At 62.6% G+C, this 57,671-nt stretch carries 48 protein-coding genes (2 of these 48 cut by a window edge); 19 read left to right on the top strand and 29 right to left on the bottom strand.

Annotated elements, in window-relative coordinates:
- Nucleotides 1–242: the start of a helix-turn-helix domain-containing protein gene (locus AC1Q80_RS26215; RefSeq protein WP_492362319.1), read on the bottom strand. It extends 445 nt beyond the left edge of the window; 242 of the gene's 687 nt are visible here — the first part of the coding sequence; its start codon is at nt 240–242; the stop codon falls past the left edge of the window.
- Between the two features lie 120 nt (nt 243–362).
- Here AC1Q80_RS26215 and AC1Q80_RS26210 point away from each other — a divergent pair, with 120 nt between their 5' ends.
- The 5 genes from AC1Q80_RS26210 to AC1Q80_RS26190 are packed head-to-tail and all read left to right on the top strand — an operon-like array spanning nt 363 to nt 4,455.
- On the top strand, nt 363–1,439 hold the full coding sequence (locus tag AC1Q80_RS26210) for an ABC transporter permease (protein ID WP_492362318.1): 1,077 nt from the start codon (nt 363–365) through the stop codon (nt 1,437–1,439).
- A gap of 12 nt (nt 1,440–1,451) precedes the next feature.
- Entirely contained in the window at nt 1,452–2,357 is a 906-nt protein-coding gene (locus tag AC1Q80_RS26205) for an ABC transporter permease (RefSeq protein ID WP_492362317.1), read from the top strand.
- Complete coding sequence (locus AC1Q80_RS26200) at nt 2,357–3,190, top strand: ABC transporter ATP-binding protein (RefSeq protein ID WP_077501842.1); 834 nt, start codon at nt 2,357–2,359, stop codon at nt 3,188–3,190. The genes AC1Q80_RS26205 and AC1Q80_RS26200 overlap by 1 nt, the downstream gene beginning before the upstream one ends.
- Nucleotides 3,187–3,927: an ABC transporter ATP-binding protein gene (locus tag AC1Q80_RS26195; protein WP_492362316.1), complete on the top strand. Its 741-nt coding sequence runs from the start codon at nt 3,187–3,189 to the stop codon at nt 3,925–3,927. Before AC1Q80_RS26200 ends, AC1Q80_RS26195 begins: the two co-directional genes overlap by 4 nt.
- Nucleotides 3,928–3,945: 18 nt before the next feature.
- Nucleotides 3,946–4,455, top strand: coding sequence for a GAF domain-containing protein (locus tag AC1Q80_RS26190; RefSeq protein ID WP_492362315.1), 510 nt, complete (start codon nt 3,946–3,948; stop codon nt 4,453–4,455).
- A 47-nt stretch (nt 4,456–4,502) separates the two neighbouring features.
- Here the strand turns inward: AC1Q80_RS26190 and AC1Q80_RS26185 are convergent, their stop codons facing one another.
- From AC1Q80_RS26185 to AC1Q80_RS26115, 15 genes are all read right to left on the bottom strand, one after another.
- A complete protein-coding gene (locus tag AC1Q80_RS26185) occupies nt 4,503–5,594 on the bottom strand; it encodes an ABC transporter ATP-binding protein (protein ID WP_492362314.1) in 1,092 nt (363 codons plus the stop codon).
- Between the two features lie 229 nt (nt 5,595–5,823).
- Nucleotides 5,824–7,278 (bottom strand): ABC transporter substrate-binding protein, encoded by a 1,455-nt coding sequence (locus tag AC1Q80_RS26180; RefSeq protein ID WP_492362313.1) that lies wholly within the window; start codon nt 7,276–7,278, stop codon nt 5,824–5,826.
- 41 nt (nt 7,279–7,319) lie between these two features.
- Nucleotides 7,320–8,348, bottom strand: coding sequence for a carbohydrate ABC transporter permease (locus tag AC1Q80_RS26175; protein WP_209789991.1), 1,029 nt, complete (start codon nt 8,346–8,348; stop codon nt 7,320–7,322).
- Nucleotides 8,345–9,223: a carbohydrate ABC transporter permease gene (locus tag AC1Q80_RS26170; RefSeq protein ID WP_492362312.1), complete on the bottom strand. Its 879-nt coding sequence runs from the start codon at nt 9,221–9,223 to the stop codon at nt 8,345–8,347. Before AC1Q80_RS26170 ends, AC1Q80_RS26175 begins: the two co-directional genes overlap by 4 nt.
- Entirely contained in the window at nt 9,220–10,152 is a 933-nt protein-coding gene (rbsK, locus tag AC1Q80_RS26165; protein ID WP_492362311.1) for a ribokinase, read from the bottom strand. Before rbsK ends, AC1Q80_RS26170 begins: the two co-directional genes overlap by 4 nt.
- A gap of 121 nt (nt 10,153–10,273) precedes the next feature.
- Complete coding sequence (locus AC1Q80_RS26160) at nt 10,274–10,729, bottom strand: RbsD/FucU family protein (protein ID WP_492362310.1); 456 nt, start codon at nt 10,727–10,729, stop codon at nt 10,274–10,276.
- A 154-nt stretch (nt 10,730–10,883) separates the two neighbouring features.
- Complete coding sequence (locus AC1Q80_RS26155; protein ID WP_492362309.1) at nt 10,884–13,268, bottom strand: aldehyde dehydrogenase family protein; 2,385 nt, start codon at nt 13,266–13,268, stop codon at nt 10,884–10,886.
- Nucleotides 13,269–13,273: 5 nt separating this feature from the next.
- Nucleotides 13,274–14,287 carry a deoxyribose-phosphate aldolase gene (gene deoC / locus AC1Q80_RS26150; protein WP_173423033.1) on the bottom strand — a complete coding sequence of 338 codons (1,014 nt, stop codon included), beginning with the start codon at nt 14,285–14,287 and terminating at the stop codon, nt 13,274–13,276.
- Between the two features lie 180 nt (nt 14,288–14,467).
- The gene (locus AC1Q80_RS26145) at nt 14,468–15,199 is read right to left on the bottom strand and encodes a DeoR family transcriptional regulator (RefSeq protein ID WP_209789994.1); all 732 of its coding nucleotides are present in this window, start codon (nt 15,197–15,199) and stop codon (nt 14,468–14,470) included.
- A 224-nt stretch (nt 15,200–15,423) separates the two neighbouring features.
- Nucleotides 15,424–17,226: an aminopeptidase P family protein gene (locus tag AC1Q80_RS26140; RefSeq protein ID WP_492362308.1), complete on the bottom strand. Its 1,803-nt coding sequence runs from the start codon at nt 17,224–17,226 to the stop codon at nt 15,424–15,426.
- Between the two features lie 28 nt (nt 17,227–17,254).
- Nucleotides 17,255–18,268 (bottom strand): ABC transporter ATP-binding protein, encoded by a 1,014-nt coding sequence (locus tag AC1Q80_RS26135; RefSeq protein ID WP_209789996.1) that lies wholly within the window; start codon nt 18,266–18,268, stop codon nt 17,255–17,257.
- Nucleotides 18,265–19,278, bottom strand: a complete 1,014-nt coding sequence (locus AC1Q80_RS26130; protein ID WP_492362307.1) for an ABC transporter ATP-binding protein — start codon at nt 19,276–19,278, stop codon at nt 18,265–18,267. Before AC1Q80_RS26130 ends, AC1Q80_RS26135 begins: the two co-directional genes overlap by 4 nt.
- Nucleotide 19,279: 1 nt before the next feature.
- Entirely contained in the window at nt 19,280–20,149 is an 870-nt protein-coding gene (locus AC1Q80_RS26125; protein ID WP_492362306.1) for an ABC transporter permease, read from the bottom strand.
- On the bottom strand, nt 20,146–21,087 hold the full coding sequence (locus tag AC1Q80_RS26120) for an ABC transporter permease (RefSeq protein WP_492362305.1): 942 nt from the start codon (nt 21,085–21,087) through the stop codon (nt 20,146–20,148). The genes AC1Q80_RS26125 and AC1Q80_RS26120 overlap by 4 nt, the downstream gene beginning before the upstream one ends.
- Nucleotides 21,088–21,152: 65 nt before the next feature.
- The gene (locus AC1Q80_RS26115; protein ID WP_492362304.1) at nt 21,153–22,730 is read right to left on the bottom strand and encodes an ABC transporter substrate-binding protein; all 1,578 of its coding nucleotides are present in this window, start codon (nt 22,728–22,730) and stop codon (nt 21,153–21,155) included.
- 221 nt (nt 22,731–22,951) lie between these two features.
- On the opposite strand from AC1Q80_RS26115, the gene AC1Q80_RS26110 reads away from it, so the two are divergent.
- Nucleotides 22,952–23,569 carry a helix-turn-helix domain-containing protein gene (locus AC1Q80_RS26110; protein WP_492362303.1) on the top strand — a complete coding sequence of 206 codons (618 nt, stop codon included), beginning with the start codon at nt 22,952–22,954 and terminating at the stop codon, nt 23,567–23,569.
- A gap of 12 nt (nt 23,570–23,581) precedes the next feature.
- Here the strand turns inward: AC1Q80_RS26110 and AC1Q80_RS26105 are convergent, their stop codons facing one another.
- Nucleotides 23,582–24,613 carry a trans-3-hydroxy-L-proline dehydratase gene (locus tag AC1Q80_RS26105; RefSeq protein ID WP_173423042.1) on the bottom strand — a complete coding sequence of 344 codons (1,032 nt, stop codon included), beginning with the start codon at nt 24,611–24,613 and terminating at the stop codon, nt 23,582–23,584.
- 287 nt (nt 24,614–24,900) lie between these two features.
- Between AC1Q80_RS26105 and AC1Q80_RS26100 the strand changes: the two genes are divergently transcribed.
- The 6 genes from AC1Q80_RS26100 to hpaH all read left to right on the top strand — a co-directional run bounded on the left by AC1Q80_RS26100 (nt 24,901) and on the right by hpaH (nt 36,049).
- A complete protein-coding gene (locus tag AC1Q80_RS26100) occupies nt 24,901–25,566 on the top strand; it encodes a GntR family transcriptional regulator (RefSeq protein WP_173423043.1) in 666 nt (221 codons plus the stop codon).
- A 151-nt stretch (nt 25,567–25,717) separates the two neighbouring features.
- Nucleotides 25,718–31,174 (top strand): MG2 domain-containing protein, encoded by a 5,457-nt coding sequence (locus AC1Q80_RS26095; protein ID WP_492362302.1) that lies wholly within the window; start codon nt 25,718–25,720, stop codon nt 31,172–31,174.
- Nucleotides 31,175–31,182: 8 nt separating this feature from the next.
- Nucleotides 31,183–33,264 (top strand): penicillin-binding protein 1C, encoded by a 2,082-nt coding sequence (pbpC, locus tag AC1Q80_RS26090; RefSeq protein ID WP_492362301.1) that lies wholly within the window; start codon nt 31,183–31,185, stop codon nt 33,262–33,264.
- Nucleotides 33,265–33,544: 280 nt separating this feature from the next.
- Nucleotides 33,545–34,204 carry a response regulator gene (locus AC1Q80_RS26085; protein WP_492362300.1) on the top strand — a complete coding sequence of 220 codons (660 nt, stop codon included), beginning with the start codon at nt 33,545–33,547 and terminating at the stop codon, nt 34,202–34,204.
- A gap of 209 nt (nt 34,205–34,413) precedes the next feature.
- On the top strand, nt 34,414–35,028 hold the full coding sequence (locus AC1Q80_RS26080; RefSeq protein WP_492362299.1) for a LysE family translocator: 615 nt from the start codon (nt 34,414–34,416) through the stop codon (nt 35,026–35,028).
- Between the two features lie 181 nt (nt 35,029–35,209).
- Nucleotides 35,210–36,049: a 2-oxo-hept-4-ene-1,7-dioate hydratase gene (hpaH, locus tag AC1Q80_RS26075; RefSeq protein ID WP_492362298.1), complete on the top strand. Its 840-nt coding sequence runs from the start codon at nt 35,210–35,212 to the stop codon at nt 36,047–36,049.
- Nucleotides 36,050–36,067: 18 nt separating this feature from the next.
- On the opposite strand, the gene AC1Q80_RS26070 is transcribed toward hpaH, so the two are convergent.
- The 4 genes from AC1Q80_RS26070 to gcl form a co-directional block, all read right to left on the bottom strand.
- Nucleotides 36,068–37,336, bottom strand: coding sequence for a glycerate kinase type-2 family protein (locus AC1Q80_RS26070; RefSeq protein ID WP_492362297.1), 1,269 nt, complete (start codon nt 37,334–37,336; stop codon nt 36,068–36,070).
- 126 nt (nt 37,337–37,462) lie between these two features.
- The gene (glxR, locus tag AC1Q80_RS26065) at nt 37,463–38,347 is read right to left on the bottom strand and encodes a 2-hydroxy-3-oxopropionate reductase (protein WP_173423049.1); all 885 of its coding nucleotides are present in this window, start codon (nt 38,345–38,347) and stop codon (nt 37,463–37,465) included.
- Nucleotides 38,348–38,352: 5 nt separating this feature from the next.
- Nucleotides 38,353–39,168, bottom strand: coding sequence for a hydroxypyruvate isomerase (gene hyi, locus AC1Q80_RS26060; RefSeq protein ID WP_492362296.1), 816 nt, complete (start codon nt 39,166–39,168; stop codon nt 38,353–38,355).
- A 27-nt stretch (nt 39,169–39,195) separates the two neighbouring features.
- Nucleotides 39,196–40,980 (bottom strand): glyoxylate carboligase, encoded by a 1,785-nt coding sequence (gene gcl / locus AC1Q80_RS26055; protein WP_492362295.1) that lies wholly within the window; start codon nt 40,978–40,980, stop codon nt 39,196–39,198.
- Between the two features lie 172 nt (nt 40,981–41,152).
- Here gcl and AC1Q80_RS26050 point away from each other — a divergent pair, with 172 nt between their 5' ends.
- Nucleotides 41,153–41,974, top strand: a complete 822-nt coding sequence (locus AC1Q80_RS26050) for an IclR family transcriptional regulator (protein WP_492362294.1) — start codon at nt 41,153–41,155, stop codon at nt 41,972–41,974.
- A 282-nt stretch (nt 41,975–42,256) separates the two neighbouring features.
- Here the strand turns inward: AC1Q80_RS26050 and guaD are convergent, their stop codons facing one another.
- Nucleotides 42,257–43,612, bottom strand: a complete 1,356-nt coding sequence (gene guaD, locus AC1Q80_RS26045) for a guanine deaminase (RefSeq protein WP_492362293.1) — start codon at nt 43,610–43,612, stop codon at nt 42,257–42,259.
- Complete coding sequence (locus tag AC1Q80_RS26040; RefSeq protein WP_492362292.1) at nt 43,609–44,847, bottom strand: urate hydroxylase PuuD; 1,239 nt, start codon at nt 44,845–44,847, stop codon at nt 43,609–43,611. The genes guaD and AC1Q80_RS26040 overlap by 4 nt, the downstream gene beginning before the upstream one ends.
- 147 nt (nt 44,848–44,994) lie before the next feature.
- On the opposite strand from AC1Q80_RS26040, the gene AC1Q80_RS26035 reads away from it, so the two are divergent.
- Nucleotides 44,995–45,909 carry a LysR family transcriptional regulator gene (locus tag AC1Q80_RS26035; protein WP_492362291.1) on the top strand — a complete coding sequence of 305 codons (915 nt, stop codon included), beginning with the start codon at nt 44,995–44,997 and terminating at the stop codon, nt 45,907–45,909.
- Between the two features lie 37 nt (nt 45,910–45,946).
- Here the strand turns inward: AC1Q80_RS26035 and AC1Q80_RS26030 are convergent, their stop codons facing one another.
- On the bottom strand, nt 45,947–46,927 hold the full coding sequence (locus AC1Q80_RS26030) for a quinone oxidoreductase family protein (protein WP_492362290.1): 981 nt from the start codon (nt 46,925–46,927) through the stop codon (nt 45,947–45,949).
- Between the two features lie 99 nt (nt 46,928–47,026).
- Between AC1Q80_RS26030 and AC1Q80_RS26025 the strand changes: the two genes are divergently transcribed.
- Nucleotides 47,027–47,404: a winged helix-turn-helix transcriptional regulator gene (locus tag AC1Q80_RS26025; protein ID WP_173423057.1), complete on the top strand. Its 378-nt coding sequence runs from the start codon at nt 47,027–47,029 to the stop codon at nt 47,402–47,404.
- A 2-nt stretch (nt 47,405–47,406) separates the two neighbouring features.
- Here AC1Q80_RS26025 and xdhC read toward each other — a convergent pair whose 3' ends face one another.
- From xdhC to uraH, 4 genes are read right to left on the bottom strand one after another with little or no spacing between them, the layout of a single operon-like run.
- Entirely contained in the window at nt 47,407–48,270 is an 864-nt protein-coding gene (gene xdhC / locus AC1Q80_RS26020) for a xanthine dehydrogenase accessory protein XdhC (protein ID WP_492362370.1), read from the bottom strand.
- A gap of 5 nt (nt 48,271–48,275) precedes the next feature.
- Nucleotides 48,276–50,627, bottom strand: coding sequence for a xanthine dehydrogenase molybdopterin binding subunit (gene xdhB / locus AC1Q80_RS26015; protein ID WP_492362289.1), 2,352 nt, complete (start codon nt 50,625–50,627; stop codon nt 48,276–48,278).
- 12 nt (nt 50,628–50,639) lie between these two features.
- Entirely contained in the window at nt 50,640–52,121 is a 1,482-nt protein-coding gene (gene xdhA / locus AC1Q80_RS26010; protein ID WP_492362288.1) for a xanthine dehydrogenase small subunit, read from the bottom strand.
- 6 nt (nt 52,122–52,127) lie between these two features.
- On the bottom strand, nt 52,128–52,499 hold the full coding sequence (gene uraH / locus AC1Q80_RS26005) for a hydroxyisourate hydrolase (protein WP_209790015.1): 372 nt from the start codon (nt 52,497–52,499) through the stop codon (nt 52,128–52,130).
- 171 nt (nt 52,500–52,670) lie between these two features.
- Here uraH and puuE point away from each other — a divergent pair, with 171 nt between their 5' ends.
- Genes puuE through AC1Q80_RS25990 form a run of 3 tightly spaced genes read left to right on the top strand, consistent with a single transcriptional unit; the run spans nt 52,671 to nt 55,632 of the window.
- Complete coding sequence (gene puuE / locus AC1Q80_RS26000; protein ID WP_492362287.1) at nt 52,671–54,086, top strand: allantoinase PuuE; 1,416 nt, start codon at nt 52,671–52,673, stop codon at nt 54,084–54,086.
- Nucleotides 54,087–54,094: 8 nt separating this feature from the next.
- Nucleotides 54,095–55,117: an allantoicase gene (gene alc / locus AC1Q80_RS25995; RefSeq protein WP_492362286.1), complete on the top strand. Its 1,023-nt coding sequence runs from the start codon at nt 54,095–54,097 to the stop codon at nt 55,115–55,117.
- 29 nt (nt 55,118–55,146) lie between these two features.
- Complete coding sequence (locus tag AC1Q80_RS25990; protein ID WP_034799348.1) at nt 55,147–55,632, top strand: ureidoglycolate lyase; 486 nt, start codon at nt 55,147–55,149, stop codon at nt 55,630–55,632.
- Between the two features lie 84 nt (nt 55,633–55,716).
- On the opposite strand, the gene AC1Q80_RS25985 is transcribed toward AC1Q80_RS25990, so the two are convergent.
- The gene (locus AC1Q80_RS25985) at nt 55,717–56,565 is read right to left on the bottom strand and encodes a helix-turn-helix transcriptional regulator (RefSeq protein ID WP_173423064.1); all 849 of its coding nucleotides are present in this window, start codon (nt 56,563–56,565) and stop codon (nt 55,717–55,719) included.
- A 111-nt stretch (nt 56,566–56,676) separates the two neighbouring features.
- On the opposite strand from AC1Q80_RS25985, the gene AC1Q80_RS25980 reads away from it, so the two are divergent.
- A protein-coding gene (locus tag AC1Q80_RS25980) for a cytochrome P450 (RefSeq protein ID WP_492362285.1) crosses the window boundary here: on the top strand, nt 56,677–57,671 show its 5' portion. The gene runs 259 nt beyond the window's last position; only the first 995 of its 1,254 coding nucleotides appear in the window; its start codon is at nt 56,677–56,679; its stop codon lies off the right edge, out of view.

Below are 57,671 nucleotides of genomic sequence, written 5' to 3'. Positions count from 1 at the left end.
AAGTGATTGAGTTCGGCGTTCAGCCCTTGCGCGATCTGCGCAAGCGTGCCGAGCGAGGGCATGGCGAGGTCGCGCTCGATCTGGCTGAGATAGCCGACCGAGACGCCGGCCGCATCGCTAAGCGCCTGCAGCGTCATATGCATCTGCCGCCGCCGCGCACGCACCAGCGCACCGATCCGCGGCTGACCCGCAGTCGCGGCTCTGCCGGATGCGGTCTCTGCATCCTCCGATGGCACGGTCACGATGGATTCTCCTCCCCAGTAAAATTTTTTTGATTTAAGCAAACTTATTTATATACTCCAAGCGAATTCTTGCGCTATCGACAGCCGCGACCGCAAGCGAACGAGGGATGGAATCGCCACGTGGCAGACAACAATACGACTACAGCGCCCGCGCCGACGCGCCGCGCGGGGCTACAAAGCCCGGGCAGACGGCGCCTTTTTTCGGCTCTGGGCTTTCTCGTCACGCTTGGCGTGACCTTCATCGGCCTGCTGGCAATCACCTTCTTCATCGGCCGCATCGTGCCGATCGATCCAGTACTGGCCGTCGTCGGCGACCGCGCACCCGTCGCCGTCTATGAGCGTGTCCGCGAGGAGATGGGGCTTGATCGGCCGCTGGCCGCCCAGTTCGTCAGCTATGTCGGCGACGTGGTAACCGGCAATTTCGGCACGGCGGTTTCCACAGGCAAACCCGTGATTGAGGACCTTGCTCGGGTCTTCCCGGCAACGCTGGAGATGGCAACGCTCGGCATCCTTCTCGGCGTTTTGATCGGCGTCCCTCTCGGCGTAATCGCCGCAAGCCGCCGCGGCTCATGGCTCGATCAGTGCATCCGCGTCGTCGGCCTGCTCGGTTACTCCGTACCGGCCTTCTGGCTCGGCCTTGTCGGGCTTGCGGTCTTCTACGCGAAGCTGAAATGGGTCGGCGGTCCCGGCCGTGTCGACATCTTCTATGACGGCGTCGTCACCCCGGTCACCGGCCTTATCCTCGTCGACAGCGTCATTGCCGGCGACTGGGAGATCTTCCGCAACGCGGTCTGGCACCTCATCCTGCCGGCCTCCTGCCTCGGCTTCTTCTCGCTTGCCTATATCGCCCGCATGACGCGGTCCTTCATGCTCGACCAGCTGAGCCAGGAATATGTGACCACGGCTCGGGTCAAGGGCGTTCCGGAACGGCTTGTCATCTGGCGCCATGCCTTCCGCCCGATCCGCGTGCCGCTGATCACCGTCATCGGCCTTTCCTATGCCGGCCTGCTCGAAGGCTCCGTTATGATCGAGACGATCTTTTCGTGGCCCGGCATCGGCAACTACCTGACCGTCGCCCTGCTCAACGCCGACATGGCGGCCGTCCTCGGTTCGACCCTGGTGATCGGCGCGGTCTTCATCGGCATCAACAAGATATCGGACGTGCTCTATCGCGTGCTCGATCCACGTGCGCGCTAGGGAGAAGCGAACATGACAACACTTCGCGACTGGCTGATCGACGACAGCCCCGCCTCGCCGATGCAGGCGCGCCTCGGCCGGTTCTTCCGGATTTTCGGCGCGCTGATGCACAACCCGCTCGCAGTGGTCGGCGCGATCATCATCCTGGTGCTCGTGTTGACCGCGCTGTTTGCGCCCTGGATCGCCACGCATGATCCGCTGCGCCAGGCGCTCGGCGAACGGCTGCTGCCGCCAAGTGCGGCGCACTGGATGGGAACCGATGAACTCGGCCGCGATATCTGGTCGCGCGTCGTTTACGGTGCGCGCATCACGCTGGCGATTGTCACCCTGGTTGCTGTGCTCGCGGCTCCCGCCGGCCTGGTGATCGGCGTTGCCGCCGGCTATTTCGGCGGATGGGTCGACCGCATCCTCATGGGCATCACCGACATTTTCCTGTCGCTGCCCAAGCTGATCCTGGCGCTTGCCTTTGTCGCAGCACTTGGCCCCGGCATCGAAAACGCGATCATCGCCATCGCCATTACCTCCTGGCCCGGCTACGCCCGCGTCGCCCGCGCCGAGACGATGACGTTCAAGAACTCTGAGTTCATCTCGGCCGTGCGCCTGCTCGGCGCATCGAGCCTCAGAGTCAATCTCGGTCACGTGCTGCCGCTCTGCACCTCGTCGATGATCGTGCGCGTCACGCTCGATATGGCGGGCATCATCCTGACGGCTGCCGGCCTCGGCTTCATAGGGCTTGGCGCGCAGCCGCCGCTTCCCGAATGGGGCGCGATGATCTCGCGCGGCCGTTCCTTCATTCTCGACCAGTGGTGGGTGGCAACCATGCCGGGCTTTGCGATCATTCTCGTCAGCCTCGGCTTCTGTTTCCTCGGTGACGGCCTGCGCGACGTCCTCGATCCGAAGAGCGGGGAGCAACGCTGATGAACCCGCTTCTCGAAATCGAAAACCTGCGCGTCACCTTCCCGACGCCACGCGGCGACCTTGAAGTCGTGCGAGGCCTCTCGTTCACCCTCGGCCGCGAACGACTGGGAATCGTCGGCGAAAGCGGTTCCGGCAAGTCGATGACCGGCCGCTCGATCCTGAAACTGGTGCGCGCACCGGGCCGGGTCACGGCCGACAAGCTGACCTTCGACGGCATCGACCTCCTGACGCGCTCCGAACGGCAGATGCGCCCGATCCGCGGCGCCCGTATTTCGATGGTGATGCAGGATCCGAAGTTCTCGCTGAACCCAGTCATGACGATCGGCGAGCAGATCGCCGAGGCGCTTTTGACGCATCAGCGCCTGCCGCGCCGCGAGGTGAACAACCGCGTCCTGACCATGCTGGAATCGGTGCGCATCGCCGATCCGGAACGCGTTGCCAAGCTCTACCCGCATGAAGTGTCCGGCGGCATGGGTCAGCGCGTGATGATCGCGATGATGCTGATCCCGGAGCCGGACCTGCTGATCGCCGACGAGCCGACCTCCGCACTCGACGTCTCGGTGCAGGCCCAGGTGCTCGACATCATCGATGAGCTGGTCAAGCGCAAGGGTATGGGCCTGATCTTCATCAGCCACGACCTCAATCTTGTTTCGAGCTACTGCGACCGCATTCTGGTGATGAACACCGGTGAAGTGGTTGAAGAGTGCAAGGCGGGTGAGTTGATGAACGCCAAGCATCCCTATACGCGCGGCCTCATCGCCTCCATCCCGCGTCTCGACGAAACCCGGACCGAGCTTCCCGTGCTCGACCGCAGCGCATGGGCCAAGAAATGACGGCGCTTTCCCTCAAGAACCTCGATATCTTCTACGGCGAAGCGCATATCACGCACGACGTCAACCTCGAGATTGCCGATGGCGAAAGCTTCGCCCTCGTTGGTGAAAGTGGCTCCGGCAAGTCGACCGTGCTGAAGGCGATCGCAGGCCTGGCGCCTGAGTGGACCGGTGAGATCAACGTTTTCGGCAAGCCGCGCAGCCATGGCATCGACCGTGCCTTCTCCCGTCAGTGTCAGATGGTGTTCCAGGACCCCTACGGCTCGCTGCATCCGCGCAAGACCGTCGACGCCACGCTCGGCGAAGCGCTGACGATTCACGGCATCGGCGATCGCAGCGCCCGCATCGAAGAGGTAATGTCTTCCGTCGGGCTCGACCGGAAATTCCGTTTCCGCTTTCCGCACCAACTCTCGGGCGGCCAGCGCCAGCGTGTCGCCATCGCGCGCGCGCTGATGCTGAAGCCGAAGGTGCTGTTGCTCGACGAACCGACCTCGGCGCTCGACGTCTCGGTGCAGGCGGAGATTCTGAACCTGCTGAAGCGATTGCGGCAGGAACAGAACCTGACTTTCCTGATGGTCACCCACAACCTGCCGGTCGTTTCCTTCCTCTGCGATCGGCTGGCTGTCATGCGGCAGGGCCGCATCGTCGAGGTGGCCGACGTTGCCGACCTCAAGCGTGGCGACCTCAAGGCCCCCTATTCGCGCGAACTGATGCACATCAGCGCAGCGCACGCGAATTAATCAACATCCCAAGGACATATGATGAACAGTGAACAGATCGCTGCCGCGTTGGCTGAATTCGACGCGGCGATTGCAAGGGAAACCGACGCGGATGCCATCTTGGGCGCGCTTCAGACGCTTTGCCGCCATGTGATCGGTGCCAAGCTCTTCACGACGATGACTGTCGATATGGTCAACGAAGTTGCCCGTCGTGCCTACACGTCGCACCCGGAAGAATACCCGACCTCCGGCACCAAGCCGATCCGCTATGACAGCTGGTTCGACATCGTGCACAAGGAGCATAAGACCTTCGTGGCCAACACCATTGTCGATATCTCCAAGGTGTTCGGCGATCACGAGACGATCTGGGCGCTCGGCTGCGGCTCGGTGGTCAACATCCCGGTCGTCGTCGGCGGCGTGCTGCTCGGAACTGTCAACTGCCTCGACGTCGAGCAGCATTACACGCCTGAGCGCGTTGCCCTGTCGAAGCACCTGGAACTGCCTGCCAAGCTGGCGTTTCTTGCCGCTGCCGGGGCGGCCAAGAGCTGATTTATCGAGGCCGGGGGCATCGATCGCCTCCGGTCTCGACCTTTGTGTCAACGACCGATCGCCATCCCGGTCTGCTTCAGGAAGAAATGCATTTTCTGCGCCTCGATCGGCACTTCGATCGTATCGTCCGGCCTGACCGGTGACGCCGCATGTATCTGTCCAGTGAAGGTCGCTTGTCCCACCCTTCCGAGCGCCAGCGTATGGGGACCCAGCGGCTCGATATCGCGCACCTGTAGCGTCAGCCTTGGCGCATCGGCTTCCGACGACATCGTATGCTCCGGGCGAATGCCGAGCACGACGGCCTGACCGACAAAAGCGTCCAGTTTTCTGGCGCGCGTTTCCGGGATCTTGACCGCGACACCGCCATCCGCCCTGAACCACAGCCCGCCGTCACCGCGTTCGAGCAATCCTTCGACGAAATTCATGCTCGGCGCACCGATGAATGCGGCGACGAACAGATTGCTCGGCGCCTCGTAGAGCGTGATCGGATCGGCCGCCTGCTCGATGCGTCCCTGGTTCATGACGACAACGCGGTCCGCCATCGTCATGGCCTCGACCTGATCGTGGGTGACGTAGACCGCTGTGGTCTGAAGCCTGCGGTGTAACAGTTTGATTTCCGTGCGCATTTCAATGCGCAGTTTGGCGTCGAGGTTCGACAGCGGCTCATCGAACAGGAAGACATCCGGCTGGCGGACAATCGCGCGGCCGATGGCGACACGCTGGCGCTGGCCACCGGACAGAGCGCTCGGCTTGCGGTTGAGGTAAGCGCCCAGGTTGAGAATGCGGGCCGCCTCCGCGACCGACTTTTCGATTTCGGCCTTGGACGTGCCCCGCACCTTCATGCCGTAACCGATATTCTCCGCCACCGTCATATGCGGATAGAGCGCGTAGTTCTGGAACACCATCGAGCAGTTGCGCAGGCCCGGGCGCAAATCGGTGACATCACGTTCACCGATCCGGACCGTGCCCGAAGAAGCCGTCTCAAGGCCCGCAATCATGCGCAGGGTGGTCGTCTTGCCGCAACCGGATGGCCCGACGAGCACGACGAACTCCCGGTCGGCAATTTCAAGATCGAGCGGCGGGATAACAGTGACGCTACCGAAGGACTTGGTGATTTGCTCCAACCGGACCTGGGACATGCTGACGCCTTTTCTCATGACGGTAGCCGGCGCGAAAGCGGCCGGGATGCTGCATAATTCCGCAAATCGACATCGATTTGAGCAATTATCCAGCTGGTTTCAAGCGCTGCAGCGCCTCGAGCGCGTCATAGCTGACGCATTGCGCTGTCGTGTATCTGCGGCCAGTGTGACCCGGCCGCAGGGACCGCGAAGCTCGCCCCGATCGTTTCGAGGCGAGCACTCGGTCATCTCACTTCTGTGGCAGGCCCATCGATGCGCGATAGGCAGCGAGCTGCTTGTCGCGACCGAACTCCTCCGTCAGCTGGTTCCACTGCTCAGCGACGCTGTCGAGCGCCTGTTGCGGCGTAACTTCTCCGGCAAGCGCCTTGGAGAGTTCGATCTCGAGCACTTCAGTGTAGGAGAAGTAGCCCGGCAGGCGCATGTCGAGGGCGATGTTCTTCGCGGTGACCGCATCCTTCTGCGCCCCCAGATACTCCTTGGCTTCACGCTCGGAGAAGATCTTCGACCAGAGGTCGAGATTGGTCGTGTGCGAGATGCGATAGGGATTGACGCCTGTGCCACCGGTGATCGCCGCCTGGCCGGAAACGGCAGGGCTCGACAGATACTGGATGTAGTTCCAGGCTGCTTCCTGCTTGGTCGACGATGCGGGCACCGCCGCCTGCCAGCCACCGAAGGCCATGAACGAGGTCTGGACGACGTGATCGAACTTGTCCCACTTCTTGGTCTTGTAGTTCCAGATCTCGTCCGATCCCGGCAATGGTGCAGAGCCGACACTGCCTGCAACCTTCGACTGCTTCGGATCGGCGCCGATAACGCCGGTATCGCCCCAGCCGATCGATTCCGCCACCTGGCCGCCGGCAAAGGCGGCATTCACTTCACCAAAGGAGAAGTTGAGTGCGTTCGGCGGCGCAAGTTTCGACGCGCGAATGTACTCCTCGAGGCCACGAACCCAGCCCGGATTGTTGACCTGTGCATCCATCGTGTCCGGATCGAAGAACATGCCACCCGGATTGTCGGGATGGCTGGTGTAGCCGGCGACATGACTGAACAGGAACCAGAACTGCTGACCGCCGCGACGGAAGGCTTCCGCCGTGCCCCACAGGTTGTTGGTCGGCTGGTTGAAGTACTCGGCAATGTCGAGATACTGCTTCCAGGTCTTCGGCGGCGCGAGATCGTAGCCGTACTTGTCCTTGAAGGCCTTCTGGTTGTCGGCGTTTTCGAACAGGTCGATGCGGTAGCTGTAGGTATGGGCGTCACCGTCCATCGTCTGCGACAGGATCTTGCCGTTCCAGACCATCAACTGCTCGCGATAGACCGGTGCGATATCCTCCCAGTCGGCGCCCTTCTGCATGCCAGCCGGCATTTCCGACAGGAAATCGGTAAAGTCCGGCGCCCAGGCCGGCGCAAAGGCGATGACGTCGAAGGCATCTTCACCCGATGTCAAGGACGTGACGATCTTCGGGTAGAGTTCCGACCACGGAAACTCGACGACCTTCACCTTGCCGCAGGTCTTTTCCTCCCACCCCTTGGCCGCAAGTTGCAGCGCGGACGCGATATAGGGCCCGGTCTGCGTGGTCGCCGTCAGTTCGACGCCGGAATAGTCGGGGTCGCATGCGAGTGCCGTGCCGGTGCTTGCCATGGCAAGAACACCCAGCGACGCTGATGTCAGTAGCAGTTTCCTCATTCTTTCCTCCCTTGAATGAATTGTTGCCGAAAAACAGGTCGTTATTTGATCGCCCCCAGCAGCAGACCGGAGCGCATGAGCCGACTGAGAAGCACGGCCATGACCATCATCGGAATGATCGCCACCAGCGCGGCGGCGGAGATTGCCCACCATTCGTCGCCGCGCTGGCTGTTCTGGCCGGCAACGAGGATCGGCAGCGTCTGCCATCTCGAATTGGTCAGGAACAGCGCGAAAAGGAACTCGTTCCACACGAAGGCAAGCGTGATCATGAATGTCGCGATCAACCCCGGCTTCGACATCGGCAGCACGATGCCGAAGAAGATGCGCCATGTGGGCACGTTGTCGACCATGGCGGCCTCTTCGACCTCGACCGGCAACGCCTCGAAGAAGTCGCGCATCAACCAGATGACGATCGGTAGCGAGAAGGCGATGTAGGCAAAGGTCAGGCCGATGTAGCTGTCGACCAGCTTGAAGCCGAGCTTGCCCATCTCGGTGTACATCAAGTAGAGCGCGAAGGCGGCCACGATCGGCGGGAACATGCGCTGGCTCACGAACCAGAAGACGATGTCGTTGTTGCCGAGCTCAGGCCCCGGTAACCGGAAGCGGCTGGAGAGCACCGCCAGTGCCAGGGCGGCGATAAAGGCATAGATCAGCGATATCCCCTGCCCGAAGCCGAGCACATTGCGACCGAGCAGGAAGCCGCCGAAGGCGATGACGACGAAGATAAGGGCCGACAGCAGCCGGAAGCGGAAGGTGAAGCGGACCAGCGCATAGGCCGCCATCGCACCGATGCCCGTCGCGAGAACCGATGCCGAAAGGCCGATGATCGTCGAGGCCAGGAACGTGTTGAAGAACTGGCCCCGCTGGCCGGACAAAAGCTCGCGCCATGCCGTCAGGCTCGGCTCGAAATCGACGAAAGGCAGGTAGGTCGGGCCGCCGACCACGGCGATCGGTGTCTTGAACGATGTGATCAGGACCCAATAGAGCGGAAAGAACGTGATGGCGAGCCAGACAAGGCAGCCGCCAAGCGCGATCCATCGCCGTTTTCCCTTGAGAGTGCGCACGCTCATTTGTGCTTCTCCAGATACGGCTTGAGGATGGCGAGATAGACGAGGCCGATCACCGTGATGACGATCAGGAACAGGAACGACAATGCGGAGGTGTAGCCGAGATTGAACTTCTTGAAGCCCTCCTGATAGGCAAAGAGCGTCAGCGTCTCGGTCGAGATCCCAGGTCCACCGCCCGTCATCACGAAGACGGTATCGATAATCTTGTAGCTTTCGATCAGCCGGATGAAGACGACGGCGACGGAGATCGGCAGCAGCATCGGAAAGGTAATGTCGCGGAACTGTTGCCAGGGCGTGGCATTCTCCAACGCGGCCGCCTCGTAGACATCATCTGGCAGTGTCTGCAACCCGGCCAGCAGCATCAGAATGACAAACGGTGTCCATTGCCAGACTTCGACGGCGATGATCGAGCCGAGCGCCCAGCTCGTCTGCGTCAGGAACGGCAGATTGGGAAAGCCCAGAGCGCTCATCAGTTCGTTGAGCGGACCCATTGTCGGGTTAAGCACCTGTCGGGCAATCAGCGCCACGGCGACGGGCGCAACCAGCATCGGCAGGAGAAAGCTGACGCGAAAGAGGCCCTCGCCCGGCACCCGGGAATTGAGCGCAAGCGCCACGGAAAGGCCGATCACATATTGCAAACCGACGGAGATGAAGGCGATCAGCGTCGTCGTTCCGGCCACGTGCCAGAAGCGTGGATTCTGCAAAAGATCCGCATAATTGCCGAAGCCGACGAAACGCGCCGGCATTGGCGGCACCAGACGCATGCTCATGAAGCTTGTGGTCAGCGAATAGATCAACGGAAAGATGGAAATCACCAGAACGATGATCAGGGCCGGCCAGATGAAGAAGTGCTTGATCGGATCGTTGCGCGTCGTCATGCGGCCGCCCCTTGCGCAAGGAGAGCCTCGATCTCCGCAAGCGTCGGCATGGCAGGAGCCGTGCCGCGACGGGTGACCGAGATCCCGGCGGTCGCACAGCCGAACCGCGCGGCATCCGCTGGCGCAAGCCCCCGCGCCAAGGCTGCTGAAAACCCGCCGACGAAAGCATCGCCCGCGCCGGTCGTGTCGATAACCGGGCCGCTTGCCATCGCCGGGACGAATACAGACTGGCTCTGATTGTGGAGAAGAACGCCTCTTTCGCCTAGCGTGATCAGCGCTGACTTTGCGCCCTTCTTCAGAAGCGCGTCACCCGCCCGCCGCGCGTCCTCTGCCGTGGCAAGAGAAAATCCCACCAGCGCCGCCGCTTCGGTCTCGTTCGGCACGATGTAATCGCAAAGCGGATAGATCGCATCCGGGAAGGGCTCTGCCGGCGCCGGGTTGAAGACGGTGACCACGCCTGCCGCATGTGCGATTTCCAATGCTCGCTGGGCGGCGGCCGCAGGCTGCTCAAGTTGCGTCACGAAGATGCGCGATGCTTCGATCGTATCCCGCGCTGCCTCGACATCGTCGATGCCGATCGAGCCGGCTGCACCGGGATAGACGATGATGGCGTTCTCGCCATTCTGATCGTTGACGTAGATGAAGGCCGCGCCGGTCGGCAGGTCGTCCATCTGGACGATCTTCGGAGTCACGCCCGCCTCGGCATAGGTGCGAAGCGCCATATCTCCAAAGGTATCGCGTCCGATTTTCGAGATGAAGGACACCGGACTGCCGGCACGTGCCGCCGCGACCGACTGGTTCGATCCCTTGCCGCCGGGCCCGACCGAGAAGCCGCTTCCGGTAATCGTTTCGCCGACAACCGGCATGCGCCGCGCCAGATAGGCCGTATCGGCCACGAAGATCCCGAGGATCGAAACACCAACCTTCATTCCTGCCTCCCCTGGTCACGCCGCTGCCAAAGGCGAAGCGGCGATCCAAGATAAATTTCACGCGTTCAAGATGTTATGACGACCAGCTCACAGAGCCGATGCGCAGGCTAACGTTTGTCAGCTAGGCATTTTCAGGCGGAATGACGCCCTTGGTGAAAAGGAAGCAGCCATAAAAGCGCGTCTCGCCGGTGGTAATGACGCAATAGGCCTTCTTGGCTTCTTCATAGAAGGCGAAGCGTTCGATGCCGTACATCGGCGCGGGTTTGCCCTCGGCACGATCGATTTCGGCCTGGACTTCCTGCTGCACGCCAGGAATTTCCGTCGGCGCACCCATGATCTCCATGCGGCCTGCCGATGGCTGCAGCGGCGTGTCGAGCGGAAGCACCGACAGAACCGCCTTCACGGCGCGCGCTGCAGAGACGTTGTCGATCCGCAAAAGTTTGCCGAGTGTGGTCTGCCTGGCAATCGCATCGGACGGGAAATTGGTATCGGAAATGACCAGCGTGTCACCGTGCCCCATGGAGCGAAGCGCGTGCAAAACTTCGGCGTTGAGTGCCGGGTCCAGATTCTTCAGCATAGACAACCCTCCTCCAGACGCCGGCTCGCATGCTTTCGAGTGGCGCGAAACTCGGTGACGCGCTGTCGGCGCCACCTCTCCCAAATCTACCCTTGCAATGTTGCAGTCGCTGCATTCCCGGGCCGGCTCCCCCCCGCCCCGGGATCTGGATTCCTTACTCGCCGTAAGGGATCCAGATGTTCTTCACGTCCGTCGCGCGGCGCAGATAGGCATGCCCTTCTGCTGCGAAGCGATCGAACCAATCGGTCGCCTTGCCATAGTCGACGAAAGTCCGCTTCAAATTGCCAGCCGAAAGCTTCTCGACCACGGTGGAAAGCTCCTGCGTGCCGAAGGCCCAGAGCGCATCGACGTCGTTGTGGCTTGCCAGCGTCTTTGCCAGTTCCATCGCCGAACCGGTGACGATGTTGACGACACCTGCCGGAACGTCGGACGTTTCGAGGATTGAATAGAAGTCGGTGGCTGCCAGCGGATGCTGTTCGCTCGGTACCGCGACGACGCGGTTGCCGGTGGCAATCAACGGCGCCACCAGGCTGATGAAGCCGAGCAGCGGCGCTTCCGTCGGGCAGATGACGCCGACGACGCCGATCGATTCGGGCATCGCGAGTGCGACGCCGCGCAACGGCGGCTGATGGACCACGCCTTCGTACTTGTCAGCCCAGGCGCCGTAGCTGAAAAGCCTGGATATCGACGCCTCGACCTCGGCCTTCGCACCGGCTGCCGATACGCCGGTCATCGCGGAAATGCGGTTGGCAAACTCATCGGCCCGGCCGCTAAGGTTCTCGGCGATGTAGTAGAGGATCTGCGCCCGATTGTGCGATGTCGCCGACGTCCAGCCGGAAGCCGCATGCGCAGCAACCACGGCGTTGCGGATATCCTTGCGGTTGCCCTCTCCCACTTCACCGATAACCTTGCCCTTGGGCGAAAGCACGGCACGCGAATAGTTGCCGTCAGGGCGCGCTTGCTTGCCGCCGATGAAAAGCTTCGCCGTGCGATCGAGCGACGGAGCCGAGAAATCGCCGGTGGCCTGCTTCAAGACCGGTTCTGCTGGCGCTGCGCGCAGCTTGCGACCCGCCCACGCCTTGGGCTTCAGATACTCGTAGCAGCCTTCGCGGCCGCCCTCGCGGCCGAAGCCGGATTCGCGCTTGCCGCCGAAACCAGCCGCAGCATCGAACAGATTGGTGGCATTCACCCAGACGACGCCCGCCGCGAGCTTGGCAGCGACGTTGAGCGCCAGACCGATCGTCTCGCTCCACACACTTGCCGCCAGACCGTAGCGGGAATGATTGGCGAGCTGGATCGCCTCCTCCGGGGTACGGAAGGTCATCGCCACGGCGACGGGACCAAAGATCTCCTCCGTCGCGACAATCGACGTCGGCTGCACATTGGTGAGCAAGGTCGGCGGGTAGAAGCTGCCGCCCTTGGGCAGCTCGATCTTCGGCTGGTGGAGCTTGGCGCCTTCGGCCACGCCCTTGGCGACCAGGCTCTCGATGCGCTGCAATTGAACCGGCGCGACGATCGCCGCCATGTCGATTGCCTTGTCGAGCGGATGGCCAACGCGCAGGCTCTGCATGCGCCGCGTCAGGCGTTCGTAGAAGAGAGGTGCAACACCTTCCTGCACCAGCAGCCGCGAGCCGGCGCAGCAGACCTGGCCCTGGTTGAACCAGATCGCATCGACCACGCCTTCAACGGCGCCATCGATGTCGGCATCGTCAAAGACGATGAACGGCGACTTGCCGCCGAGTTCGAGCGTCAGCGACTTGCCGGTGCCAGCCGTCTTTTCGCGGATCAGGCGGCCGACTTCGGTCGAGCCGGTAAAGGCGATCTTGTCGATGTCGGAATGCTCGACGATCAGCGCACCGGTTTCGCCTTCGCCGGTCACGACGTTCAGCACGCCCGCCGGCAGGCCGGCGGCAGCGGCGAGTTCTGCGAAAAGCAGAGCCGTCAGCGGCGTGAACTCGGCAGGCTTGAGGATGACGGTGTTGCCCAACGCCAAGGCCGGGGCGACTTTCCAGGCAAGCATCAGGAACGGGAAATTCCACGGGATGACCTGGCCGACGACACCGACCGGCACCTGGTCAGCAAACTCAGTTTCCTGCAGCTGTGCCCAGCCGGCATGGTGATAGAAGTGACGCGCGGCCAGCGGAACGTCGATATCACGCGTTTCGCGGATCGGCTTGCCGTTGTCGATCGCCTCGACCACCGCGATCAGGCGCGCATGGCGCTGGATCGTGCGAGCAAGGGCATAGAGGTGGCGGGCGCGGGCATGGCCCGGCAACTTGGCCCAGGAGCCTTGCGCCTTTCGGGCAGCAGCGACGGCGTCATCCACGTCCTTGGCACTGCCAAGCGCCACCTTCGCCAACAGCGCACCGGTCGCGGGCTCGAAGGTCTCGAACGTCTTGCCGGACGACGGCGCGACAAAAGCACCGTTGATGAAGTGGCCGAACTCGCCCTTGTGACGCGCCAGCCATTGGCGGGCCTCGGTGTCGGCTTCCGGTGCGGGACCATAGGACATTTCGTCAAAATACCTTGCGACGGTCATCGGGATCATCCAATCGGGTGTCGGTTGAGGGCCGAGTAGGCGCCGGTCACGTGATGCTCGAGCTGGCGCTCGATGTCGCCGAGCAGGCTCGATGCACCGATGCGGAACAGATCCGGCTCCAGCCACTCGCGACCGAGTTCGTCCTTCATCAGGAATTGGTAGTTCAGGATATCCTTGGCGGCGGAAATGCCGCCCGCAGGCTTGTACCCAACCTTGATGCCGGTGCGTTCCTGATAGGCGCGGATCATGCGCAACATCACCAGCGTCACCAAAAGGGTGGCGTTGACGCCCTCCTTGCCGGTCGAGGTCTTGATGAAATCGGCGCCTGCCATCATGCAGACGAGCGAGGCACGCGCCACGTTGCGCAGCGTTTTGAGATCGCCGGTCGCCAGGATCGCCTTGACATGCGCATCGCCGCAGGCGGCGCGGAAATCCCGCATCTCGTCATAGAGCGCCTGCCAGTTGCCGGTCAGGACATGTTCGCGGGTGATGACGATATCGATTTCCTTGGCGCCATCGGCAACCGAAGCCTCGATCTCGCGGAGCTTGACGTCGTGCGGAATGAGGCCTGCGGGAAAGCCGGTGGAAACGGCAGCAACCGGAATGCCCGAACCTTCAAGCGCCTCGACTGCGGTCGAAACGAAACGGTGGTAGACGCAGACGGCGCCGGTCGTGATGTCGCGATTGCCCATGCCAAGCGCATCGAGAATGTCCTGGCGCACCGGCTGGCGCGCCTTGGCGCAGAGTCGCTTGACGCGCTCCGCCGTATCGTCGCCGTTGAGCGTCGTCAGATCGATGCAGGTTACGGCCTTCAAAAGCCATGCGGCCTGCGCGTCCTTCTTCACGGTCCGGCGACCTGGCAGCGTCGCCACGCGCCGCTCGGCGGCCGACAGATTGACGCGCTGGTCGACCACCCAACCGAGATCGAGCTCCGTGCCGTCGTTGCGCGGCCAGTTGTGGCCGGAAGCCACAGGCGCCACGGTTTTCGCGGCCACATTCTTCACAGCAAGGTCTTCCAAGCGATTGCTCCTCGAACTCCCTGACATCGCAGCACGATACCACGGCTGTTATCCGCGTCGGCGGCGATTCTCATTTTGTTATTTTTCTATCGTATTTTTGTTAGCATTCCATCAGATGTGGAATGTGTCAAGCGCCACGATCGCGTTTCGATGGAATCCTACCATTTTCCTGGCGAAGCGTCAGATCGCCGGAAAGACTGCGTCGCCGTCTTCGGTGATCACCGAGCGAAAGACGTTCATCGGCGCAAAGAACGCCGGTTTCAGCTTGCCGATCTTGCTCAGGTCGACAACGAGATGGCTTTCGCGCGCAAGCGAGATCACCTTCTGCTTCACCGCCACCTCGTGAAAATGCACACAGGTTGCGCCACGCCCCGGGTCTACCCCCGCAGCCGAAAGAAATGCGACATTGATCCCGAGTGAATCGAGCGTTTCGAGCCCCGAATTTCCCGAAAACGACGCCGAGGCCGGATGATAAACACCACCGAGCATGACGATGCGCACATTGGGCTTCCGCGTCAGCCTATCCGCGACATTGAGCGAGTAACATACTGCAGTGATTGAATAATTATCCGGAATGAGATCGACGAGATATTCGAGAGTCGTACCGCAATCGATGAAGATGGTTTCGTCCGGACGGATGTGTTGGGCTGCATGGACACAGGCTTCGCGCTTTGCCGCTGCATGACTGTCGGCTTCGCGCGCCAACTCATACGGCATATCGCCATCCATCTCGCCCGCCGGCACGATGTGGCCGCCGAGGAAAGTGAATTGCCCCGGATTGTCGGCGACGTCCCGCCGAACGGTCATCTCGGAGACCCCGAGTAAGGCTGCGGCATCGCGCAGATGAAGAACGCGACGGCCCGACAGCGCGTCGGCGAGTTGAATGATGCGGGATGTCTTGCGGCTGGCCATGATCGTTCCGTGTGTCCGGTCGTCCGAGCCAATGCATTGTATGCTGAAAGGGTCGAACAATATTTGTGACAATTATCACAAATGGTCGCTATTAGGCAAGTAACTTCACACGACCCGGCGAAAGCGGACGACGGAGGTCGCATCGCAAGCCTCCGTCGTCCATATCTTCAAATTTAGAACGCAAAGGGCGGCAGATCCATTGCCCGCCGCCGCAACTCGTCCGGCTAATTGCCGATCGGTGCTGTCCTTGCAGCCAGCCAGGCAGCCGTGGCGGGATCGAGCACCCCTTGCAGGGTCTTGGCAACGCGCCAATGATAGGCGTCGATCCACTGCCTTTCGGTTTCGCTCATGAGCTTGATATCTGCGAGCCGGAGATCGATCGGCACCAGCGTCAGGCTGCGAAAGCTCATGAAACCGTCGCCATCGTCGATCACTTCCACCTGATTCTCGATTCGGATGCCGTATTCTCCGGCCTTGTAGTAGCCGGGCTCGATGGTCGTCACCATGCCCGGCCGCAATTCAACCTCGTTGACGCGGCGGTCGAAGCGTTGGGGCTGCTCATGCACCGACAGGAAATGACCAACGCCGTGACCGGTGCCGTGATCGTAGTCCAGTCCGAGATCCCAAAGCGGACGGCGTGCAAAGGCGTCGAGTTGATGGCCGTAGGTGCCTTTCGGAAATTTGAGCGAGACCATGGAAATCAGCCCCTTGAGGACTGCGGTATAGGCGCGGCGGATGTCATCACGGACAGGCCCGATCGCTGTCGTGCGCGTCGCATCCGTGGTTCCGGTGAAGTACTGCCCCCCGGAATCGAGCAGATAGATGCCATGAGAGGTGATCGGCGCATCGCTCTTCGTGGTCGCCGCATAATGGCACATGGCAGCGTGGCCACCGGCAGCCGAGATCGAGCGGAAGCTCGGCTCGACGAAGGTTGCCTCCATCCGGCGGAAGGCGAGGATGCGATCCTCCGCCTCCAGTTCGGTTATCGGCCGCCCTTCCTCCTCCCGTGCGGACGCGTTGGCCTCCAGCCAGGCGAAGAACCTGATCCACGCGGCGCCATCATGGCGATGGCAATCGCGAAAGCCCTGGAGTTCAACGGGGTTCTTCAGCATCTTGGCGAGGGTGATCGGGCTGCGCAAAAGGCGGACGTTGCCGCCGGCCTCGCGTGTCGCATGGGCAACCGCCGATGGAGCAAAGCCGGGATCGACGAGCGCCACCCGCCCGGCGGTCGCCGTACGAACCCTGTCGAGCAACAGGTCAGGCTCGGACATCGCAACACCTTCGAGCTCGAAGTCCGTGAGATCGTTCGGCAGCTTGCGGTGATCGACCAGCCATTCGACCCGGCCCTCCCTGTCGGCGATCATGAAGGACTGCGGCATCGGGTTGAATGCCACATCCCGGCCGCGAACATTCAGGAACCAGGCGATATTGTCGGGCTGCGCCTCGATCAGGACATCGGCGCCCTGCTCCGCCAACATCTGGCCGATGCGGCGCTTCTTGTCGGCGACGCTTTCGCCGGCATACTCACGCGACAGCGCGATCACATTGCCAAGCGGCCATTCAGGCTGGTCCGACCAGATCGCGTCGACGAGATCGTCGGTCACGGCAACCCATTCGGCACCGGCAACAGCAACGGATTGACCGCAATCGATGTCCCAGGTGGGCGGCAACAGCATGGAATTGAAACCGACGCGTTCGCCCTTGCGCAGGTTCTTCCGCAGCCAGTCCTTCAGCGGTGCATCGTAGAAATGCTCGATGGCGAAGCAGTCGACGTCGATCTCTTCGCGCACCTGCACCTGATAGCGACCATCGACAAAGATGGCGGCCTGGTCGCGCATGACAATTGCGACGCCGGCCGATCCGGTGAAGCCGGTCACGAAGGCGAGCCTGTTGTCATGGGGCGCACAATATTCGCCCTGATGTTCGTCGAACCGGGGGATGACGTAGCCGTCGAGCCCCTGCTCGTCGAGTTTGCGCCGCAGGGCCGCGATCCGGCTGGAGGCGCTCGGCGTGTCTTTCGATGTCATATGGTCTTTTCCTATTCGATAATGGTCTTCACGCGCCGCCGATCGTCTCGGCGAAGTGACAGGCAGTCATGCCGTGGCCAACCGGCCGCAGCGCCGGCTTTTCCTTGCGGCAACGCTCCGCGGCATGCGGGCAGCGGACGTGGAAAGGGCAGCCAGGCGGAATGTCGAGCGGGCTCGGCAATTCGCCGGAGAGCGCCGGCGCCCTGCGTCGCGCCGTCGGATCGAGCGAAGGGGCTGCGGCCAACAACGCTTGCGAATAGGGGTGCATCGGCCTGGAAAAGAGCGCCTCCGACGGGCCGATCTCGACGATAGCACCGAGATAGATCACCGCGACACGATGGGAGACGTGGCGCACCAGCCTGAGGTCATGGGCAACGAACAGCACCGTCAGCCCTAGACTGTCCTGCAGCTCCAGCAGCAGGTTGACGACCTGCGCCTGGACGGAAACGTCGAGCGCTGACACCAGCTCGTCGGCGACAAGGCAGGTCGGCTCCAGCGAAAGCGCCCGCGCGATACCGATACGCTGTCGCTGGCCGCCGGAGAACTCGTGCGGATACTTGTCCGCGGCGCCGTCAGGCAACCGCACCAGATCGAGCAGCTCGTCAACGCGGCGATCGATGCCGGCGCCCTCGCGCATGCGATGGACCGTGATTGCCTCCCGCAGCGTGTCGCGCACCGTCATGCGCGGATTGAGCGACGTATAGGGATCCTGGAACATCATCTGGACGCGCTTGTTGTAGCCGCGTCGCCTTGCGCCCTTGAGGTCGATGACACTTTCGCCTTCGAAGCGGATATCGCCCGACGTCGGCCGGTTGAGGCCGGCTATGCAGCGCGCGAGCGTCGACTTGCCGCAACCGGACTCACCGACAATCCCCAGCGTTTCGGCCGGCATTACGTCGAGGTCGACGCCGTTCAGGGCCGAGACGACCTGACGCGGCCGGCCGGCCAACGTGTCCGACAGCGAGCGGCGCTTTTCAAAGCGCATGAAGAGATCGCGGATCGAAAGCAGCGGTGTGGCCGCCTGATGGATTGATTGGCTCATTGCGCCGCCTCCCGCGCGCTGAAATGAATGAGGGCTTGCTCGCGGTGATGGCAGGCGACCTGACGGTTTTGCCCGGCAGCGCCGAGGTGCGGCCGGACATCGCGGCATTCCGGCCCGGCGACGGGACAGCGCGCCGTAAATGCGCAACCGGCCGGCAAGGCGTTGAGCGACGGCGGCGCACCAGGGATCGAATAGAGCGGCGTGCGCGGCGCAACGTCGCGCGGGATCGAGCGCAGAAGCCCGAGCGAATAGGGATGCCGGGCATCACCGATGACGTCGGCCGTCGGTCCCGTCTCGCAGAGACGGCCTCCATACATCACCGCCACCCGGTCGCAGGTCTCCGCCACCACGCCCATGTCGTGGGTAACCAGGATCACCGCCATGCCGAGGTCGCGGCTAAGCGCCTGGATAAGCCGCAGGATCTGGTCCTGTATGGTCACATCGAGCGCTGTCGTCGGCTCGTCGGCGAGCAGCAGTTGCGGGTTGGAGGCAAGGGCAATCGCGATCATCACCCGTTGCCGCATGCCGCCGGAAAACTCGTGCGGATAATCACCGAGCCGATCGCGCGCCGCAGGAATGCCGACCATGTCGAGCAGCTCGACAGCACGTGCCTTCCTTGCTTTCGCATCCAGATCCGTATGGGCGGCAAGGTTCTCCGATATCTGCAAACCAACGGTCAGGAGCGGGTTCAGCGACGACATCGGCTCCTGAAAGATCATCGCGATCTCGCGTCCGCGCACCCGTCGCAGCGCCGCCTCGTCGAGCGGCACCAGGTCCCTGCCCTTCCAGAGAATTTCGCCTTTGACACGCCCCCTTGGCCTGACGATGCCGAGGATCGAGCGCAAAGTGATGCTCTTGCCCGAACCGGATTCGCCGACGAGCCCGAGGATCTCGCCTGCCTTCACTTGAAACGACACATCGTCGACGGCAACCAGCGGGCGCTCCGCCAGGCCGAACTCGGTGCTTAGCCGCCTGACGTCCAGAACCGCTTCTTTCTCAATCTGGCTCATGTCAGCGGCCTTTCGGTCGAAGCAAATCGGCAAGCGCATCGCCGACGAGGCTGAAGCCGAGGCCGGTGAGCACAATGGCAATGCCGGGCATCAGGCTCATCCACCACGCCGTCAGCAGGAAGTTGCGCCCTTCGGCAATCAACACGCCCCATTCGGCAGCCGGCGGCTGCGCGCCGAGGCCGAGATAGCCGAGCGACGAGCCGAGGAGGATGGCAAGTGCCATGTCCGTCATCCAGTAGACGATGATCGGCGAGATCGCGTTGGGAAGGAGGTGCCGGAAGATGATGCGCCGGTCGGAATAGCCGAGCACGCGGCCGGCTGCGGCATAGTCGTTGGATTTCTGCGCCATGATCTCGGCCCGGGTCAGACGGGCATAGTAGACCCAGTTCACCGCCGTGATCGCCACATACATATTGACGAGGCCAGGCCCGAGCACCGCCACGATGGCGATGACCAGCACCAGGAAGGGAAAAGTGATGATCGCATCGACACAGCGGCCGAAGATGGTGTCAGCGATACCGCCGTAATAGCCAACGAAGGCCCCAACCGTGACCCCGATCAGCAACGCGAAGATCGTGGCGAAGAAGGCCATCTGCATGTCGACGCGATAGGCCCAGATGACGCGCGAAAGCACGTCGCGGCCGAAATTGTCGGTGCCGAAGGGATGGGCAAGGCTCGGCCCCTGCTGGATGGCACTGAGGTCGAAGGCAAGCGGATCATAGGGAGCCAGCAACTGCGGGAACAGCGCCAGCGCGATCGACAACGCGAGGATGGCGAAACCGATGACGAAGGACGGCCGCGAGAAGGCCCGGCCGATGAAGGCATTGACGCGGCTCGCCTTGCGGCTGGGAGATTGCAGGACGATGCTCATGATTGGCGAAGCCTCGGATCGAGCCAGGACTGCACGATATCCGTCAGCAGGAAGACGACGGAGACGAGCACGGCGAAAGTCAGCGTCAGCCCCTGGATCAGCGGATAGTCGCGCGCGAAAATCGCCTCCAGCATCAGCCGTCCGACGCCCGGAACGGCAAAGACGGTCTCGGTGACCAGCGTTCCGCTCATCAGGTTGCCGATGGAAAGGCCGAGCAGCGTCACGGTCGAGACCAGGGCGTTGCGCAGCACATGCCGCGTCATGACGATGCGCCGTGAAAGTCCCTTGGCACGGGCGAACTGAACGTAGTCGGCATCGAGCACCTCGATCAGCGAGGCCCTGAGATTGCGCAGGATGATCGCCGAGGTGTAGAGCGCGACGCTGAGCGCCGGCAGCATCAGATGGTGAAGATTGTCGAGGAAACTCGTCCCGTAACCGCCGACCGGAAACCAGCGCAGCTGGGCTGCCAGCACCGTCAGCAGCACGAGGCCAATGTAAAAAACCGGCATCGACAGCCCCACCTGGAAGACGCTGCGGATGGTAACGTCAAGGGCGCTGTTGACCCGTGCGGCGGCAAGAAACGCCAGCGGACCCGCAAGGCAGATCGCTAACAGCACCGAATACAGCGCCAGGAAGATCGTGGTCGGCAACCGTGTGAGGATGATCTCCGTGACCGGTGCCTTCAGCATGATCGAACGGCCGAGATCGCCGGTCAGCGTGTTCTTGACGAAAACCAGAAACTGGATCGGTAGCGGCTGGTCTAGACCGAGGTTGTGGCGGATTTGCTCGAGCTGCGCGTCCGTTGCCTTGGCCTCGGCCATGGCAATGGCCGGATCCCCGGGCAGCAAGCGAACAAGCAGGAAAATGAAGATCATGACCAGAAGAAAGGTCGGGATAATCTGCAGCAACCGAGCCATTAGGTAGGAAAGCGAGGGCATGGATTGAACCTTGTGAACGATGTCGGCCGGCCTTCACCGCCCGACATCCTGAATTCAGGCAGTCGTCACTTGGCCCGCCAGGCCTCGGAGAAGTCATTCGCACCGAGAGGCGTCTGCACATAGCCTTCGACCGACTTCGAGACTGCGACAGCGAAGGGCGTTTCGAACAGGAAGAGCAGCGGCGCGCCGTCCGCATAGATCTCCTGCATCTTCTTGTATTCGTCCTTACGCTTGGCCGGATCGACCTCAACGTTGGACTTCTCGAACAGCGCGTTGAACGCTTCGTTGTTCCAGCCGGTGCCAACGGCCTGACGCTGCTTGTAGTAACCGAGCCAGCCGGTCACCTGCGCCGGATCGTTGACGTCGTTCGCCCAACCATAGGTATGGATATCGAAGTCGCCGGACCGGTTCTTCTCGCCGCGGGTGGGATTGTCGACCTGCTCGACCTTGAGGTTGACGCCGAGCGGCGACCACATCTGCTGGAGAGCGGTGAACAGCGTCGCATCATCGGCGCTGCCGGCAAGCGTGGTAAACGTCACCTCGAAGCCGCCGCCAAGACCGGCCTCCTCAAGCAATTGCTTGGCCTTTTCCGGATTGTAGGGGTAGAGCGGCTCCGGGCCATAGTGAAGCTGGGTGGCGGCCGACATGAGCGACGTCATCGGCTTGCCGGTGTCGAAGGTGACGAGCTTGATCAGCACATTCTTGTCGGTGGCGTAGTTCAGCGCCTGGCGCACCTTGGCGTCGGCAAGCGGGTTCTTGGAGCCGTCCTTACGGGTCTCGCGCGTATTGATCGGCGCATAGACGATGCGGGTCGACGGGAAGAGTTCCATCTTCAGCGCCGGATCGGCACCGAGCTCACCCACACGGGCGAAGGGAATGAATTCCGCCGCATCGACTTCGCCGGCCTGAAGCTTGAGAATGCGGGTGGCATCGTCAGGAATGATGACGAAATCGACCTGGTCAAGATAGGGCAGCGGCTTGCCGTCCGTGCCGGGGCGCCAGTAATTGGGATTGCGCTCGAAGGTCATGCTTGAGCCCTGCACCCGGCTCTTCATGGTGAAGGGGCCCGAGGTCACCGGGCCTGCCTCGAAGAAGGCGCGCGCCTTTTCCTGATCGTTGGCGCCAGCCGCCTTCTCGAAGGCCGCCTTGGGCATGATGCCGGTGTTGAACGTTGCAAGAATAGAGACGATGGTCGGGTCCGGGTTCTTGAGCGTCAGCGTCACCTGGTTGCCATCGGCGGAAACCTTGTCGACGGCACCAAGCAGGCCGGCCCAGGGGCCAAGCTCGGGATTGCGGGCCCGGTCGAGCGAGAAGACCACATCGGCGCCCGTCAAAGCAGAGCCGTCGGAGAATTTTAGTCCATCGCGCAGCTTGAGCTTGATCGAAAGCCCGTCTGCGGCAACGTCGTAGCCCTCAGCCAATCCGGGCACGATCGAGCCGTCAGGGCCGTTGCGCAGCAGAGTTTCGTAGAGACCGGCAACCATCCAGAGATCAGGATTGCGATCGGCGTAGACCGGGTCGATGACGGTGGAATCGTCGTAGCGCGCAAAGGTCATGGCGCCGCCACGCTCGATGGCGAGCGCCGATGTGGCCGCAGCGAGCCCAAGTGCGGCACCCAGTAAGATCGGCAACAAACGTTTCATCTCTCACTCCTCCTGTTTGATCGCCCGGCCATTGCCGGAACATGCCTCCGGCTAATTGGATATTGGATCCAATTTTTTCGAACGTTTTTCTTTGCGTCCGGATTGTCGCGAAGGCATTCTTGTTGTTCCCCTTTATAAGCCGGCCAGCAGCGGAGCTTGCATAGTCGACTTTAGTCGGACTAAAGTACAACAACAGACGCGAGTCAAGCGGAAAGAAAATCATGCCTCTCGATACCGATGAGGTGCCAGTAGCAGATGCTGGCGCCCCTATTACCGACATGCCCGCGGCCGCAACGATCGGCCAGATGCTGCGGGCCCGCCGCAAGGAAATCGGCAAGACGATGAAACAGGTCGCGCGCGAAGCCGGGCTGACCGAGGGCTTCATCAGCCAGATCGAACGCGGCATTTCCACACCGTCGCTGATCTCGCTCTACAATGTCGCCAATGCGCTCGGCACCAGCGTCGACACGTTCCTGTCGCAGCCGCCGCAGCACGCCCATTCCATGGTGTCGCATGCCGGCGAACGCCGCGGCTACAATGTCGAGACGAAGGAGCGGGTCTATGAGCTGCTTGAACGCGGCTTTCCGGGCGCGCAGCTTAACGGCTGCATAACCCATATGCCGGTCGGCTACGCGTCCGAACTGACCAGCCACGAAGGCGAGGATTTCCTCTATCTGATCGAGGGGGAAATGCTCTACGAGATCGACGGCAAGGAATATGTGTTGAAGGCTGGCGACACCCTCCACTTCCCCTCATCGTTGCCGCATCGCGCCCGCAACATCGGCGCGGGGCCGGCCCGCGAACTCTGGGTCGGCACCACGCGCATCATTGCTGAATAGACGTCAGCTGGCCTACTGCTTGCGCGGCCAGGTATCGGCAAGCCGGTAGCCTGACGGCCACGGATCGGCCGGATCCAGCATCACTTGGTGCGTGCCGGTGACCCAGGCACGCCCGGAGATTTCCGGGATGATGGCCGGGCGACCGCCGACCGTCGCATCTGCCACGATGCGGCAATCGAACGTCGAATCGATGATCGAGTGGCCGACAAAACGCTGCCCCACCTTCATCTGCCCGCGCGCGTGCAGCACCGCCATGCGCGCCGAGCAGCCGGTGCCGGTTGGCGAACGGTCAAGCTTTGCCGGCTGGATCACCACAGTGTTGCGGCCATGCAGGACGCCGTCGCGTTCCTCGACCGGCAGCGTCAGCTGGCAGAACGAGATATGCGCCCATTCCGGGTTTTCTGGATGCGTGAAGCCAAGTTGCTCATTGGCCGCCCGCGTGATCTTGATGCCGGTTTCGGCCAGTTCGCGCGCTTCGTCCGGCGTCACTGAAAAACCGAGTGTGCGCGCATCGGTGATGACGAAGCTGTCGCCGCCATAGGCGGTGTCGACCGTGAGCGTGCCGAGCCCCTCAACCTCGATCTTCGCGTCGAGCTTGCCGGCAAAGGAAGGAACGTTGGTGACGGTGATGCGCTCTGCCTTGCCGTTGCGGCAGGTGGCGACGACATCGACCAATCCGCCAGGCGCCTCCAGCACCATTCTCGTCTCGGGCTCCTGCATCGGCACGATGCCGCTGTCGAGCAGCACGGTCGAAACGCAGATCGAGTTGGAACCGGACATCGGCGGGGTGTCCTCCGGTTCCATGATGATGAAGCCCATGGTCGCGCGCGGATCCTTCGGTGGCACCAGCAGGTTGATGTGGCGGAAGACGCCGCCGCGTGGCTCGTTGAGCACGAAATTGCGCAGGGTCTGATCCTCGGCAATGAAGCGTCGTTGCTCCCAGAGCGTCTTGCCCGGCGGTGGCGCCACGCCGCCGACGATAACATCGCCGACTTCGCCTTCCGCATGGCAGGAAACAATATGAATGACCTTGCTGCTGCGCATTTTTCGCCTCCACGCGATGCATGCGGACCGCATCCACATGCCTATGCCTTGATATCTGTACATCGACGCGCGGGAGAAGGGATCTCCCACGGCGACTGAAGAGCCGCCACCGCCGACGCGCCAACAGTCATAGAAATATTGGATCCAATATACAATGTGAAATATACGAAATTTTCGCGGTTGCCTCGGCCTCTGTTGCCCGGCCGCAGGAATGGACCTATGACCGGAAGGACGGCAGGCCCCGCACTGCCATAGCCAGAGACACAAGCCACCGGGAATTGGACGCGATGAAACTCGATGCCGTTGATATCAGGCAAGCCGCTTCCGCCGCCGATATCGTCTACGAGGCATTGCGCAAGGCGATCATCGAAGGCGCGCTCGCCGAAGGGGAGAACCTGCGGCAGGACCAGATCGCGCAGATGTTCAACACCAGCCGTATCCCGGTAAGAGAAGCGCTGTCGCGCCTTGAACAGCACGGGTTGATTACCACACAGCGCTACAAGGGCGCCGTCGTCGCCGGTCTTTCCATCGAGGAGATCGAGGAGATCTTCGAGTTTCGCGCCCTGCTCGAAGCCGAGGTCATCCGGCTCGCCGTTCCCAATCTGGATCGAAAGACGCTCGACCTTGCCCGCAGGCACTGTGACGAGTTTGGCAAAGAATCCGATTCGGCCAAGTGGGGCGAAACCAACCGTAATTTCCACTATAGCCTCTATGAGGCCGCGCGCCGGCCCTACTACCTACAGATCGTGCGCGCCTCGCTCGACCGCATCGATCGCTATCTGCGCGCCCAGCTGACGTTGACGGACGGCATGAAGCGCGCGGCGCGCGAGCATGAGGCGATCTTCGACGCCTGTGCCAAGGGGGATGCCGATCTGGCCTCCGCGCTGACGCGCGATCATATCCTCGACGCCGGACGTTCGCTCGTCGTTTTCCTGAGGGAACAGCGAGGTTAAGCGCCTCCTCGAAGGGTCGCAGCCATCTGGGAACGAGTTGTTCTTTTCTGCGCAAATCGTCTTTCAACTCTTGGACGTCCAAGGTTGACAAGGCGTCCCGAACCTTGAAAAGGTGAAGCTCTATCGAGACCGGTTGCGTTGGGAGGACTGGATGTCTGTGCGCGCGTTTTTCGGCCTTTCCACTCTCCTTGTTTCTGTTCTGACCGCTGGATATCCAGCTTTTTCGGCCGAGACGGGTCGCCAGGTCGAGATCACTCAGGACGCTGACTACTTCGGCTTCGATCTGCGGACCGAGCAGAATGTTTCCCTGGAGCAGTGCGAGACCGCCTGCATCGCGGATCAATCCTGCCGTGCGTTCACCTACAATCCCAAGGTGAAATGGTGCTTCCTGAAATCCGACTTCAACCAGCTGAACGACTTTGCGGGCGCCATCGCCGGCAAGGTCGTGCAGGCACAGGCCGTGCAGCCTGATCTTGGCGCACCACCACGTCTCTCCTTCCTCTCCGACCAGATCCTGCAGGATGCGCGCGACGCCAAGGCGAACCTTGCACTTGCCGACGACCAGCAGGGCTTTGGCGTCAACGGCCTGATCGAATCGGCGCGTGTTCTGGCGTCGTCGGGGACGATCGACGCCGCGTTGAAGGCATTCCAGGGCGCGCTTGCGATCACTCCCGACGACAGTGAACTGTGGCTCGAGACGGCACGCACGGCAAACCGGATCACCGGCAATACCGATGTGGCGACGCAGGCCGCTCTTGCAGCAATCAACGGCTATCAGTTGACCCGCACCGCCGAAAGCCGCGCCCATGCACTGGCAGTTCTCGCCAAGGCGCTGGAAAATTCCGAGAATTTCCGCGGCTCGCTCAATGCCTACAAGGCCAGCCTTGAGCTGGTGCAATCGAAGACGGTCGAGACCGCCTATCTCGACCTGAAAGAGCGCAAGCGCTTCCGCGTCATTGAAAATACCGTCGACGCCGACAGCGCCTCACCGCGCGCCTGCGTGCAGTTCTCCGAGCAATTGCTGAAGAGCGGCGCCGACTATGCCTCGTTCGTCACGGTCGATGGCGCTGCCGCAAAGGCGGTGGAAGCCAAGGGCGACCAGATCTGCGTCGAGGGTCTGTCGCATGGCCAGCGATATAAGCTGACGCTGCGCACCGGCCTGCCCTCGTCGGTCGACGAAGTGCTGGAAGCACCGGTTACTCTTGAGGTCTACGTCAAGGATCGCGGCCAGGTCGTGCGCTTTACCGGCGACAGCTTCGTGCTGCCGTCGACGGCGCGCCGCGGCATTCCGATTGTTTCCGTCAACACCGACAGCGCCAAGCTCAAGCTCTATCGGATCGGTGACCGCAGCTTGGCGCAGGTGCTGCAGAATTCGCAATTCCTGACGCAGATCGACGGTTACAGCGCCCAGCGCATTCAGGACGAAAGCGGCGAACTGGTCTGGGAAGGATCGATCTCCATCGAGAGCGTGCTCAACAAGGAAGTGGTCACCAGCTTCCCTGTCGATGAAGCCTTGCCGAAGCGCAAGGCCGGCGTCTACGTGCTGACGGCTGCGTCCGAAACCGGCATCAGCCAGGACTGGGATGCCCGTGCCACCCAATGGTTCGTCGTCTCCGACATCGGCGTATCGACCTACGCAGGCACCGATGGGCTGAATGTCTTTGCCCGGTCGCTCGCGACCGCCAAGCCGATCGAGGGCGTCGAGCTGCAGCTCGTCGCCAAGAACAACGAGATCCTCGGAACGGCGACGACCGACGGAGACGGCCGTGCCACCTTCACCGCGGGCCTCATCCGCGGCACGGCCGCGCTGACCCCCGCTGTGATCACCGCCAGGAACGGCGAAGACGATTTCGTCTTCCTGGACATGACCCGGGCCGGCTTCGACCTGTCGGATCGCGGCGTGACCGGCCGCGCCGCCCCCGGTGCGATCGACATTCTTGCCTGGACCGAACGCGGCATCTACCGTGTCGGCGAAACGGTGCATGCGGCAGCGCTCGCCCGCGACGTCAATGGCGAGGCGATCGAAAACCTGCCGCTCACCTTCGTGTTCTTGCGTCCCGATGGCGTCGAATACCGCCGGATGATCAGCGATGGCGGCAAACTCGGCGGTCACACGCTTGACCTTGATGTTCAGGAAAACGCCATGCGCGGCACCTGGACGATGCAGATCTTCACCGACCCCAAGGCCTCACCGATCGGAGAAAAGCAGTTCCTGGTCGACGATTTCGTTCCCGATCGCACCGAGTTCGATCTGACGAGCGAAGCCAAGGAAATTGCCATCGGCGAACCGGTACAGGTCGCCGTCGATGGCCGTTATCTCTATGGCGCACCGGCCGCCGGGCTTGAGCTTGAGGGCGAAGTCGTTCTGAAGCCCACACGCGAAAATGCTGCCTTCAAGGGATACTTCTTCGGCCTTGCCGACGAAGAGGCGAGCGAGGACACGCGCCTGCCGCTCGAAGAGCTCTTACCCCTCGATGACGAGGGCAAATCGACGTTCGAGGTCGCGCTCGCCGAAGTCCCATCCACGACACAACTCATCAATGCCAACGTCACCGTCCGCATGCGCGAGGCCGGAGGCCGTGCCATCGAACGCTCGCTGACGCTGCCGGTAAAGCCGGAAGGGCCCGTCATCGGCATCAAGCCGGAATTTTCGGGCGACCTTCAGGAGAACTCGGTCGGCAAGTTCCGCGTGATTGCCATCGACCCCGATGGCAGCAAGGCCGCCATGCCGGGCGCGCTCTGGAAGCTCATCAGCGTCGAGCGCAACTATCAATGGTACCGCGACGGTACCGCCTGGAAGTATGAACCCGTTGTCACCACCAAGCAGGTGGCGAACGGCACGGTCGATGTGACCGCCGATGGCGGCGAGATCTCAGTGCCCGTCGGCTGGGGGCGCTACCGTCTCGAAGTTGAGACCGCCGCCCTCGATGGGCCGACGTCAAGCGTCGAGTTCGATGCTGGTTGGTATGTCGCCTCGACATCGACAGAGACGCCCGATGGCCTCGAGATCGCTCTCGACAAGGAAAACTACTCCGTCGGCGAGACTGCCAAGCTCAAGGTTTCTCCGCGCTTTGCCGGCGAGTTGCTGGTGACCGTCGGAACGGAAGACCTGGTGACGACGAAGAGCGCGACGATTGCCGCCGAAGGCGGTGAGGTCGATCTACCCGTTACCGCCGAATGGGGCGCCGGCGCCTATGTGACCGCGACGCTCTACCGCCCCGGTGACGCGCAGGAAAGCCGCATGCCGATGCGCGCGATCGGCATCAAGTGGCTGACCGTCGATCCGGCCGAGCGCAAGCTCGCCGTCACCCTCGAAGCGCCCGAAAAGACCGAACCGCGCAAGCCGCTCGATATCAGCCTGCAGGTGGCAGGCGCCGGCGCAAATGAGGAAGCCTATGTCACGATCGCCGCGGTCGACGTCGGCATCCTGAACCTCACCCGTTACGAAGCGCCGGATCCGGCCGCCTGGTATTTCGGTCAGCGTCAGCTGGGTCTCGAAATGCGCGATCTTTACGGTCGGCTGATTGACGGCTCGCTTGGCGCGACCGGCAAGTTGCGCACCGGCGGCGATGGCGGCCAGGTGGCACTGCAGGGAAGCCCTCCCACCGAAAAGCTCGTGGCCTTCTTCGAAGGCCCGGTGAAGCTTGATACCGACGGCAAGGCGACCGTCAGTTTCGACATCCCGCAGTTCAACGGCACCGCACGTATCATGAGCGTCGCCTGGACGAAGTCCGGCGTCGGCCATGCGGTGCGCGACGTCGTCATCCGCGATCCCATTGTGGTGACCGCGAGCCTGCCGCGGTTCCTGGCACCCGGAGACCGTGCCGAACTCAGGCTCGATATCGCCAACACCGATGCGCCAGCGGGCGACTACCAGGTCCAGTTGACGACCAACGGGCCGGTCACCGTCGAACAGGCTGGTCCAAGCGAAACGGTCCGCCTCGATGCTGGCGGCAAGTCGGTCCTGACGCTGCCGCTGGTCGGCCAGTACCCGGGCGACGGCCAGGTCACGGTCCAGCTCACCGGCGCTTCCGGGCTATCCCTCGAACAGGCGCTCAACATTCCTGTGCGCCCGGCGACCTTGCCGGTGACCCAACGGCAGGTGGTCAATTTGGCGGCGGGCAGCAGCCTGACGATCGACGGCCAACTGCTGGCCGATAGCGTGCTGCAGGGCGCCTCGGTGTCGCTCAGCGTCACCCGCTCGGCCGCCTTCGACATTCCCGCCATCCTGATGTCGCTCGACCGCTATCCCTATGGCTGCGCCGAGCAAACGACGAGCCGCGCGCTGCCGCTGCTCTACATGAGCGAACTTGCCAAGCAGTCGGGCCTTGCCGATGACGACGAAGTGACGAAGCGGGTGCAGGAGGCGATCTATCGCGTGCTCTCCTACCAGTCGTCATCAGGCAGCTTTGGCCTGTGGGGCCCGGGTTACGGTGACCTCTGGCTCGATGCCTATGTCACCGACTTCCTGACGCGCGCACGCGAACAGAAATACGACGTGCCCGAGGCAGCCATGGTTCAGGCACTCGAAAACCTGCAAAACGGTCTCGGCTACGACACCAACGTCAAGGATCGTGGCAATGAAATTGCCTATTCGCTCTACGTGCTGGCGCGCAATCGCAAGGCGGCGGTCAATGACATCCGCTATTACGCCAACACGCTGATCAACGACTTCCCGACGCCGCTCGCCAAGGCACACGTCGCAGCAGCCCTCGCGCTCTATGGCGATGCCCAGCGGTCGCAGGAGATCTTTGCGTCGTCGGCCAACATGTCGACGGGCCTCGTCAATGTCAGCCTGTCGCGCTCCGACTACGGCTCTTCGCTTCGCGACGATGCGGCAGTCTTGGCGCTGGCCGCTGAAAGCCGCCCGGTTCCGCCGATCATCCCGGAACTGTCGAAGATCGTCGCACGGCAATGGGAGCAGAAGAAATACACCAGCACACAGGAACAGGCCTGGATGTTGCTCGCCGCACGCGCCGTTCAGGGCGGTGACGAAGACATGCTGCTCGACGTCAACGGCGCCTCGAAGAACGGCGCTTACGCCGCGCGGATCACCGGCGACGCCCTGCTGTCGCACCCGGTCGTGATCAAGAACGAAGGGGCTGACGCCGTCTCTGCCGTGGTGACCACGGTTGCGGCCCCGGCTCAGCCACTGTCGGCCGGCGGCGATGGCTTTGCCATCGAACGCACCTACTACACGCTTGACGGCGCCGAAGCCAATGTGAGCCAGGCAAGGCAAAACGAGCGGTATGTCGTAGTGCTGAAAGTGACGGAGACCAATGACTGGCCGTCGCGCGTGCTGGTGTCGGATCTGCTGCCGGCAGGCTTCCAGATCGACAATCCGAGCCTGGTCGACAGCGCCCAGTTGAGCAACTTCGAATGGCTCGGTGAGATCACCGCGACCCACACGGAGTTCCGCAACGACCGGTTCGTCGCCGCCTTCGACCGGACCTCAGGAGACAGCCGCGAGCTGACGCTCGCCTATGTCGTGCGCGCCGTGAACCCTGGTGTCTACGATCATCCGGCTGCAAGCGTCGAAGACATGTACCGGCCGCAGTTCTCGGCCCGCACCGCGACAGGGCGCATGGAGGTCTTGGCAGCGCAATAGGCCAAACGATGTCGATAGGGCACAAACTGCTGATCGCGATACCCGTCGGCCTGTTGCTGACGGGACTAGCGGCTTTTGCCCTCGATAAGGCCGACCGGGCCTTTCCGCCGCCGCTTGAGGCAGCCGGCATCGTCTCACGGGAGGTTCTCGACGCCGAAGGCCAACTGCTGCGGGCCTTTGCAACGCCTGACGGTCTCTGGCGGCTGAAGACGACTATCAATGACGTCGATCCGCAGTTCCTGCGCATGCTGGTCGCCTATGAGGACCAACGCTTTCGAGAACATGCCGGTATCGACATCCTCGCGCTCGGGCGCGCCGCGCTGCAATTCGTCAGCAACGGCCGCATCGTCTCCGGCGCGTCCACGCTTTCGATGCAGGTGGCGCGGCTGATCGAACCGCGCGAGCAGCGAAGCGTGACGGCCAAGCTGCTGCAGATTGCTCGCGCTATTCAGATCGAACGCCGGCTTTCGAAGGACCAGATCCTCGATCTCTATCTCAGCCACGCCCCCTATGGTGGCAATCTCGAAGGCGTGCGCGCAGCCAGCCTTGCCTGGTTCGGCAAGGAGCCGAAACGCCTTTCGGTCGGCGAAGCTGCCTTGCTCGTGGCGCTGCCGCAATTGCCGGAAAAGCGCCGGCCCGACAGAAATCACGCAGCCGCCGAGACTGCTCGCCAGCGCGTCTTGACCCGCATGGCCGTTGCCGACGTGATCGGCGAAGGCGAGGCTGGGCGCGCGGCGATGACCGCCATTCCGACGCGCCGCCTTCAGTTGCCTGCCTATGCCGCGCATCTGGCCGAGCTCGCGCTGCGCAAGCAGCCGACCGCCGTAAAGCATCAAACGACGTTGCGCCGCAGTGTTCAGCGCGGGCTCGAGGCGGTTGCGCGCGATGGCGCCGCCAAGTTGGGACCGAGGGTGTCCGTCGCCATGATCATGGCCGATGCCCGCACCGGCGAGATCATCGGCGAAGTCGGCTCGGCCGATTACTTCGATGCAAGCCGCTCGGGCTGGATCGACATGACGCGGATCAACCGCTCACCCGGATCTACGCTCAAGCCGTTCATCTACGGCCTCGCCTTTGAAGAGGGTTTGGTCAGCCAGGAAACCATCATCGAGGATCGCCCGGCCGACTTCTTCGGCTACCGCCCGCGCAATTTCGACATGAGCTACCAGGGCGACGTCAGCGTACGCCAGGCGCTGCAATTGTCCTTGAACGTGCCGGCGATCCGGCTGCTCGACGTCGTCGGCCCTGCCCGGCTGATGGTGCGGTTCCGCCGCGCCGAAGTGAAGCCGGTGCTGCCGGCCGGCGAGGCTCCGGGTCTCGCAATCGGCCTCGGCGGCGTTGGCATGACGCTGCGCGACCTCGTGCAGCTCTATGCGGGTCTCGCCAATCGCGGCTTCCCCGTGCGCCTCGGTGATGGCATCACGGGCACGGCTGGGCTGATCGACGGGGAGCCGCTTCTTTCCCCGGTTTCCGCCTGGCATGTCTCGGATGTGCTTTCCGCGGTTCTGCCGCCGGCGGGAAGCCGCCAGCGGGGTATCGCCTACAAGACCGGCACCAGCTACGGCTACCGCGACGCGTGGTCGGTCGGCTACGACGGCCGGTATGTTCTCGGCGTCTGGGTCGGGCGACCAGACAACGGCGCCGTTCCCGGCCTGACCGGCTATGGCTCCGCCGCGCCCATCCTGTTTGAAGGCTTTGCCAAATCCGGCCTGCCGATCACGCCGCTACCGGATGCGCCGGCCGGTGCCGTACGCATCTCGCAGACCGAGCTGCCGATCAGCCAACGCCGCTTCTCGATGACGGCAAGCGGGTTGGTCAACGCCTCGGCGCGCGAGCCAGCGCCACAGATCGTCTTTCCGCCCGAGGGCGCACGCGTCGAACTGGGCGCCAACCTTGAGACAATGTCGCCGCTGACCCTGAAGCTGCAAGGCGGTCGCGCGCCCTTCCGCTGGCTTGCCAATGGCAGACCGCTGCCCGACCCCACCCGCAGACGGACGACGCAGTGGCAACCGGATGGGGCCGGCTATTCCACCCTTACGGTGATCGACGCCATCGGGCGGGCGGCTAGTGTTCGCGTCTTCATCGAATAGCACTAAGCCGCATTCCTCAATTTCCGCATTCCGCTCGACGCGTGGTCGCGTGCGGCGATGCCCACTGGCACGCAGCCCTATCCGACACCCCCGAACCTCCAACACAGGAGCAACCGGCAATGGACCGGTAAATGGGCGAACAGCACCGCGTAAGATTCACGAAATAGTAAGTTTTGTCGGCAGAGGGTGCGGACGCTTGCGCCGTGCCGCCGCACAACCTCCGCTCGACAGCCTGTCTACGGTCGCCGAACGATGCTGATTTGAATGAAGGATTGCTTGGATGTCGAAGGCCATGACCGTCATCGTTGCCGACGACCACGCCATCGTGCGCGAAGGCTTGAAGATGCTGCTGTCGACGATGGCGGATGTAACCGTGGTTGCCGAGGCCGCCGACGGCGAGGCCGTGCAGGTACTTGCCCGCAGCGAACCGGCAGACCTTCTGGTCCTCGACCTCGGCATGCCGGGTGTTGCCGGCATCCAGTTCATCGCCGATATCAGGGCGATGGCGCCAAGAATGAAGATCCTGGTGTTGACCGCCAATGTCGAACCGAGGACGGTTCGCGCTGCCATCGAGGCCGGGGCCAACGGTTATCTCACCAAGAACGGCGACCCCGCCGAACTTGAAGACGCCGTAGATGCGCTCCGTGCCAACGACATCTATCTCGCCCAATCGATCCGCTTTGCCGTCAGCGACCCGGCCCGACAGACGCTGCCGTCGGCGACCGACGAAGCCCTTTCGCCCATTCCGCTCACACGGCGGGAGATGCAGATCCTCTCGCTCGCAGCCCAGGGGCTGACGGCACGCGAGATCGCCGAACGGCTTGGCATCAGCCCCCTCACCGCCCGCAAGCACCGCGAAAACCTGATGCGCAAGCTCAGCCTGCACAGCGCCGCCGAGATCGCCGCCTACGCGGTTCGCATCGGCCTGCCCATCGGCTGAGATCCGCATGCGACACCTGCTCCTATTGGTGACGTTCGCTTAACCACCACAATATTAGCAACGGGTTCGAAACGACGAAATACGACACCTGCCGTATGTCGCATCGATACAACCAAGCGTAGTTCTCCCCCTGCTCGAATTCCGGATTGAACGGATCGGGTTGAACGCCACGCTGCTGGAAAGGCAGCCGGCGAACCGGAGGAACCGCCATGCCCTCGATCGACCACTGGATTTCGTTTGCAGTCGCGACCGCGATCTTTGCCTGCATGCCGGGACCGGCCATTCTTTATATGACCGCGCAGACCCTGGCGCATGGGCGCAAGGCCGGCTTCCTCGCGGCGCTCGGCATTCATATCGGCTGCTATGTGCATATCGCCGCAGCAACGCTGGGGCTTGCCGCCCTTCTCGCTCACGCTCCGTTTCTCTATGCCGCAATCAAGCTTGCGGGTGCCATCTATCTGGTATGGCTTGGCGGCACGATGCTGCTCGGCATCGGCAAACATGACGGGCACAAGACGGACGCCAAGCCGGGTGTGCTGCGCGACAGCATCCTCGTTGAAATTCTCAACCCGAAGACGGCACTGTTCTTCGTAACGTTTCTGCCGCAATTCGTCGATCCGGCGGCGGCGATGCCAGTCACGCTACAGTTCCTGATCTTCGGGATGCTCGTCAACCTGGCGTTGTCTGCAGCAGATGCCGCAGCGGTGATGCTCGCGTCGCTCACACTTGGTCGTTTCACCGGCGGCCAAAACCGCCTGGTTCCGCGGGCCTGCGGTTCGATCCTCATCGGGCTTGGCATGCTGCTCGCAACGCAATCCGTTTGACGTGCGGACGCCGTGATCAAGTGCTGCCCCATGCCGACGTTCCATAAGCGGCGATCCCCTTTCCTATCGTGGCTGTTTCAGCGATGATATCGGCGCATTGAACGTCAGCGGAATGCTCGAAATCCTTCGGATGCCCATCGCCAAGGCATGGCCGGCGTCTGTGTGAGAGGAAGGCGGTCGCATGCTTAGTCTTGCCGAGATTTCCGATGCAGCCGAGAGCCTCCAGCGGGCCGAAGTCGATCGCCGCCAGATTGGTCTCTTGTCACTCAAGCACCCGGGTATGACTGTCGATGAAGCCTATGCGGTTCAATCCGCCTGGGTCCGGCGCAAGCGGGACCTCGGTCGACGGATCATCGGCTTCAAGATCGGCTTGACCTCGAAGGCGATGCAGCAGTCGCTCGGCATCGATACGCCGGATTCCGGCGTGCTGTTCGACGACATGCTGTTTGAGGACGGCGCGACCATTCCCGCTGACCGCTTCATCCAGCCTCGGGTGGAGGCGGAGATCGCCTTCGTGATGAAGGCACCGCTCAAAGGGCCGCGCGTCACCGTCTTGAACGTGCTCAACGCCACCGACTTCGTCATCCCTGCCCTGGAGATCCTCGACACCCGCATCCTCAGACGTGATCCCGAGACGCAACAGGCAAGAGGCATCGCCGATACGATCGCCGACAACGCCGCCAATGCCGGACTGATCCTCGGAGGGCGGCCGATGCGCGCGGACGCGGTCGACATGCGGTGGATGGGCGCGATCCTCTCGCGCAATGCCGAGGTCGAAGAAACCGGATTGGGCGCCGGCGTTCTCAATCATCCCGCGCGCGGTATCGCCTGGCTCGCCAACCGGCTGGCGCAATATGGCGATGCGATCGAGCCGGGGCAGATCGTGCTTTCCGGCTCGTTCGTGCGGGCAGTGGAAGCGCGCAGTGGCGACACATTCGTTGCCGATTTCGGCAGCCATGGCACGGTCAGCTGCCATTTCAGCCAGAGCGCGCCGCCTGACCAAGTGGCGACAACGGGTTAGTGCCCTTTGCTCACAGCGCTACTGCACCAGGATGGCGCGGAAGTCGTTGACGTTGGTCCCGGTCGGCCCCGGCTTGAAGATATCGCCAAGCGCATCGAAAGCGCTCCAACTGTCGTTGCGCTGCAAAAATGCTGCCGCATCAAGCCGCTGGGCGGCGAGCCGGGCGATGGTAGTGCCGTCGGCAAAGGCACCGGCATTGTCCTCGGAGCCGTCGATGCCGTCGGTATCAGCCGCGAGCGCCGATACGCCGCTCGCACCATCGATGCCGAGCGCCAGAGACAGAAGGAATTCGCTGTTGCGTCCGCCCTTGCCGGCCCCCCTTATGGTGACCGTGGTTTCGCCACCGGAGAGAACGACAACCGGCTTGGCAAAAGGCCGCCCGCGGCCCGCGACTTCGCGGGCGATTGCCGCGTGGACACTGCCGACATCGCGCGCCTCGCCCTCGATCGCATCCGACAGGATGATCGCCTCGATCCCGGCCTCCCGCGCCTTGGCGGCAGCGGCTTCGAGCGAGACGGAGGCGGAGGCGATCAGGCGCACGTCATTGTCGGCGAAGCGCGGATCGGACGGTGACGGCGCGTCGGCCGCCGGATCTGCGAGCCATGCCAGAACCTTTTCGGGCAGTTGCAAACCGTAGCGCTCGACGATCTTCAGGGCATCGGCGCGCGTGCTCGCATCCGGCAGCGTCGGGCCGGACGCGACCAGCGCCGGGTCGTCACCGGGAATGTCGGAAACAATGAGCGAGACAACCTTGGCAGGATAGGCTGCGGCTGCAAGCCGGCCACCCTTGATCATCGAGACATGCTTGCGCACCGCATTCATGGCACTGATCGGCGCGCCCGAGGCGAGCAATGCCCGGTTGACGGCAACTTCGTCGTCAAGCGAAAGCCCGGGCGGCGGCGCGGGCAACAAGGCAGAACCACCACCGCAGACAAGGGCGACGACCAGATCGTCCGTCGTCAGGCCGCTGACTTCGGCAAGCAGGCGTTGCGCGGCCTGAAGGCCGCTTTCGTCCGGCAGGGGATGCGACGCCTCCAGCACCTCGATGCGCTCGCAAGGGGCTGCGTAGCCATAGCGGGTGACGACAACGCCGGAGAGCGGGCCGTCCCAGTGACGCTCAAAGGCCTGAGCCATCTGGGCTGCACCCTTGCCGGCACCAACGACAACGGTGCGGCCCCTCGGCCGCTCCGGCAAATTGGCGGCGATCACCAATGCCGGATCGGCGGCGGCAACCGCCGAGGTAAACAACGTCTCCAGAAACCTGCGTGGATCGGTGATGGCTGGCATTGGTATCCCCCTGATAACGAAGTCGTCTCGGGCGGCGGTTCCTCCAACCGCCGCCCGGACACATGATCGGTCCGATGCAATGGGTCCACGGACGGATCATGCGCATTTATATGGCCGGCAACGGCCTCACGCGACCTGATGGTTCGCCATGCGCTCAAGAGCACGCACCAGGCCGGAATGGTCGAGCCCACTGTCGCCATTGGCGGCGCAGTTGTTGAACAGTTCCTGCGTCGCTGCCGTGTTCGGCAGCGAAATGCCGAGGGACTTTGCACCCTGCAACGCGAGGTTCAGGTCCTTCTGGTGCAGCGAGATGCGGAAGCCCGGATCGAAGGTGCGCTTGATCATCCGGTCACCATGGACTTCGAGGATGCGCGAAGAGGCAAAACCGCCCATCAGCGCTTCGCGAACCCGCGCGGGATCGGCGCCGGCCTTCGAGGCGAAGACGAGTGCTTCGGAAACCGCCTCGATGGTGAGCGCAACGATGATCTGATTGGCAACCTTCGTCACCTGGCCGTCACCGCAGTCGCCGACGAGTGTGATATTCTTACCCATCAGCTGAAACAGCGGCAGAGCGCGGTCGAAGCTTTCCTGCGAACCGCCGGCCATAATCGACAGCGAGGCGTTCTTGGCGCCGACTTCACCGCCGGAGACCGGCGCATCGACGTATTCCGCGCCGGTTTCGCGGACCTTCTTGGCGAACTCCTTGGTCTCGATCGGTGAGATCGAGCTCATGTCGATGACAAGCTTGCCCTTGGAGAGGCCGTAGGCGACGCCGTTCTCACCGAAGAGGACGTCTTTCACTTCAGGCGTATCCGGCAGCATCAGGATGATGGTGTCGACGGTTTCCGCAAGCGCCTTCGGCGTCTCGACGAATTTCAGGCCGTTGTCGAGGAGTTCCTGTCGCGGCGGGATGGCGAATTTCGAGGTGATGACCGTGTGTCCGGCATCCTGCAGATGGCGTGCCATCGGCGTGCCCATGATGCCGAGTCCAATAAAGCCGATCGTTGCCATTGTGCTTAACTCCTGATCTTGATGATATCTGCGGATTGCGTGCGCTTGCGCTCTGCCCCAAGCCAGCCGAGGCCTTCGGCTGTCGTGGTGCGCGGCTTGTATTCGCAGCCGATCCAGCCGTCGTAGCCTGCCCCTTCGAGCGCATCGAAGACGTAGGGGTAGTTGATCTCGCCGGTCCCCGGCTCGTTGCGCCCCGGGTTATCGGCAAGCTGGACATGGGCGATGCGGTCGGCAAAGCGCCTGTAGGTGCCGATGAGTTCACCCTGCGTGCGCTGCTGGTGGTAGAGGTCGTACTGGATGAACAGATTGTCGCTGCCGACCTCGTCGATGATTGAAGCGGCCTGCTCGACCGTGTTGAGATAGAATCCGGGAATATCGAAGTCGTTGATCGGTTCGATCAACAGGCGAATGCCCTGCTTGCCGAGTTCGCTTGCCGCAAGCCTGAGATTGGCGACCAGCGTGCTGCGCAGCACCTCTTCCGAGATGCCCGCAGGTGCGATGCCGACCAGGCAGTTGACCTGTTTGCAATCGAGCGCGGTCGCATAGTCGATGGCGCTCGCCACGCCCTTGCGGAATTCGTCGATCCGATCGGGAAGGATAGCGATGCCGCGCTCGCCGCCGGCCCAGTTGCCGGCCGGCAGGTTGTGCAGCACCTGCGTCAGCCCATAACGCTGCAGCTCGCCGCGCAAGCTCACCTTCTCGAATTCATAGGGGAAGAGATACTCGACACCTTCGAAACCGGCCTTGGCCGCAAGGGCAAAACGATCGAGGAACGGCGCCTCGGTAAACAGCATTGTCAGGTTCGCAGCGAACTTCGCCATGCGGTGATTCCTCCTTGTGATTGTTTTTTAATCGAGCAGCGCTGCGATCGCGGTCGGCACGTCCTCGCCGCGGATCGCCAGTTCCTCGAATTCGACGACCGCATTGATGTCGACGCCCATGGAGATGTTGGTGACGCGCTCGAGGATGAACTCGATGACGACGGGAACCTGATGCTCGTCCATCAATGCGCGCGCACGGTCGAACGCCTCCTGGAACTCGTTGGGACTGCGCACCCGGATCGCCTTGCAGCCGAGCCCTTCGGCGACCGCGACATGGTCGACGCCATAGCCCTTCTCTGCGTCGCCAGAGGCGTTGATGTTGTCGAAGGCGAGGCTGACCTCGAAGTCCATGTTAAAGCCGCGCTGGGCCTGGCGGATGAGGCCGAGATAGGAATTGTTCACGACCACGTGCAGGTAGGGCAGCTTGTGCTGGGCGCCGACCGCCAGTTCCTCGATCATGAACTGGAAGTCATAGTCCCCGGAAAGCGCAACGATCGTCCGGTCCGGATCGGCGGCACGCACGCCGAGCGCTGCCGGCAATGTCCAGCCGAGCGGACCGGCCTGGCCGCAATTGATCCAGTTGCGCGGCTTGTAGACGTGCAGGAACTGGGCGCCGGCGATCTGGCTGAGGCCGATCGTCGAGACATAGCAGGTATCGCGGCCGAAGGCCTTGTTCATCTCTTCGTAGACGCGCTGGGGCTTCAGCGGCGTCTGGTCGAAATGGGTCTTGCGCAGCAGTGTCCGCTTGCGTTCGCGGCATTCTTCCGCCCAGCCCGACCAGTCGCGCAGCTTGCCGGCCGTCTTCCACTCGGTTGCGACGTCAAGGAACAGCTTCAGCGCGGCACCCGCATCGGAGACGACCCCGAAATCCGGCGCGAAGACGCGGCCGATCTGCGTCGGTTCGATGTCGACGTGGACGAACTTGCGACCCTCGGTATAGGTCGGGACGTTGCCGGTGTGGCGGTTGGCCCAACGGTTGCCGACGCCGAGCACGAAGTCGGAGGCAAGCATGTTGGCGTTGCCGTAGCGGTGCGACGTCTGCAGGCCGCACATGCCGGCCATCAGCGGATGGTCGTCCGGGATCGTGCCCCAGCCCATCAGCGTCGGGATAACGGGAATACCGGTGATCTCGGCAAATTCGGTCAGGAGGTCCGAGGCGTCGGCGTTGATGATGCCACCACCGGCGACGATCAGCGGCCGCTCGGCCTCGTTCAGCATCGCGATCACCTTCTCCGCCTGGGCGCGCGTCGCCTTGGGCTTGTAGGGCTCGAGCGGTTCATATGTTTCGGGATCGAACTCGATCTCGGCGAGCTGAACATCGACGGGCAGGTCGATCAGGACCGGGCCCGGCCGGCCGGAACGCATCAGATGGAACGCCTTCTGGAAGACGAAGGGTACCAGCGCCGGCTCCATCACGGTCACGGCCCATTTGGTGACGGGTGCGGCGATCTTGGCGATATCGACCGCCTGGAAATCTTCCTTGTCGAGACGCGCGCGCGGCGCCTGACCGGTGATGCAGAGGATCGGGATCGAGTCAGCGGAGGCCGAGTAGAGGCCGGTGATCATGTCGGTGCCGGCAGGGCCCGATGTGCCGATGCAGACGCCGATATTTCCGTGCCTGGCGCGGGTATAGCCTTCAGCCATATGCGAGGCGCCCTCGACATGGCGGGCAAGGATATGGCGGACCGAGCCGCGCGCCCTCAGGGCGGAGTAAAACGGATTGATCGCCGCACCTGGTACGCCGAAGGCACAATCGATGCCCTCTTTTTCGAGAACGTAAACAGCCGCGTCAACGGCGCGCATCTTAGCCATGGGAACTCCTCCTGTTTGATGAGACGATAACCCATAACGATCGATACTCAACATCTAAATGGAATTCATTTCCATCATACGGAAATAAACATCTTCAAGAATTTCGAAACAATCGATCCCGCTCCTGCTAGAGGATGATGGACATGACTCGGGGATCGCTGGAGGACGAAGGATGGATGCGACAGGCAAGGGAAAACGCGGCAGGAAGGCCGGCGAGAACGCAGCGCCCGGCTCCGTACAGGTGCTCGACCGCAGCCTGACGCTGCTGGCGATCGTTGCCGAAAACGACGGCTCGACCCTGACGCACCTGTCCGATGTGACCGGCATGGCACCATCGACAGTGCACCGGCTGCTGACCTCTCTCGCCAACCACGGCATGGTGATGAACGATCCGGACACCGGCGCCTGGACCATCGGCCTGAAGGCATTCGAGATCGGCAACGCCTATCTGCGCTTCCGCAAGCTCGGCACCATCAGTCGTCCGTTCCTGAAGCAGTTGATGGAGGAAAGCGGCGAAACAGCGAACATCGGCATCGAGGAAGGCGGCGATGTCGTCTTCATCTCGCAGGTGGAAAGCCATGCCCCAATGCGGGCGTTCTTTCGCCCCGGCCGGCGCGGGCCCATCCACGCATCGGGCATCGGCAAGGCGATCCTGTCGACCTGGGCCGACAAGGATGTGGCGCATCTGCTTGCCGGGCGCGAGCTCGCACATTTCACCGACAAGACCCGCGACAGCCTGCCGGCGCTGCTGCAGGATATCCAGACCATCCGCCAGCGCGGCTGGTCGGTCGACGACGAGGAACATACGCTCGGCATGCGCTGCGTGGCGGCACCGATCTTCAACGAATATGGCGAGACGATTGCCGGGATCTCGATCTCGGGGCCGTCGGTGCGCATCAATGACGAAAGGCTCTCGCTGCTTGGGCCGGCGGTGCGCGAACGCGCCGACGCGCTGACCCGGGCGATGGGCGGCAAGCGGCCGGAAGATCTCTGACGAGGAAAGCCTTCCTTGGAGGGAGGCTCTGAGTGCTCAGCGGGGAAGGATGGGCGTGAATGGGCCGCAGTTGCCGAAGCCGCGCTCGTTCCTGTGCGTGTTCACAGAAAGGAACTGCGGGACCAGCCCAAGTCCTTGGGCTGAAAGGTCTTGGACCTGACAGACGTCAGGTTGCTGGGTTCCGGCACACGGCGGAATGAGGGAAGAAAACAAGCCTTCCCCTGATATGCATTCTCAAGCCTCGTAGCCCTGCCCTTTGCGCTGCAACGCCGCCAGAACGGCTCAGACCGTCTCGAGCCTCCGGCCACCTTCAGCCTCTGCAGCAACGACCTGGGCACTTGCACGATGTTTCATCGGCTTGCCGGCGACGTAGGTTTCCGCCACCGAGCGATCATCCCCCATCGTCTGCAGGATGAACAGCTCCTCGGCAAGGGTCTTGGCCACGCGCATGCGGAGCTCCATCGACGGCTTGGCGCTGCTGTCGAGCACGACGATATCGGCGTCGGCGCCGATATGCAGCGAGCCGATGCGGTCGTCGAGATCGAGCGCCCGGGCATTGCCAAGCGTCATCATGTAGAACGAGTTCAGCGGCGAGAGCCGTTGACCCTGCAGATGGAGAACCTTGTAGGCCTCGTCCATGGTCTCAAGCATCGAGAAGCTGGTGCCGGCGCCGACATCGGTTGCAACCGACCAGCGCGCTCCGAGCTTGTCGAACCGATCGCGATCGAAGAGGCCCGAGCCCAGGAACAGGTTCGATGTCGGACAGAAGGTGCCGACGGCACCCGTTTCGGCCAGCACCGAAATTTCGCGGTCGCTCAGATAGATGCAGTGCCCAAGCAGCGTCTTGCGCGTCAGAAGATCGTAGCGCGCATAGATGTCGGTATAATCCTTCGCCTCCGGATAGAGCGATGTCGCAAACGCGATCTCGTCCTTGTTCTCGGAAAGATGTGTCTGAACGTAGCATTCGGGATGCTCGGCGACGAGCGCGCGGCTCATCTCCATCTGTTCCGGCGTCGATGTGATCGCGAAACGCGGGCTGATGGCATAATGCGCGCGGCCGCGGCCGTGCCACTTGCCGATCAGGTGCTTGGTCTCGTCATAGCCCAGTTGCGGCGTGTCGCGCAGCGCGTCGGGCGCGTTGCGGTCCATCATCACCTTGCCGCCGATCATTAGCATACCGCGGGCTTCGGCCGCTCCGAAGTAGGCATCGACGCTTTCGGGATGCACCGAGCAATAGGCGACAGCCGTGGTGGTGCCGTTGGACAAAAGCTCGTCCATGAACCGGCCGGCGATGAATTGCGCATGCGCCGGCTCACGGAACTTCTGTTCCTCGACGAAAATATAGGTATTGAGCCATTCGAGCAGTTGCGCGCCATAGGAGGCGATCGCCTGCGTCTGCGGGAAATGCAGATGCGTGTCGATCAGACCCGGCAGCACTAGGTTCGGCCGGTGATCGGCAACCTTGACAGAAGGACCCGCACGGCGCGAAACGTCTGCATGTTCGCCGATATCGGCGACCTTGCCGCCCCGCACCAGAACGGCGCCGTCTTCGAAATAGCGGTAGGAAGCGGTATCGTCGATGCCCTCAGGCTTTTCGACGAAGGTCAGCACGCGGCCGCGGATCAGCAAATCGGTCATTGAACCTTCTCTCCCTTTACGGCCGTTTCATACCAGGCGACGAAGAGCTTGCGCTCCTCGTCGGAAATGCCGGTGACATTGGCCGGTGGCATCGCGTGCGAGCGGCCGGCCTGCAGATAGATTTCGCGGGCGTGGTTGGCGATCTCGCTATCGGTCTCGAGCGTCACGCCCTTGGGCGGCACGACGATCCCCTCCCAGCCGGGCTCCTTGGCATGGCACATGGAACAGCGGCCAAGCACGGTGTCGCGCACCTTCGGAAAGGCTTCCGCGGTCACGAAAGGCTGCTGGGCCGCCGAAACCTTCGCCTCCTCCTCGCCGCTCAGGATCTTCGGCACGGTCGACAGCCACATGATGACGATGAAGAGCAGCGCGGTTGCAAGCCAGGTCCAGGTCGGATTGCCCTTGTCGGCGTGACGGGTGTTGAAATAGTGGCGGATGGTGACGCCCATCAGGAACACCAGCGACGCGATGATCCAGTTGTACTGCGTGCCGAACGCCAGTGGGTAATGGTTCGACAGCATCAGGAACAGGACGGGCAGCGTCAGGTAGTTGTTATGGGTCGAACGCTGCTTGGCGATCACGCCGTATTTGGCGTCCGGCGTGCGACCGGCAATCAGGTCGGCAACAACGATCTTCTGGTTGGGAATAATGATGAAGAACACGTTGGCCGACATGATCGTTGCCGTGAAGGCGCCGAGGTGCAGGAAGGCGGCGCGACCGGTGAAGAGCTGCGTATAGCCCCAGGCCATGCCGACCAGGATGAAATACAGAAGCACCATCAGCTTGGTGTTGTCGCGACCGGCCGGCGATTTGCAGATCGTGTCATAGGCGAGCCAGCCGAACCCGATCGATGCCAGCGAAATGGCGATCGCCGTCGTCTTCGAGACGTCGAGGACATTGGGGTCGATCAGGTAGAGGTCAGCGCCGGCATAATAGACCATGCACAGCATGCCGAAGCCGGAAAGCCAGGTGACATAGGATTCCCATTTGAACCAGATCAGGTGCTCCGGCATGTTGGACGGCGCCACCAGATACTTCTGTATGTGGTAGAAGCCGCCGCCGTGAACCTGCCATTCCTCGCCGTAGGCGCCGACGGGCAGGTCGGGTCTCTTCTTCAGGCCCAAGTCGAGCGCGACGAAATAAAACGACGAACCGATCCACGCGATACCGGTGATGACGTGCAGCCATCTCATGGCAAAGGTCAGCCAATCCCAGGCTATGGCATACTCGTACATGCAATTCTCCCATTTCTCCGTGGCGCATTATGTGTCATTGCTGGAGGCTGCGGGAACGTCGCTGGTTCACCAACACTTTCAAAAAAATCTATATAATCGCGACGGAATGGATGCGTTACATAACGCCCGGAGGAGAGATCGGGAGGCATGTCATATCTGGACAACGTGCGCGTCTTCGTACGCGTGGTAGAGCTTGGAACCCTGTCGGCGGCTGGTCGCGACCAGCGCGTGACGCCAGCAGTCGCCAGCAATAGAATCAAGGAGTTGGAGCGCCACATGGGCGTTCGGCTGTTCAATCGGACGACGCGCAAGCTGACCCCTACCGAGCACGGGCGTGTCTTTTACGACGGTGCCGTCAAGATACTCGAGGCAGTCAACGAGGCAGAAAACGCCATTGCCGACCTCTCGCACAATCCGAAGGGCGCGCTGAAGATTACCGCTCCCTTAGGGATAGGTCGAAGGCTGATCGCCTCGGGCATTCCGGAGTTTCACGACAAGTATCCAGATATCGAGGTGCGGCTCAGGCTCTCCGACCACAACGTCGATATCCTGTCGGAAGGCGTCGACGTCGCCTTCAAGCTCGGCATCCTCGAGGATTCGAACCTGCGCATGCGCGGCATCATGAACTGCGAGCGGGTCGTGTGCGCAGCACCCGCCTATTTCGAAAAACGCGGCATGCCGCAAACGCCGGACGAACTGATCGCCAACAAGCACGACTGTCTGCTTTTGCGCTATCCCGGTTCGAAGGAATACTTCTGGACATTGCAGACGCCGGAAGGCGTCAGGAAGTTCGAAGTGACTGGGCCTTACGATTCGGATGACGGCGACGTGCTGACCCAATGGGCGCTCGACGGGCGCGGCATCATCAACAAGCCGCTCTTCGAAGTGAAGAGTCATATCAACGCTGGCGAACTGGTGCCGATCCTCGCATCAACGCCACCGCTCGGCGTGCAACTGGCAGCGATCTATCCGCACAAGCGCTTCCAGGATCCGAAGGTGCGCCTGATGATCGATTACATGGCGGAGCGCTGTCAGCGGCTGATCGGCAAGATGCTGGCCTGACCGGCCAGCATCGGTGAAACTGCGCTCTGGTCCAAGACTAAGGCACGAGCACGATCTTGCCCATCGTGCTTCGCGTTTCCAGGACGCGGTGCGCCTCGGCCGCCTGCGCCAGCGGAAACCGGCCACCCACATGAACCTTCAGCCGCCCGTCTACCACCTGACGGAACAGACGAGCGAGATCGGCCTTCACGCCGGAAGGGCTGAGCAACGGCAACAGGGCAAAGCCGCGTAGCGACTGATTGTTCGACAGCATCTTCTCGACATCGCCTGCCCCAAGTTCGAAGCGACCCATCGCGCCGAAGACAAGCTCACCCCCGGGCGAAAGGACGCCGAGCGCCGATTTGGTGAAGTCACCACCGACAAAGTCGTAGATCGTCTCGACCGGGCCACCCATCGGATGCTGGCTGAGTGTCCCCTGCCAGTCTGCTGTCCGGTAATCGAGCGCAAGGTCCGCGCCAAGCGAGCGCGCGAACGCAACCTTCTCGCTACCGCCTGCAAGCGCGACCACCCTTTCGGCGCCCGCCTCCTTTGCAAGCTGAATGAGCAGCGAGCCGACACCGCCGGCGGCGGCCGTCACCAGCACTGTCTTTCCTTGGGGTTTGCTTTGCCGAACGAGATGGAGCGCCGTCAACCCCTGGATCATCAGCGCCGTCGCCACCTCGAACGAGACCGCGTCGGGGATCGGGACAAGTGCGCTGGCGTCAATGGAGACATATTCCGCGCAGCCACCGGAGCCGCGCCCAAAGGCGAACATGGGCACGGCCACCCGCGTACCGACCGCCGGTGCTTTCACGCCCTCGCCCAGCGCCTCGACAACACCAGCCACCTCGACACCCGGCACAAGCGGCAAATCCGGCGTGAGGGCATAGCGGTCCTGCCGCATCAGAACTTCGAAGAAATTGAGCCCGATAGCCCTGACGCGCACCAGCGCATCACCGCGCCCGGGCGCCGGAGTTGGCGCGTCGATGGCATGAAGGACTTCAGGGGCCCCGAAGGATCGGTATTCAATGGCTCTCATGGATCTCGACCTGATTTGATTGGCTTCGATCCGTAACTAGCCCTACTCTCCAATGCGGCTCTACACACCCTTTCGTTTCATACTGACCAGTTGGTAACCATGACCGATATCATCAAGAGACTGCCGTCATTGCCATCAGAACGCGCGCTCAAGGTGATCTCGGGACGCTGGAAAGCCGTGATCCTCTATCATCTGTTCGACGGTCCGCGGCGGCTTTCGCAGTTGCGGCGGCTTGTTCCGGCCATCAGCCAGAAAGTCCTGATCCAGCAGCTTCGCGAGATGGAGGAACATGGCCTGGTTCATCGCGAGATCTTTCGCGAAGTGCCGCCTCGGGTGGAATATTCGGCAACGGCGCTGGGACAAAGCTTGGAGCCGGTCCTGCTTGCCCTATGCGAATGGGGGCAGCGTCACGCGCAGGAGCTGGGCGAATTCGATCAGGTCGGCGATTGCATCATCCGGCCGCGCCAAGGCGCCTGATGTCAGGCGCCGACGTGCTTGCCCCGCTTGGTCGACCCGACGGCCGGTGTTTCCCAATGTTGGTTGAGAGCAGCGGTCATGATCTCGGCGGCGGCGAGCGCGGCGATGACGGCCGGCCGCTTGTCCTTTACTGCCGTTCCGCCGATCGGGCAGACGAGCCGGTCGAAGAGATCGGGCCGACCGATCTCGCGTGAAAGCCAGCTCTTGAACGTGGAACGCTTGGTCTTCGAGCCGATCATGCCGACATAGGACGCATCGTCGCGCCTGAGCGCCTCGGCCGCAATCAGGAAATCGAGCGCGTGGTCATGGGTGAGGATGACGAAGGCGCTGCCGCGCGGGGCATCGCGGACGACCGCCTCGGGCATCGCCGTCAGGCAAGTCTCGATGCCGTGGATGTTTGCCGCCTCAAGTTCGTCCTCTCGCGTATCGACGAGGATTGTGCGCACCGGCACGAGCGACAGCGCCATCGCCAGGGCGTCGCCGACATGGCCGGCGCCGAAGACATAGACATGGGGACGGCTGGCAATTTCCAGATCGCTGCGGTCTATCAGCATGGTTGCTTTCTCCCGATCGATGCGCGCGAAGGCGAGCGCGACACGCCCGCCGCAACACTGGCCGATCTCGGGGCCGAGCGGGATCGTCATGGTGTCGGCGCGGTCGCCGCGCTTCAACGCGCGCCGACCGTGGTCGATCGCCATATATTCGAGCTGGCCGCCGCCGATGGTGCCGAAAAGAGCGTCCGGCGCCACCAGCATCCAGGCGTCGGTGTCGCGCGGCGTCGAGCCGGCAGCTCCGGTTACCTCGACCAGCACGCAGTCCGGTTCGCGGCGCAGGAAGTCCCTGATATCCTCTCGGCTCGCAACCATTGCCATCAGCCCTTTGCCACAGTCCCTTGCCTTGCGGCGGCCCGCAGCCGCTCGATCGCCATCAGCACCCGCTCCGGTGTTGCCGGCGCGTCGAGGCGCGGAGCGATACGATACTCCGCAACGCTCGCGGCTGCCATCGACAAGGCCTCCAGTACCGAAATGCCCAGCATGAACGGCGGTTCCCCGACGGCCTTCGACCGCCGGATCGTCTCCTCGCGGTTGACGGACCATTCGGCGAGACGAACGTTGAACACGCGGGGGCGATCGGAGGCAAGCGGGATCTTGTAGGTCGACGGCGCATGCGTGCGCAGCCGGCCCTTGGCATCCCACCAGAGTTCTTCGGTCGTAAGCCAACCCATGCCCTGAACGAAGGCACCCTCCACCTGGCCGAGGTCCAGTGCCGGGTTCAGCGACCGGCCGACGTCATGCAGGATATCGGTGCGATCGACCTGATATTCGCCGGTCAGCGTGTCAACGCTGACCTCTGAGCAGGACGCGCCATAGGCATAGTAGAAGAACGGACGGCCGCGACCCTCAGAGCGGTTCCAGTGGATCTTCGGCGTCTTGTAGAACCCGGCGGCAGACAGCTGGATGCGGGCGCCATAGGCGAGCTTGATGAACTCGCCGAAGGGCAACCGATCCGCGCCGATGCGCACCGTGTTCGGCTCGAAAGCAACATCGGATTCCGCAACGTTCCAGCGTTCGGCAGCAAAGCGCACCAGCCGCGCCTTGATCTGCTGCGCGCCATTGGCGGCGGCCATGCCGTTCAAATCCGCGCCTGAGGATGCGGCCGTCGCCGATGTGTTCGGCACCTTCGCAGTCGTCGTCGCCGTCACCTTGATCCGCCCGAGATCGACCTGGAACTCGTCGGCAACCACCTGCGCGATCTTGGTGTAAAGCCCCTGCCCCATCTCGGTGCCACCATGGTTGAGGTGGATCGACCCGTCGGCATAGACGTGCACCAGGGCGCCCGCCTGATTGTATTCTGTCTTGGTGAAGGAGATGCCGAACTTGACCGGGGTCAGCGCGATGCCGCGCTTGACGATGTGATTCTCCCGGTTGAAGGCGATGACGGCCTTTCGACGCGCGGCGTAATCGGCCGACGTTTCCAGCTCCTCGATGATGCGGCCGATGATGTTGTCTTCGACCGTCTGGTGATAGGGCGTGAGATTGCGGCCCTCGCCGCCATAGAAGTTGAGCCTGCGGATCTCGAGCGGATCCTTGCCGACGGCATAGGCCACGTCCTCGATCATGCGTTCGCCGCCGACCATGCCCTGGGGGCCGCCGAAGCCGCGAAAGGCGGTGTTGGAGACGGTGTTGGTCTTCAACGGCTTCGAGCGCAGGCGCACGTTCGGATAGAAGTAGCAATTGTCGGCATGAAACAGCGCGCGGTCGGTGACCGGACCGGAAAGATCGGCGGAAAAACCGCAGCGCGCGGCAAACACCGCATCGACCGCCTCGATGCGGCCCTCGTCGTCGAAGCCCACCTTATAGTCGACATGGAAATCGTGGCGCTTGCCGGTCGCCGACATGTCGTCGTCCCGGTCCGGGCGCACCTTGACGGCGCAGCGGTACTTCTTGGCGGCCAGCGCCGCTACTGCTGCGAAGATGTTGGCCTGCGTTTCCTTGCCGCCGAAACCGCCGCCCATGCGGCGCACGTTCACGGTCACGGCATTGGACGGCACGCCAAGCACCGTTGCCACCATGTGCTGGGTTTCGCTCGGATGCTGGGTCGACGAATAGACCAGCACCTCGTCGTCCTCGCCGGGGATGGCGAAGGAAATCTGGCCTTCGAGATAGAAATGATCCTGGCCGCCGATGCGCATTTCGCCTTGAAGGACGTTCTTCGCCTTGGCGAAGCCGGCTTCGATGTCGCCGCGCTCCAGCTTCAAGGGATCGATAACAAGCGGATAGTTGGCGGCAGCCGCTTCCAGCACGTCGGTGACATGCGGCAGGTCACGGTACTCCACCTTGACCTTGGCGGCGGCGCGCCGTGCCGCCTCGCGCGACGTGGCGATGACCGCAAAGATCGGCTGGCCGTGGAACTCGACCTTACCGGTCGCAAACACCGGATCGTCATGCTTGTGTGCCGGGCTGATGTCGTTTTCGCCGGGGATGTCATCTGCCGTCAGGATGCCGATCACGCCTTCACTGGCGCTGACTGCGTCGAAATCGATCGACAGGATATCGGCATGGGCGCGCTGCGACAGGCCGAGATAGCCGTGCAGCGTGCCTGATGGTTCGGGGATATCGTCGATATATTCGGCGGTTCCCGACACATGCTTGTGGCCGGATTCGTGTTTCTCGTTTTCGTGGACGCCACCGCGGATGCGGTCGATGGGCTGCATCACATTCATGGGTCTCACCTCCTAGACGGCAACAGCGATGGTGCGGTCGAGCCGGATGTTTCCGGTCGCCTGCGTTTCCAGATAGAAGCGGCGAAGCAGGTTCTTCGCCACCAGCTGGCGGTATTCCGCCGAGGCCCGCCAGTCGGTGAGCGGCGTAAAGTCCTCATCGAAGGCGGAGATCGCTTGCTCGACTGTCGCCTCGCTCCAGACCTTGCCCTTGAGCGTAGCCTCGACATGGTCAGCCCGCTTCGGGGTTCCGGCCATGCCGCCAAAGGCGATCACAGCGTCCGTGACATTGCCGGCACCGTCGAACGTCAGACGGAAGGCGCCGCAGACCGCGGTGATATCCTCATCCAGCCGCTTGGTGATCTTGTAGACGGCAAAGCTCGTGTCGGCTTCGAGGAAGGGAATATGGACCGCCTCGACGAATTCGCCGGGCTCGCGATCCTGCTTGCCATAGGCGATGAAGAAATCCTGGAGCGCGACCGTGCGACGGCGCGCGCCCTTGCGCAGCGTCATCGAGGCCCCGAGCGCGATCAGTGCCGGCGGCGTGTCGCCGATCGGCGAACCATTGGCGATGTTACCGCCGACGGTGCCCATATTGCGGACCTGCTGCCCGCCGATCCGGTCCCAGAGTTCGCGCAGTTGCGGGAAATGCTCGGTGATAACTGGATAGGCTTCGGCGTAGCTGACACCGGCGCCCAGCGTCACACCGTTCTCGTCGACGGTGATGCGGCGAAGCTCTTCGAGATGCGTCAGGTGCACGACCGGCGCGATATCGCGCATGAACTTCGTGACCCAAAGACCGACATCGGTCGAGCCGGCGACGATCGTCGCCTTCGGATTGGCTTCGAGCACATCGGCAAAATCGTCGACGGAGGCCGGCAACATGAACAGCTCGGATCCCTCGCCGATCACCACGCGGCGACCATCCTGAAGGCTGGCGAGTTCACCGGCGATCCGGTCGCGTTCGGCAAACAGCGGATCCTTGCCGAGATCGCCGATCGTCGAGATCGCTTCTGCGGCGCGGATGATCGCGGCGTAGCCGGTGCAGCGACAGAGGTTGCCCTGCAGCGCCTTTTCGATTTCCGTGATCGACGGCTTCGGGTTCTCCATCCAGAGGCCATAGAGCGACATGACGAAGCCGGGCGTGCAGAAACCGCACTGCGAGGCATGCGTCTCAACCATCGCCTGCTGGACGGGATGAAGCGGGCCACCCGGCGTTGCCAGCGAATCCACTGTCACAACATGACAGCCGTCGAGCGAGCCGACGAAGCGGATGCAGGCATTGACGGATTCATATTTCAGCTGGCCGCCGAGCATTCGGCCGACCAGTACGGTGCAGGCGCCGCAGTCGCCCTCGGCGCAGCCTTCCTTGGTGCCACGCAGGTTGCGGTCGATGCGCAGGAAATCGAGCAATGTCTGGACCGCCGAAACGTCGGAAAGCTCGACGAGGCGGTGGTTGAGCAGAAAACGGATGGTGTTGCGGATCTGGATGGTCATTGCCGGTCAGCTCCCGCGATAGGTCGAGTAGCCATAGGGCGAGAGCAGCAGCGGCACGTGATAGTGCGCCGCCTGGTCATCTATGCCGAAACGGATGGGGATGACATCGAGGAACGGATTGGCGCCGCGCGCCGCTTCGGAGCCGAGATAATCGCCGGCGTGAAACTGCAACTCGTAGGTGCCCGTCTGCATCAGCGGTCCGCTCAGAAGCGGCTGGTCGCAGCGTCCGTCGCCATTGGTGCGTACCGAGCGCAGGTGCGTCTGGCGCTCGCCTTCGATGCGATAAAGCTCGATGCGCAGGTCCTTGGCCGGTTTGCCACTGGCCGTATCCAGCACATGGGTCGTCAGACGGCCGTCGTTTCCACCATGAGATTGCATGCGTATCGCTCCTCCCGAAGTCAGCTTTCCAGTTGGCAGTATCGAGGCGAGCCAGGGCATTGAGAAGCGGGCCGTTCATTCGAGACTTTCAAAATTTTCAGGGGGAATGACGTTGGAAAAATCCCGTTAGGAATCAGGCCGCAGAGACAAATGTCTGGAGGACTGCTTCATATGAGATACCCCCGCGATCTTCACGGCCATGGCCCTGATACCACCACCGTCTGGCCCGACGAGGCGCGGATTGCCGTGCAATTCGTGATCAATTACGAGGAAGGCGGCGAGAATTGCGTGCTGCATGGCGATGCCGCATCGGAGGCCTTCCTGTCGGAAATCGTCGGCGCTCAGGCCTGGCCCGGACAGCGCCACTGGAACATGGAGTCGATCTATGAATATGGCGCCCGCGCCGGTTTCTGGCGGCTCCACCGGATGTTTACCGAAAAGGGCGTGCCGGCGACGGTCTATGGCGTCGCAACAGCGCTGAAGCGGTCGCCGGCCCAGGTCGCCGCCATGCAGGATGCCGGCTGGGAGATCGCCTCGCACGGCCGCAAATGGATCGAGCACAAGGATTTCAGCCCCGAGCGCGAACGGGAGGAGATCGCCGAGGCGATCCGGCTGCACACTGTGGTCACCGGCGAACCGCCGCGCGGCTGGTACACCGGCCGCTGTTCCGACAATACGCTCGATCTGGTGACCGAGACCGGCGGCTTCGACTACGTCTCCGACAGCTATGCCGACGACCTGCCCTACTGGCACGAACATGCAGGTCGCCATCAGCTCGTCATTCCCTACACGCTCGACACCAACGACATGCGCTTTGCGACACCGCAGGGGTTCAACAGCGGCGACCAGTTCTTCAGCTATCTCAAGGACAGCTTCGACGTGCTCTATGCGGAAGGCACGACCGGTGCACCAAAGATGCTGAGCATCGGCCTGCACTGCCGTCTCGTCGGCCGGCCGGGTCGCGCCGCAGCCCTTGCCCGCTTCATCGATTATGTCAAAAGCCACGAGAAGGTCTGGCTCGCCCGGCGCATCGATATCGCGCGCCACTGGGCAAAGACCTATCCGTTCAAGGCCTGGGACGATCGTCCGTCGCGGCTTTCGGAAGCCGATTTCGTCGCTCGTTTCGGCGGTGTGTTCGAGCATTCCGACTGGATCGCCAAGCGCGCCTTTGCCGGTGAACTGTCGGCGGCCAACGACACTGCGATCGGGCTTGCAGCGGCGCTCACCGCAGTCTTCCGCGAGGCGACGGCGGACGAACGCCTCGGCGTGCTCAACGCCCACCCGGATCTCGCCGGCAAGCTGGCGCAGGCAAAGCGGCTGACCGAAAGCTCGACCAGCGAACAGGCCTCGGCCGGCCTGGATGCACTGACCGATGCCGAGCGTGCCCGGTTCACCGAGTTGAACAGCGCCTATGTCGCCAAATTCGGTTTCCCCTTCATCATCGCCGTCAGGGGCCGCAGCAAGGATGATATCCTGGCGGCCTTCGAAACCCGGATCGGCAACGATCGCGACAGCGAGCTGAAGACGGCCTGCCGTCAGGTGGAAAGGATTGCGCTTCTCCGCCTCAAAGACATGCTGCCGAGCTGAGCGCCGCGATGACGACCGATGGCGCCGGCCTGCCTGACTTCGCGCGCAAGGCGATCAATCTCGCCTCCGCCGGCCTTGGCGCCAGGCCGGTCTTTGCGACGGACGAGTTCTTCGCCCCGCTTGAGCGGCTGCTGCAGGATTGTCCCGCAGTCTTCCATCCCGGTGTCTACGACGACCACGGCAAATGGATGGACGGCTGGGAAACCCGGCGTCGGCGCGGCCCTGGCCATGACCACGCAATCGTCGCCCTTGCAGCAAGCGGCCGGATCGCTGGCTTCGACGTGGACACAGCCCACTTCACCGGCAACTACCCCAGTGCCTGCGCCATTGATGCCTGTCTGGCGCCAGGAGGACCTGATGAAACGACAGTGTGGACCGAGCTTTTGTGCACGAGCCCGCTTGGCCCAAGCGCCCATCATTTCTTCCCGGCGCGGGTCGAAGGCGTTTGGAGTCACGTCAGGCTGCGCATCTATCCCGACGGCGGCATTGCCCGGTTACGGGTCTATGGCAGGCCCGAACTCGACCTAAGTAGGTTCGGCTACGAGGCCGTCGACCTCGCATCCTCGCTGCTCGGCGGCCGGATTGTCGCCTTTTCGAACGGCCATTACGGCCATCAACGGCTGCTAGCGCCCGGCCCGGCGATCAACATGGGCGACGGCTGGGAGACGCGGCGGCGGCGCGAACCGGGCAACGACTGGATCATCGTACACCTTGCCGCACGGACGTCGATCGAACGCGTTATCGTCGACACCGCACATTTCAAGGGTAACTACCCGGATGCCTGCTCGGTGCAGGCGGCCGACCTCAGCGAGGCGGAGTGTGCCGTCGACGCTGCAGTGACAGCATCGTCGCTCTACTGGAGGGACGTGCTGCCGCGCCAGCAGCTGAGCCCCGACAGCATCCATGACTATGGCGCAGGCATGATCGAAGACATCGGTCTCGCCACTCATGTCCGTCTCAACATCTACCCCGATGGCGGCGTCAGCCGGCTGCGAGTCTTCGGGCGCATTGCAGGTGCCGGCACCCCTTAAACGACCAACATCAGACGGAGGAGCGTCACATGAAGGAGATCGTCATACAGCCGTTGACCCGGGAGGCTTTTGCGCCTTTCGGCGACGTGATCGAAACGGAGAATGCCAACAACTTCCCCATCAACGGGGGCAATGCAACCCGCTACCACGACCTCGCCAAGATCGATACAACAGGCGAAAAGGCCCGGCCCATGATCAGCCTGGTGCGCGGCGTACCCTATCCGCTGCCGCTGAAACTCACCATGGTCGAGCGCCATCCGCTCGGCAGCCAGGCCTTCATCCCCTTGAGCGACAATCCGTTTCTGATCGTCGTCTCCCGGGAAACCGACGAAGGCCCGAGTGAACCGATCGCCTTCAAGACCACCCCGGGCCAGGGCGTCAACATCGCTCGCAATGTTTGGCACGGCATCCTGACGCCGCTTGATGACGTCTCGGATTTCGCGGTGGTCGATCGCGGCGGCGAAGGCGTCAATCTGGAGGAACACTTCTTCAAGGAGCCGTTCCTGATCGTGTGAGTGAATGCATGACCCGGTCGTCCGGTCGGGTTATCGGTGCGCCAGGGCCTCGCTGGCCGCCGAAATCGGGCGAAGACTGCGGCCTCAATAGCCGCCATCCCGCCGGAATTTTGTCGGCGTGTATCCAGTCACGCGGCGGAAATCGCGCGAGAAATGATAGGGATCCGGATAGCCGCAGACGGCGGCCACCGCCGAGACCTTGGCATCGGGTCCAACCAGCAGGCGCTTTGCCTGGTTGATCCGCTCGTGGCGCAGCCAGTCCATCGGCGTCGTTCCAACCATGTCGCGAAAGCGGCGAAAGAGTTGCGACGGGCTCAGCCGCGCAAGCGACGCAAGATCGTCGATCGTCCAGGGCCTGGCGAGATCGTCGCGCATCACTGACAGAACCTGAAGCAAACGGTCTTCACCGGACCTGTCCTCGGCCGGTTCGGCTCCGATCAGCCGTGGCGCGATCATGTCCGCCATCAGCCCCGCGATGGCGGCGCTCGACAAGGCGTCCGTCGCCGGCGAGCGCTCGGCAAGAAATCCGCTCACACTTTCGAACGCCGCCTGCGCGCTCCGCATGTCTCTCGGCACGAACAATGGCGACTGCTGCACGCCAAGAAACTGATAGAGCGCATCAAGCCCGTGTCCCTCGATCCCCATCCAGAGATAACGCCAGCTTTCGCTGTCGGCAGCGCAGCTATGCGCATAGGCCTGAGCCGTATCGAGCCAGGCAACACTGCCGGTTTCGGCCAGGAACCGTTGACCGCGCACCTCGATCAACCCGCATCCGCCGATCGTGTAGACGAAGACATGCTGGTGGAACCGTTTGCGGATCGGCGCCTCGTCATGGCGTGCCGTCCGGCTTCCGGCCACCAGCGCCAGATAGGGAAACGCATCGGCGAATTTTGCCGGTGTGTGGAAATAGATCTCTTCGCTTTCGGGCAGCATGCCATTTTCTGGCATTCGATGCGAGTTTTGTCCATCATCTTGCGACAGGGCACCATTCACAGAGCTACGGCAGTGACGTTATCATGCAGCTTTATGCACGGAGAATTGCCCATGACCGAAGCCGCGCCGAATGGCGACGCCGCGAATTTTACCTTCGCGCCGCTGTCCCCGGATTTTGCTCGCGATCCCTATCCGACCTACCGCGCGCTGCGCGAAAAAGAGGGGTTGCACTATTTCGCGGATTTCGACATCTGGCTCGCCTCGCGCTTCGAGGATGCCTCGGCGATCGTGATGGACAAGCGCATGGTTCGCTCGCTGGAGGATATCGCCACAGCCGAAGAAATCGCCAGCATCCAGCGCGCCGGCAACTGGCACGACATGCCGAACCACTCGCGTTTCGTGCAGTTCAGCCTGCTCGACAGCGACGGCGCCGTGCACGACCGACTGCGCCGGCAGGTGTTCAAGCTGTTCACCCCGGCAATGATCGCCAAGCTGCGCGACCAGATCCAGGCCTATGTCAACAGGCTGATCGACAGTCTTGCCGATCGCGGCCAGATCGATTTCGTCGACGATCTCGCAGCCCATGTGCCCGGCCATATCATCGGCCGCCTGCTCGGCGTTCCCGATGAAGACTGTCCCCAGTTGCGCATCTGGTCGGAAAACATCGTCCAGTTTTTCGACGTCGACCGCTCGGATGAACGCAAGCTGATCGCCGAGACCAACACAACAGAGTTCTACGAATACCTGACAGCCCTCAAGCACGAACGCGAGCGCAGCCCAAAGGACGATCTCATTTCCGTTCTGATCGAGGCGGAACGCACCGGAGCGATGAACGCCGACGAGTTCATCTCCACCTGCATGCTGATCCTGATGGCCGGCCACGGCTCGACGATCGACGTACTCGGGAGCGGCATGCACGCGCTGTTGCGCTTTCCCGAGCAGATGGCGCGGCTGCGCCAGGACCCGGCATTGATCCAGACCGCCGTGCAGGAAATGTTCCGCTACGAATCGCCACTTCCGTTCTTCCACCGCCACTGCATCGAGGAAGTGGAAATCGCCGGACGGACTTTCGCGCGTGGCACCAAGTTCGGCGTGCTCTACGGCGC

It is taken from the genome of Ensifer sp. GW823-FHT05D09, from assembly GCF_058795755.1.
Note: the sequence above shows the minus strand (reverse complement) of the source record. Positions and strands in the feature narration are given on the sequence as shown.

Excerpts from the sequence above, each read along its gene's own strand:
- rbsK (WP_492362311.1), bottom strand. The coding sequence starts at position 10,152 with ATGAAGGTTGGTGTTTCGATCCTCGGGATCTTCGTGGCCGATACGGCC.
- uraH (WP_209790015.1), bottom strand. The coding sequence starts at position 52,499 with ATGCAATCTCATGGTGGAAACGACGGCCGTCTGACGACCCATGTGCTG.
- AC1Q80_RS26120 (WP_492362305.1), bottom strand. The coding sequence starts at position 21,087 with ATGCCCTCGCTTTCCTACCTAATGGCTCGGTTGCTGCAGATTATCCCG.
- AC1Q80_RS26135 (WP_209789996.1), bottom strand. The coding sequence starts at position 18,268 with ATGAGCCAATCAATCCATCAGGCGGCCACACCGCTGCTTTCGATCCGC.
- glxR (WP_173423049.1), bottom strand. The coding sequence starts at position 38,347 with ATGGCAACGATCGGCTTTATTGGACTCGGCATCATGGGCACGCCGATG.
- AC1Q80_RS26100 (WP_173423043.1), top strand. The coding sequence starts at position 24,901 with ATGAAACTCGATGCCGTTGATATCAGGCAAGCCGCTTCCGCCGCCGAT.
- xdhC (WP_492362370.1), bottom strand. The coding sequence starts at position 48,270 with ATGGTTGCGAGCCGAGAGGATATCAGGGACTTCCTGCGCCGCGAACCG.
- AC1Q80_RS26180 (WP_492362313.1), bottom strand. The coding sequence starts at position 7,278 with ATGAGGAAACTGCTACTGACATCAGCGTCGCTGGGTGTTCTTGCCATG.
- AC1Q80_RS25990 (WP_034799348.1), top strand. The coding sequence starts at position 55,147 with ATGAAGGAGATCGTCATACAGCCGTTGACCCGGGAGGCTTTTGCGCCT.
- AC1Q80_RS26185 (WP_492362314.1), bottom strand. The coding sequence starts at position 5,594 with ATGTCCCAGGTCCGGTTGGAGCAAATCACCAAGTCCTTCGGTAGCGTC.
- AC1Q80_RS26140 (WP_492362308.1), bottom strand. The coding sequence starts at position 17,226 with ATGACATCGAAAGACACGCCGAGCGCCTCCAGCCGGATCGCGGCCCTG.
- AC1Q80_RS26195 (WP_492362316.1), top strand. The coding sequence starts at position 3,187 with ATGACGGCGCTTTCCCTCAAGAACCTCGATATCTTCTACGGCGAAGCG.
- AC1Q80_RS26170 (WP_492362312.1), bottom strand. The coding sequence starts at position 9,223 with ATGACGACGCGCAACGATCCGATCAAGCACTTCTTCATCTGGCCGGCC.
- guaD (WP_492362293.1), bottom strand. The coding sequence starts at position 43,612 with ATGACCGATTTGCTGATCCGCGGCCGCGTGCTGACCTTCGTCGAAAAG.
- AC1Q80_RS26080 (WP_492362299.1), top strand. The coding sequence starts at position 34,414 with ATGCCCTCGATCGACCACTGGATTTCGTTTGCAGTCGCGACCGCGATC.
- AC1Q80_RS26115 (WP_492362304.1), bottom strand. The coding sequence starts at position 22,730 with ATGAAACGTTTGTTGCCGATCTTACTGGGTGCCGCACTTGGGCTCGCT.
- AC1Q80_RS26190 (WP_492362315.1), top strand. The coding sequence starts at position 3,946 with ATGATGAACAGTGAACAGATCGCTGCCGCGTTGGCTGAATTCGACGCG.
- pbpC (WP_492362301.1), top strand. The coding sequence starts at position 31,183 with ATGTCGATAGGGCACAAACTGCTGATCGCGATACCCGTCGGCCTGTTG.
- AC1Q80_RS26125 (WP_492362306.1), bottom strand. The coding sequence starts at position 20,149 with ATGAGCATCGTCCTGCAATCTCCCAGCCGCAAGGCGAGCCGCGTCAAT.
- alc (WP_492362286.1), top strand. The coding sequence starts at position 54,095 with ATGACGACCGATGGCGCCGGCCTGCCTGACTTCGCGCGCAAGGCGATC.
- AC1Q80_RS26130 (WP_492362307.1), bottom strand. The coding sequence starts at position 19,278 with ATGAGCCAGATTGAGAAAGAAGCGGTTCTGGACGTCAGGCGGCTAAGC.
- hpaH (WP_492362298.1), top strand. The coding sequence starts at position 35,210 with ATGCTTAGTCTTGCCGAGATTTCCGATGCAGCCGAGAGCCTCCAGCGG.
- AC1Q80_RS26145 (WP_209789994.1), bottom strand. The coding sequence starts at position 15,199 with ATGGCCAGCCGCAAGACATCCCGCATCATTCAACTCGCCGACGCGCTG.
- AC1Q80_RS26030 (WP_492362290.1), bottom strand. The coding sequence starts at position 46,927 with ATGAGAGCCATTGAATACCGATCCTTCGGGGCCCCTGAAGTCCTTCAT.
- AC1Q80_RS26175 (WP_209789991.1), bottom strand. The coding sequence starts at position 8,348 with ATGAGCGTGCGCACTCTCAAGGGAAAACGGCGATGGATCGCGCTTGGC.
- AC1Q80_RS26105 (WP_173423042.1), bottom strand. The coding sequence starts at position 24,613 with ATGCGCAGCAGCAAGGTCATTCATATTGTTTCCTGCCATGCGGAAGGC.
- AC1Q80_RS26085 (WP_492362300.1), top strand. The coding sequence starts at position 33,545 with ATGTCGAAGGCCATGACCGTCATCGTTGCCGACGACCACGCCATCGTG.
- puuE (WP_492362287.1), top strand. The coding sequence starts at position 52,671 with ATGAGATACCCCCGCGATCTTCACGGCCATGGCCCTGATACCACCACC.
- AC1Q80_RS26050 (WP_492362294.1), top strand. The coding sequence starts at position 41,153 with ATGGATGCGACAGGCAAGGGAAAACGCGGCAGGAAGGCCGGCGAGAAC.
- AC1Q80_RS26040 (WP_492362292.1), bottom strand. The coding sequence starts at position 44,847 with ATGTACGAGTATGCCATAGCCTGGGATTGGCTGACCTTTGCCATGAGA.
- hyi (WP_492362296.1), bottom strand. The coding sequence starts at position 39,168 with ATGGCGAAGTTCGCTGCGAACCTGACAATGCTGTTTACCGAGGCGCCG.
- AC1Q80_RS26025 (WP_173423057.1), top strand. The coding sequence starts at position 47,027 with ATGACCGATATCATCAAGAGACTGCCGTCATTGCCATCAGAACGCGCG.
- AC1Q80_RS26160 (WP_492362310.1), bottom strand. The coding sequence starts at position 10,729 with ATGCTGAAGAATCTGGACCCGGCACTCAACGCCGAAGTTTTGCACGCG.
- AC1Q80_RS26205 (WP_492362317.1), top strand. The coding sequence starts at position 1,452 with ATGACAACACTTCGCGACTGGCTGATCGACGACAGCCCCGCCTCGCCG.
- AC1Q80_RS26070 (WP_492362297.1), bottom strand. The coding sequence starts at position 37,336 with ATGCCAGCCATCACCGATCCACGCAGGTTTCTGGAGACGTTGTTTACC.
- AC1Q80_RS26035 (WP_492362291.1), top strand. The coding sequence starts at position 44,995 with ATGTCATATCTGGACAACGTGCGCGTCTTCGTACGCGTGGTAGAGCTT.
- AC1Q80_RS26155 (WP_492362309.1), bottom strand. The coding sequence starts at position 13,268 with ATGACCGTCGCAAGGTATTTTGACGAAATGTCCTATGGTCCCGCACCG.
- AC1Q80_RS26110 (WP_492362303.1), top strand. The coding sequence starts at position 22,952 with ATGCCTCTCGATACCGATGAGGTGCCAGTAGCAGATGCTGGCGCCCCT.
- xdhB (WP_492362289.1), bottom strand. The coding sequence starts at position 50,627 with ATGAATGTGATGCAGCCCATCGACCGCATCCGCGGTGGCGTCCACGAA.
- xdhA (WP_492362288.1), bottom strand. The coding sequence starts at position 52,121 with ATGACCATCCAGATCCGCAACACCATCCGTTTTCTGCTCAACCACCGC.
- gcl (WP_492362295.1), bottom strand. The coding sequence starts at position 40,980 with ATGGCTAAGATGCGCGCCGTTGACGCGGCTGTTTACGTTCTCGAAAAA.
- AC1Q80_RS26200 (WP_077501842.1), top strand. The coding sequence starts at position 2,357 with ATGAACCCGCTTCTCGAAATCGAAAACCTGCGCGTCACCTTCCCGACG.
- AC1Q80_RS25985 (WP_173423064.1), bottom strand. The coding sequence starts at position 56,565 with ATGCTGCCCGAAAGCGAAGAGATCTATTTCCACACACCGGCAAAATTC.
- AC1Q80_RS26095 (WP_492362302.1), top strand. The coding sequence starts at position 25,718 with ATGTCTGTGCGCGCGTTTTTCGGCCTTTCCACTCTCCTTGTTTCTGTT.